We start from the raw sequence: 56114 nt of genomic DNA, 5'->3' as shown, positions 1-56114 counted from the left end.
CACCCCGACCGGGTTGTGCTGGTAGTCGTCGACCAGGTTCGGCGCCAGCGGGACCAGGTCCGGGTAGTGGGTGGCGAAGAACCGCTCGATCGCGGCCGGGCTGCTCAGCGACGCGAAGCTGCTCGTGCCGTGGGTGGGCCAGAACAGCGTGCAGGTGAACGAGCGGTCCGGGTTCGGCAGCGCGATCATCATCGAGGTGCCACGCGGCCAGATGTGCAACGCGCCGGGGTCCACTGCGAACTCCCCGCCGATCGGCGGGATGGTCAGCTCCTTGTAGCCGTAGTCGAGGAAGTCCAGGCTCTCGGTCAGCCCCCCGTACGCCAGCAGTTGCCCGCGCACCGCGGAGCCGGCGCCGTCGGCCCCGAGAACGACCGGCGCGGTGGCGGTGACCTTGCCCTGCGGCGTCTCGAACGTCATCTCGCCGGCGACCGGGTCGAGGCCGACCAGCCGGTGGTCGAACGCGACCCGCACGCCCGGCAGCGCGGCGGCGGCGTCGAGCAGCGCGTTGTTCAGCGCGCCCCGGCTGATCGAGTTGATCGCCCGGTCGCCGGAGACGCTGTACGATTGGAACTGCGGCTCGCCCTCGACCGGGTGGATCATCCGGCCGCGCATCGGCAGCGCGTCCGCCATCACCTGCTCGTCCAAGCCGATCCGGCGCAACGCGTCCAGGCCGCGCTCGGAGAGCGCCAGGTTGATCGAGCGGCCCCGCTCGACAGTGCCGGCGCGGGGATCGCCCCGCCGCTCGTAGAGCGCCACCGGGTAGCCCCGGCGGGCCAGGAAGCAGGCCAGCAGGCAGCCGGCCAGCCCGGCCCCGACCACCGCTACCTCGTCGCGTTCGGTGCTCATCAGCCCTCCTTCGCGACGGTCGCGGCCAGCGCCTCGGCGACCCGCCAGCAGTCGTGGTACGTCGAGTAGAGCGGCACCGGCGCGAACCGGACCACGTCCGGCTCCCGGGCGTCGGCGATCACCCCGTGCTCGTGCCGCAGCCGCTTGGTCAGCTCACCGGCGCTGACCGTGGCGACCCGGACCGACAGCTGGCAGCCCCGCCGGGCCGGGTCGCGCGGCGTGATGACGGTCAGCGGCCGGCCCGGCGTCACCTCGTCGAGCAGTCGTTCCAGCCAGCCGGTGAGCCGCAGGCTGCGCTCGCGCAGCGCCGGCAGCCCGACCGCGTCGAACAGCGCCAGCGAGGTGCGCACCGGGCCCATCGCGAAGATCGGCGGATTGGAGATCTGCCACGCCTCCACGGTGGCCGGTGGCCGGGACACCGGCGTCATCTCGAACCGGGTGGCCGCCTCGGTGCTCCACCAGCCCTCGAAGCGGGGCAGCGACGGATCGCCGAGGTGGCGTTCGTGGACGAAGACGCCGGCCAGCGCGCCCGGCCCGGAGTTGAGATATTTGTAGGAGCACCAGGCGGCGAAGTCGACGTCCCAGTCGTGCAGCGCCAGCGGCACGTTGCCGGCGGCGTGCGCCAGGTCCCAGCCGACCACCGCGCCGGCGGCCCGTCCGGCGGCGGTGATCGCGGGGATGTCCATCAACTCGCCGGTCAGGTAGTTGACGCCGCCGAGCAGCAGCAGCGCGACGGTGTGCCCCTCGGCCGCCAGGAAGTCGGTGACGTCGGACGTGCGCAGGGTGTCCTCACCCGGGCGGGGCTTCAGCCGCACCACAGTGGCGTCCGGGTCCAGGCCGTGGAACCGGGCCTGGCTGCGCACCGCGTAGCTGTCCGACGGGAACGCGCTGTCCTCGATGACGATCCGGGTACGCTCGCCGGCCGGCCGGTAGAAGCTCACCATCAGCAGGTGCAGGTTGACCGTCAGCGAGTTCATCACCACGGTCTCGGTGGGCAGCGCGCCGACCAGGCGCGCGGCCGGCGCGGTCAACGACTCGTGGTACGGCAGCCAGGGCCGTTCCGCCTCCAGGTGCCCCTCGACGCCCAGCCGTCGCCAGGCGTCCAGGTCGGCGACGAGTTCGTCACGGGTGGCCCGGGGTTGCAGGCCCAGCGAGTTGCCGGCCAGGTACGCCACGTCGGGGTAGCGCCCACCCTCGGCCGGCGGCACGTGGAACAGGTGCCGGTGGCCGGCGTCGGCGGCGTCGAGCCGGTGGGCTTCGCTCTCGGGGGTGATCATCGATTGTTCTCCGGTCACATCGCGGTACGGGCCGACCACAGCTCCGGGAAGACCACCCGGGCCATGCTGCGTTGCAACCATGCCAGCCCGGCCGAGCCGCCGCTGCCGACCTTCGCGCCCATGGTGCGCTGCACCGCCTTCACATGGTTCCACCGCCAGTCGCCGAACTGCTCGGCCACCTCGGTGAGCGCGTCGCCGAGCAGGCGCAGGTGGTTGTCCGGCCCGCCGTCGCCGTAGACGCGGACCCAGGCCGCCTCGACGGCCGGGTGCGACTCGTGCTCGGCCGTCACGTCCCGTTCCAGCAGCTCGGCCGGCAGGCCGAAGCCGCGCCGGGCGAGCAGCGCGACCACGTCGTCCCAGAGGCTCGGCGTGGCCAGCGCGGCGGTCAGCTCGGCGTGCACGTCGGCCTGCCGGCGGAACGGGCGGATCAGCGCCGGGTCCCGCAGGCCGAGCAGGAACTCCAGTTGGCGGTACATGGCGGACTGGAAGCCGGACCCCTCACCGAGCCGGTCCCGGAACCGGTTGAAGTCGGCCGGCGTCATCCAGCGCAGCCCCTGCCAGGCGGCGTTGAGCCCCTCCAGGTGCAGGGCGGCGCGGCGCAGCGGCGGCAGCGCCTCCCAGATCCGGTTGGCCCGCAGCTCGCGCTGGGCGTGCCGCAGCTCGTGGCAGGTCAGCTTGAAGTACAGCTCCATGATCTGGCTGACCATCAGGAAGGACATCTCGCCCGGGTCGTCGCTGAGCGGCTGCTGGAGCCGGTGCAGCGTGCTGGCGTGCACGTACGCGTCGTATGGCACGCGCTCGGCGAACTCCAGCGTCGGCTCACCTCCGTTGCGCGCCGCTCGGGCCGCCCGCTGCTGCGAGGTGGCCGGGCGCACCGCCGTCGTGTGTTCCACAGTCATCTCCGTCCGTGCGGGGTAGACGCCATGATCTCGCTGGTGGGCGCGCGGATGGAATGCCGGTTCAACGGCGGTAAGGTGGTCTGACCTCACGAGCCGAAAGCATCTCGGGTCCCCGACTTCACGGAAGAAAGGTCGCCGCGTGGACGACATGGACTGGGCGCTGCTGCGGGAACTCCAGGCCGACGCCCGGCTCTCGTTCAGCGAGCTGTCCCGCCGGGTGCACCTGTCCCCGCCGGCCGTCGCCGAGCGGGTCCGGCGGCTGGAGGAGTCCGGGGTGATCACCGGCTACCACGCGCACGTGGACCTGACCCGGGCCGGACGGACCGTGCTGGCGCTGATCCGGATGTCCTGTTACGGCTCGCGGTGCATCCTCAACGACCCGCGGGTGACGCAGTGGCCGGAGATCATGGAGATCCACCGGATCACCGGCGACGCGTGCAGCATGCTCAAGGTCGCCGCCGCCTCGATGGGTGAGTTCGAGGCCGTCATCGACCGCCTGGCCCCCTACGGCCAACCCTCCAGCACCATGGTCCTGTCCACGCCGCTGGCCTGGCATCCGGTGGTGAAAGGAGGGGCCCCCGCTTAACGCCTCGGGTAGAGGCGGGGCCCCCTGTTAACAGCCCCGCTGGCCGGGAAGGCAGCCCCGCTGCCCGTCAGCAGGATTCCGGTGCGCCTCGCACCGGGAGGGGGGAATCATGCCAGGGCTCCTGTCACATCGCGCGCTGTCGTCCGTACTGGGCCTGCTCGGCCTGGTCGCGGCGTTCGTCCTGACCACGGCCGTACCGGCCCGGGCCGGGGAGAGCGTCTTCATCGAGGTGACGCCGAACAGCGTCAACGCCGGCTCCCGGGTGAACCTCCGGGCCGGCTGCGACGCCAGCAACAACCGCCAGGCCCAGGTCACCTCGGACGCGTTCGGCCGGGTGACGCTGCGGTCGAACAACGGCTTCCTCACCGGCTCGGTCACCGTGCCCGCCAACAAGGCGCCCGGCGACTACCCGGTGAACCTGGACTGCGCCAACGGCAACACCGCCTCGACCATGCTCACCGTGCTGAACATGTCGCAGCCGAGCAAGGGCCCGGCGACCGGCGGCGGGGGCACCGCGGGCGGCGGCCGGGGCACCGGCTCGCTGCTGCTGGTCGGCGGCCTCGCGGCGGTGGCCGTGATCGCCGGCGCGAGCGCCCGCCGCAAGCCCGGTGGCCGCGTCTGACCCCGGCGACGTGATGGCCCGCTCAGCGCGCCGCACCCGTCGGGGCCGGACCCGCCGCGCCGCGCCACCGGGCCGGACCGGGCGGCTCCGGACCGCGTACCGGCTGGCGTCCCGCGCCGCGCGCCGGTTCACCCACGCCGCCGGGCAGGCGTTCTCGGCCAGCGTCACCACCGCCGACCCGCACGCCCGCCCGGTCGCGGCCCACGCCGCCACGGGCACCACCCGCCGGTACGCCCCGAGGCCCGGCCCCGGCGTCCCGGTGCTGGTGGTGGCCGGCCTGATGGCGCTGATCGTGGCCATGCTCGGGGTGGAGCGGGTGACCGGCGTGAGCGTGCTGCCGGACCGGATCGTCGCGGGCCTGCGCCCGCCGCCGAAGAAGTTCCCGGTGCTGCCGGCCAGCCCGCCGACCGACCTGACCATCGGCAAGCTCGACCTGCGTGCCCCGGTGCACCGGGTCGGCATCGCGCCGGACGGCAGCATCGCGGTGCCGGACGTCAGCCGGGCCGGCGAGGTCGGCTGGTACGACCAGGGCCCCACCCCCGGCCAGTACGGCCCGGCGGTGCTGGTCGGGCACGTCGACACCACTACCGGTCCGGCCGTCTTCCACGGGCTGCGGGAGCTCGACGACGGCGACCGGATCGAGGTGACCCGGCAGGACCGGTCGGTGGCGGTCTTCGAGGTGACCTCGATCGAGCGGTACGGCAAGGAGAAGCTGCCGGTGCAGGAGATCTACGGCGACTTCAGCCGCCCCAACCTGCGGCTGATCACCTGCGGCGGGCGCTGGGTGGGCGGCGAGACCGGGTACGCCGACAACCTGGTCGTCTACGCCTCGCTGGTCCAGGCCCGCTGAGCGCCGACCGGTCAGGCCGCCTCGGGCTCGGGTTCGCGCAGGTCGAGCCAGTCCGCCCAGCGTGGGTCGGGCGCGCGGTGGCCCAGCACCCGCCAGGCGTTGCCCTTTGGCGCCACCGGCAGGTGGTGCAGCCGCCAGCCCAGCTCGGCCGGTGTCTTGTCGCCCTTGGTGTGGTTGCAGCGCGCGCAGGCGGCCACCACGTTCTCCCAGGCGTGCCGGCCGCCCCGGCTGCGCGGGAAGACGTGGTCGATGGTCTCCGCCGGCCCGCGGCAGTAGGCGCAGCGCCACCCGTCCCGGGCGAAGATCCCCCGGCGGGAGAGCCCGACCTGGGTGCGGTAGGGCACCCGGACGTAGCGGGTCAGCCGCACCACGGAGGGCACCGGGAGTGCGTTGCGCGCGCTGTGCAGGATGCCCTCGCCGTCGGCCACGCAGACCGCCTTGGCGGAGAGGACGAGGATGGCGGCACGACGCACCGACACGACGCACAGGGGCTCGTAGGTGGCGTTGAGAACGAGTGCACCGGAGCCCGCCGTGGGTCGTATGTCAGGCATCGCGCTCACCCTCCCGGTCCAGCCGCTCCCGCCACCACCACGCCGAGACCGCCCCGCACACTGCGCGGAACGGCCCCGACGTCGGCCGGATCACCGACGTCCGTTGGGCCAATAGTCCCTGATCGCGCCCCGGATTGCACGCACTAATCCGGGGTACCCGCTGGGAGGCTGACACCGGCGTGCCAAGATGACCGGTTCCGCCCGGGATGATCGCCGCCCCGGTCCGTCAGTGTCGGGGCGGGTCCGTGCGGTCCCCGCGCCCCCGGTGCGGTACGAATTTCCCGTGAACGTCTCCGACCTGATCACCGCCGTGCTGTCCGCCGTCTCCGACCGGCGCCCGGACTGCCAGGGCAGCAGCTCCTGCGAGTGGGTGTACCGGCTCACCAACTCCGCCTGGTTCGCCGAGAGCAGCTACTGGATCCTGCTGAAGCCGTTGCGGGTGGCGCTGATCCTGCTGCTGGCCGTCGCCGCCCGCTGGGCGTTGCACCGGACCATCAACCGGCTGGTGCGCACCACCACCCAGGGCGCGGTGCCCACCATGCTCCGCCCGCTGCGCGAGCGGATCCCCAGCGCCACACTGGACCCGGAGCAGTTCGTGCCGGAGCGCCGCCGGCAGCGCGCCGAGGCGATCGGGTCGGTGCTGCGCAGCATGGTCACCGCGTTCGTCTTCGGCATCGCGCTGCTGATGGTGCTCAAGGAGTTCAGCTTCGACCTGGCCCCGCTGCTGGCCAGCGCCGGCATCGCCGGTGTGGCGCTCGGTTTCGGCGCGCAGAGCCTGGTCAAGGACCTGATCGCCGGCCTGTTCATGCTGATCGAGGACCAGTACGGCGTGGGCGACACGGTCGACCTCGGCGAGGCCACCGGCGTGGTGGAGGCGGTGGGCCTGCGGGTGACCACGGTGCGCGACGGTCGGGGCGTGCTCTGGTACATCCGCAACGGGGAGATCATCCGGGTCGGCAACAAGAGCCAGGGCTGGGCGCTGGTCGTGGTGGACCTGCCGATCGGCTTCGCCGGCACCGAGGAGGCCACCGCGGTGCTGCGGACCGCGGCGGCGTCGGTGGCACTCGACCCGGAGCTGGCGCCGCAGGTCGTGGAGCAGCCGGAGGTGCTCGGCGTGGAACAGATGACTGTCGACGGCGCGGTGATCCGGACCGTGGTCAAGACCACCGCCGACGGACAGTTCGCGGTCGGCCGCGAGCTGCGCCGCCGGCTCGCGGAGGCGTTGGAGAACTCGGGGATCACCGCCCAGATCGCCGCCGCCCGGCTCTATCCCGGGCTGCCGCCGCAGCCGCCGGCGCCGCTCCGGCCGGGGGGAACGGGCACCGGCGGGACCACCTGAGGGCCGGGGCGGGCGGACGATTTCCGGGGGTCGCGCGTCGCGCGGCCCCTCGGGTATCGTCCGTTCGTTCAGTCGGAGATGCGACGATCAATCCGTTCGCCCTAGTCAGTTGTCAGACGATCGGGCAGAATCCGGTGAACACGCTCCCTCGGGGAGTGTGTCGTGTCCTCGCCGATCGGTTGATCTGACGACGGTTCCCGGTCGGGCCACCACAAGTGGCCGGCTCGGAACGATGGAGGCGACGGTGTCCGACCAGCGACCCGCCCAGGAGAGCCCGGCCACCTTCCGTGACGTGTTCGGCCAGTCGGAGTTCCGCGCGCTCTTCGCCGCCAACGTCCTGTCCTGGGTCGGCGACTACCTCGCCAAGGCCGCGGTCACCGTGCTCGTGCTGCGCGAGACCCAGTCGGTCGCGCTCTCCGCCGCCGCCTTCGCGGCCAGCTACCTGCCCTGGCTGATCGGCGGCCCGCTGCTCTCGGCGCTCGCCGAACGGCACCGCTACCGCCGGGTCATGGTGCTCTGCGACCTGATCCGGATGGCGCTGATGGTGCTGGTCGCCATGCCGTTCATGCCGGCCTGGTCGATCCTCGGCCTGATCTTCCTGGCGACGCTGGCCAACCCGCCCAGCCAGGCGGCGCGCTCGGCGCTGCTGCCGCACGTGCTCACCGGCGACCGGCTGGTGGTGGGCCTCGCCGCGTCGACCAGCGCGGGGCAGGCCGCCCAGGTCGTCGGCTACCTGGCCGGCGCCACCATCGCGGTGCTGAACCCGAGCACCGCCCTGCTGATCAACGCGGGCACGTTCGCGCTGTCGGCCGCGCTGGTCCGGTTCGGCCTGCGGGACCGCGCCCCGTCGATGACCGAGGCGCACCGCAGCCACCTGCTGCGGGAGACCGGGCAGGGCTTCCGGATCGTCTTCGAACGGCCGGTGCTGCGGGCCATCGCGGTGCTGGTGTTCAGCGCCATGCTCTTCTCGATCGTGCCCGAGGGGCTGGCCGCCGGCTGGGCCGCCGAGCGCACCGGCGGCGGCATGGACGCCGGCACCGCCCAGGCGGTCATCATGGCCGCCAACCCGGTGGGCTACGTCCTCGGCGGGCTGCTGATCGGCCGGCTCACCGCGCCGGCCCGCCGGCTGGCCCTGATGCCGCCGTTGGCGGTCCTCGCGCCGGCGGTGCTCGTACCCTCGCTGCTCGACCCGCCGCCGGCCGTGGTGGCCCTGCTGGCCGCCGCGTGCGGCTTCGCGGTCGGGGGCATCGTCCCGGTCGCCAACGGCCTCTTCGTGCAGGCGCTGCCGGACGGCTACCGGGCGCGGGCGTTCGGGGTGATGGCCAGCGGCACGCAGATCATCCAGGGCGCCTCGGTGCTGGCCACCGGCGCGCTGGCCGAGCGGTTCACCATTCCGACGGTGGTCGGGCTGTGGAGCGCGGCCGGGGTGCTGCTCATGCTCGTCGCGGCGGTCACCTGGCCCCGCCCGGCGACGATCGAGGCGGCCGTCGACACCGCCCGGGCCGAGTCGGCCGCCGGGAGCGGCCACCTCGCGCCCCGGGAGCCGGCCGTGGGCGACCGGGGGCGGGAGCCCGCCCGGCGCCGGCACGCGGTGACGTGACAGCCGCCGCCCGGCGGGCGGGCGCGGATGCCGGGTCGCGCCTGGCAGGATGGAAGCGTGACTTCCCCAGGCGAGTCGATGACGCTGTTCGAGGCGATCGGCGGTGAGCCCGCCTTCCGCAAGCTGGTGGACGAGTTCTACGCCGGCGTCGCCGACGACCCGCTGCTGCGGCCGATGTACCCGGAGGAGGACCTGGGCCCGGCGGCGGACCGGCTGACCCTGTTCCTGATCCAATACTGGGGCGGCCCGCGCGTCTACTCCGAGCAGCGCGGGCACCCTCGGCTGCGGATGCGGCACGCCCCGTTCCGGATCGGCGCCGCCGAACGCGACGCCTGGCTGCACCACATGCGGCAGGCGGTGGACACGCTGGACCTGCCGCCGCAGCTCGCCGCCGCGCTCTGGGACTACCTGGAGCGGGCCGCGTACTTCATGGTGAACGTGGCGGACGACCCGGCCGCGGGCTGACCGACGCCCGCCGGCGCGGGCTCAGAGCAGGGCGCCCTCGTCGTGCAGCCAGTCGACGAACGTGGTGGCCACCGCGGCGCCGCAGTCGAGCATCTCGACCAGCAGCGCGTCGTGGGTGCCGGCGCCGAGCGGCACCTGCAGCTCGGCGTAGATCGGGAGCTGGCCGCGCTCGGTCGGGTCGCCGATGTACGCCTTGCAGAACCGGCGGGTGTGGTTCCACTCGTTCACCACCCGGTAGGCCCGGTCGGCCCAGTCCGGCGGCACTGTCGCGTGTGGACGGGCCCGCATCACGAGGATCTCGTCCTCCGGCCCCTCCAGCGCGACCAGCACGGCGTGTCGCTCCCACATGGCCAGCAGGTTGCCGTCGCCGTCGGCCAGGTAACGCACGTCGAGCAGGTCGAGTGCGTCACAGACCCGGCTCAGGGTGACCGGGGCGACAGTGGCCGGCATGTCCGCGATGACCGGCCGCTCGGGCGCCGCCGCGTCGTCGTCCGGCCGGCGTGGGGTCGGTGGCCCGACCCGGACGCTGTCGTCCACTGTGGTCCCGCTTCGAGTTTCCGGATCGCCGCCACCGGCGGGACCGGGGCGCCATGACCACCACGGCATCGCTCGCGCACCTCACTCCCCAGCGGATCCAGCCGCCTACGGTGCGTTGGATCCGAGGATGGACGGTACCCGGACAGCCGGCAGGAGGCATCCCCCCACCGGCCGCCCCAGCCCGGAAGAACGATGCCGGGTCATCCGTTCGGGTGACCCCGGGTGGGCGTGAGTGCAAGGTCCGCGACGGTACGCGACCACGCCGCCCCGTACGGCCCGACCAGCCCGACCCAACGGCCGGCCACCCGCACCTGAACGTCCCCGGCGCCGAGGAAGCCGAGCCGCACCATGCCCTGCACCAGCCGCTGCGACACCTCCACCGGCGCGCCGGGCGCCTCGTCCGGGGTCACCACCACCGCGACGTGGTCCAGCAGCGCGTCCCGCAGCACCCGCTGGCCGACCGCCCGGCCGGCCACCCCGTGGGCGGCCGCCTCGCGCAGCGTCCCGGCCGCCGCGTCCGCGATCCGGCGCAGCTCCGCGCCGGGCAGCCTCTCGACCGGCCGGCTGGCCGGCGGTGGCAGCGGCCAGCGCCAGCCGTCGTCGCGCCGCCGTGGCAGCGCCGCGCCCCCGGCGGAGAGTTCGGCCAGCAGCTCCGCCGCCGCGACCGTGACGTCGCCGGGCGCGTCGCCGGGCACGGTACGCACCACGAGCACCCCCCACGGCAGGTGGGCCCAGAGGGCGGTACGGCCGGCGCCCGGCACCGGACGGAGCCGGACCAGGGCGGCCGGGTCGAGCCGGACCAGCCGGGCCAGGAAGGCGCCGGCGTCGGCCAACCCGGTCAACCCGTGCCCGCCCGCCGGCCCGGTCATCCGGCCAGCCCGGGGGCGTAGCGCAGCAGGAACGCCCGCTCGTCGGCCGAGATCCGGCGCGGGCGCTGGGTGGACAGGTCGAACGGGACCAGCACCGACCGGGCGGTGCCGGCCAGCGCGTCGCCGTCATACAGCTCGTAGGCGACCGAGAACGACGCGGCCCGGATCTGGTCGACCCAGAGCTCGATCCGCACGCTCGGCGCCGCCTCCGCGCTGGCCCGGCCGAGCGCGTAGTCGACCGGGCGCAGGTAGTCGACCTCGTGCCGGCGGATGACCACACCGTCGGCGAACGAGCCCACCCCCCACGCCAGGCCGCCGGCGAACATCATCGCCACCCGGGCCTCCTCGTAGAGCGTGAGGAAGCGGGCGTTGTTGACGTGGCCGTACGCGTCCAGGTCGGACCAGCGCAGCGCGCAGTGGTAGACGAAGCGGTCAGTCACGGGTGAGCTTGCGGTAGGTCACCCGGTGCGGCCGGGCCGCGTCGGCGCCGAGCCGCTCGATCTTGTTCTTCTCGTACGCCTCGAAGTTGCCCTCGAACCAGAACCACTTCGCCGGGTTCGTGTCGTCGCCCTCCCAGGCCAGGATGTGCGTGGCGACCCGGTCCAGGAACATCCGGTCGTGGGAGATGACCACGGCGCAGCCGGGGAACTCCAGCAGCGCGTTCTCCAGGCTGGAGAGCGTCTCCACGTCCAGGTCGTTGGTCGGCTCGTCGAGCAGGATGACGTTGCCGCCGATCTTCAGCGTCAGCGCCAGGTTGAGCCGGTTGCGCTCGCCACCGGAGAGCACCTTGGTCGGCTTCTGCTGGTCCGGCCCCTTGAAGCCGAACGCGGCGATGTACGCCCGGGACGGCATCTCGACCTTGCCCACCATGAGGTGGTCCAGCCCGTCGGAGACGACCTCCCAGACGCTCTTGTCGCCGGCCAGGCCCTGCCGGTTCTGGTCGACGTACGACAGCTGCACGGTGGGGCCGACCTTGACGTCGCCGCTGGTCGGCTGCTCCAGCCCGACGATGGTCTTGAACAGCGTGGTCTTGCCGACGCCGTTCGGGCCGATGATGCCGACGATGCCGTTGCGCGGCAGCGAGAACGACAGGTTGTCGATCAGCACCCGGTCGCCGAAGCCCTTGGTCAGGCCGTGCGCCTCGATGACGGTGCTGCCCAGGCGCGGGCCCGGCGGGATCTGGATCTCCTCGAAGTCCAGCTTCCGGGTCTTCTCCGCCTCGGCGGCCATCTCGTCGTAGCGGTCGAGGCGGGCCTTGGACTTGGTCTGCCGCGCCTTGGCGTTCGACCGGACCCACTCCAGTTCCTCGGAGAGACGCTTGCGCATCTTGGCGTCGCGGCGTCCCTCGACGGAGAGCCGGGCGGCCTTCTTCTCCAGGTAGGTGGAGTAGTTGCCCTCGTAGGGGTAGGCCCGGCCGCGGTCCAGCTCCAGGATCCAGTTGGCCACGTTGTCCAGGAAGTACCGGTCGTGGGTGATGGCCAGGACGGTGCCGGCGTACTTGGCCAGGTGCTGCTCCAGCCACTGCACGCTCTCCGCGTCCAGGTGGTTGGTGGGCTCGTCGAGCAGCAGCAGGTCGGGCGCCTCCAGCAGCAGCTTGCACAGCGCCACCCGGCGGCGTTCACCACCGGAGAGCTGGGTCACGTCGGCGTCCGGCGGCGGGCAGCGCAGCGCGTCCATGGCCAGTTCGAGCTTGGAGTCGATGTCCCAGGCGTCGGCGGCGTCCAGCTCCTCCTGGAGCTTGCCCATCTCCTCCATCAGCTCGTCGGAGTAGTCGGTCGCCATCTGCTCGGCGATCTTGTTGAACCGCTCCAGCTTGGCCTTGGTCTCGGCGACCGCCTCCTCGACGTTGCCCAGGACGGTCTTGGCGTCGTTGAGCGGCGGCTCCTGCGCCAGCATGCCGACGGAGTAGCCGGGCATGAGCCGGGCCTCGCCGTTGCTCGGCCGGTCGAGCCCTGCCATGATCTTGAGGAGGCTGGACTTGCCGGCGCCGTTCGGGCCGACCACACCGATCTTGACACCCGGCAGGAAGTTCAGCGTCACGTTGTCCAGCACGACCTTGTCGCCGTGCGCCTTGCGTGCCTTCTCCAGGACGTAGATGAACTGAGCCACGGTGCGGGCTACCTCCGTCGGTTGCGATCGCGGGCTTGCGGGGTGCGGGGCGCGGGCTTCGACTCCGCCCGCCGCCGCCGGCCGGGAGCCGGCCGTGCGCACGCCGTCGTCAATCCTGACAGGTACGGGCGGCCGCGCCCACATCACCCCACCCCAGCACCGGTACGGCGTGGCGCGTTGCCACCTGTCGGTATGACTGACTAACGTTTGCGTATGACCAAGAAGATCGCCGTGAGCCTCCCGGACGACGTCGCGGAGCGGTTGGCCCAGGAGCCGAACGTCTCCGCCTTCGTGGCCCGGGCCGTGCGCCGCCAGATGGCCGGCGAGCAGACCCGGGTTCTCCTCACCCGCGCCGGACTCACGATCACCGACGAGGACGTGGCCCGGGCCCACGCGGAGATGCAACAGCTCACCGCCGGCATCACACCCGAGCTTCGCGAGCAGGCCGCCCAGCTCCGGGCCGAGGTGCTGGCCGCCCGGGCGAAGGCGCGTCGATGACGCAGTTCGGCCTGGCGCTCGACACGGCCGCGTTGTTGGCCTACTCCTCCGGCGCCCGGGACGTCGGGGCGAGGATCGCCGAGGCCGCCGACTACGCGCGGGACGTGCTCGTGCCCGGCCTCTGCCTGGCGCACGCCCACGAACGGGCCACCGCCGCGCAGTGGGAGCTGCTCGAACTGCTCGCCGCACTGCCGCACGTGCGGATCAGCACCGTGGAACCGGACATGTGCAGCTACCTCGGCGGCTGGTCGCGTCGGATGAGCGGTCGGATGGACCTGGCCCACCTCGCCATGGAAGCCGCCGCCAACCCGCTCGTGCCGATCATGACGGACCGGCGGGAACTGCTCGGCGAGGTACTGCCGAAGGAATGGCCGGTCATCGACCTCTGACCGGCCGGTGTCGACAAGATCACGAGCAGGGTTCGGCGGTTCCGGGGGCGGGTAGTGGACTCCGGCACGGGGGATCAGACGCCGCAGCTACGCTCAGTACGCTCATCGCGGTGGACCCGTCAGTACCCGGAGGTGGCCGATCGTGACCGTCCGTAGCTCCTTTGTCGTAGTGGCCAACCGACTGCCGGTCGACGAGGTGAGCACACCCGAGGGACGGCAGTGGCGGCGCAGCCCCGGCGGCCTGGTGACCGCGCTGCACCCGGTGCTCGCCGAGCACCAGGGCACCTGGGTCGGATGGGCCGGCGGCACCGGCGCCGCGCCCGAGCCGTTCGACCTGGAGGGGATCCGGCTGCACCCGGTGCCGCTGAGCGCCGAGGAGCTGGAACGCTACTACGAGGGCCAGTCGAACGCGACGATCTGGCCGCTCTACCACGACGCCGTCGAGACGCCCGCCTACAAGCGGCGCTGGCGCGAGGCGTACCGGTTGGTGAACGCCCGGTTCGCGGAGGCCGCTGCGGACGTGGCGGCCGAGGGCGCCACGGTCTGGGTCCAGGACTACCAGCTCCAGCTCGTCCCGGCGATGCTGCGCGAGCTGCGCCCCGACCTGAAGATCGGGTTCTTCCTGCACATCCCGTTCCCGCCGATCGAGCTGTTCATGCAGATGCCGTTCCGCGCCGAGATCCTGCGCGGCCTGCTCGGCGCCGACCTGGTCGGTTTCCAGCAGCGGCTGGCGGCGCAGAACTTCGTCCGGCTGGCCCGGCACCTGCTCGGCCTGCGCTACGAGGGGCAGATGATCCAGGTCGACGGCCGGCAGGTGAAGGCCGGCGCGTTCCCCATCTCGATCGAGACCCGGGAGATGGAGCGGCTGGCCGAGGACCCGGCGATCCAGGCCCGGGCCAAGCAGATCCGCGAGGAGCTGGGCAACCCCAAGACGATCATCCTGGGCGTCGACCGGCTCGACTACACCAAGGGCATCGAACTCCGACTCAAGGCCTTCCGCGAACTCCTTGCTGACGGAAAGTTGACAGTTCCGGACGCGGTTATGGTGCAGGTCGCCACGCCCAGCCGCGAGCGCGTGGAGCACTACCAGGCACTTCGGGTGAAGGTGGAACGCGAGGTTGGCCGGATCAATGGTGAATTCGGCCGGGTCGGCGTGCCGGCGGTGCATTATCTGCATCAGTCGTACAGTCGCTCCGAACTGGCCGCGATGTACGTCGCGGCCGACGTGATGATGGTGACCCCGCTGCGAGACGGAATGAATCTGGTGGCCAAGGAGTACGTCGCATCGCGCGCCGACCAGGGCGGCGCGCTCGTGCTCAGTGAGTTCGCCGGCGCCGCCACCGAGCTGCGCCAGGCGTTCCTGTGTAATCCGCACGACCCGGACGCGGTGAAGGACGCGTTGCTCCGGGCCGTGCACGTCGAAAAACCCGAAGCCCGCCGCCGGATGCGCGTCATGCAGCGCCATCTGCGCAGCCACGACGTCGGCCACTGGGCCAAGTCGTTCCTCAGCGAGCTCGGCGTCCCCGATACGGAGGCTGCGTGACCCCGTCCGCCGCCGCCACCGCTCACGGTGGCGTGCTCGACCCGGAACTGCGTGCCGCGATCGGCCGCATCGCCCGGATCCCTCAGCTCCTCGTCGCCTGCGACTACGACGGCACACTCGCGCCGATCGTCGAGGACCCGACAAAGGCCGTGCCGCTGCCCGAGTCGGTCGCCGCGATCCGCGCGCTGGCCTCGCTGCCGCAGACCAGCGTCGCGGTGGTCTCCGGCCGCGCGCTGCGCGACCTGGCCACACTCTCCCGGCTGCCGAGCGAGGTGCACCTGGTCGGCAGCCACGGCTCGGAGTTCGACATCGGCTTCGTCGAGCGGCTCAGCCCGGAGCTGATCGCGGTCCGGCACCGGCTCCGCGAGACGCTGCGGGACATCGCCGCCGCGCACCCCGGGGTCCGGCTGGAGCGCAAGCCGGCCAGCGTGGCCGTGCACACCCGCGGCGTCGACCCGCAGGTCGCCGCCGCCGCCGTGGACGCGGTCCGCAGCGGCCCCGCCACCTGGGACGGCGTGACCGTCACCCAGGGCAAGGAGGTCATCGAGCTGTCCGTGGTGGCCACCCACAAGGGCACCGCTGTCGACCAGCTCCGGACCCAGCTCGCGGCCGGCGCGGTGCTCTTCATCGGCGACGACGTCACCGACGAGAACGCGTTCGGCAACCTGCACGGGCCGGACGTCGGCATCAAGATCGGCCCCGGCGACACCCAGGCCGACTACCGGGTGGCCGAGCCGATCGAGGCGGCCCGCGCGCTCGGCCTGCTGCTGGAGACCCGGCGGCACTGGCTCTTCGGCGAACGGGCGGTGCCGATCGAACGGCACTCGATGCTCGCCAACGGGCGTACGGTCGCGCTGGTCACCCCGGAAGCCAAGATCACCTGGTTGTGCCACCCGAAGCCGGACTCGGCGGCGATCTTCGCCGACCTGGTCGGTGGCAGCCCGGCCGGGCACTTCACCATCGGCCCGGAGCGCGGCGGCATCCCGCTGGGCCAGCGCTACCGCAGCAACACCATGACGGTGGAGACCCGCTGGTCCGGCCTGACCGTCACCGACTGGCTGGACCTGCCCGTCCGGCAGACCACGCCGGACGACCCGGCCGTGGTCAGCGGCGACTCGACACTGGTCCGGGTGCTCAGCGGCACCGGGCGGGCCCGCGTCGAGTTCGCGCCGCGCCCCGAGTTCGGGCAGGTCGCGGTGCAGCTCCAGCCGCTCGACGACGGGCTGCTGGTGCTCGGCTCCAACGAGCCGGTCGCGCTGCACTCCCCCGGCGTCGAGTGGGAGGTCACCAACGACGCCGGGTACGAGACCGCGAAGGCGGTGGTGGACCTGTCCGCCGCCGGCGGGCAGGTGGTGCTGGAGCTGCGCTTCGGCACGCAGAGCCTGGAGCCGCACCGGGTGCCGGTGCACGAGCGGCAGGCCGCCGCGGAGCAGCCCTGGAAGGACTGGGTGGCCTCGCTGCGGCTGCCCACCACCGCCCGGGACCTGGTCGCCCGCAGCGCGCTGACCCTGCGCGGGCTCACCCACGAGCCGACCGGGTCGATCCTCGCCGCGGCGACCACCTCGCTCCCCGAGGAGCTGGGCGGGGTCCGCAACTGGGACTACCGCTACTGCTGGCTGCGGGACGCGGCGATGACCGCGCGGTCGCTGGTCGACCTCGGCTCCACCGAGGAGGCCGAAGGGCTGCTGCGCTGGATCGACGGCGTGGTGGAGCGCACCGGCGGGCACCCGGAGCGACTGCACCCGCTCTACACTGTCGACGGCTACGAGTTGGGTGCCGAGGCGGTCATCGACACGTTGCCCGGCTACGCCGGCTCCCGGCCGGTCCGGGTCGGCAACCTGGCCAACCACCAGCTCCAGCTCGACGTCTTCGGCCCGGTGGCGGACCTGATCGCCGCGGTGGCCGACGCCCGGGGCTCGGTCCGCGACGACGAGTGGCGGGTGCTGGAGAACATGGTCGAGGCGGTCCGCCGCCGCTGGCACGAGCCCGACCACGGCATCTGGGAGGCCCGCCTCCCACCCCGGCACCACGTGTTCTCCAAGGTCATGCTCTGGATGACTGTCGACCGGGCGCTGCACGTGGTGCGCCAGCACGGCGGCGAGGACCGGCCGGAGTGGGTCGACCTGCGCGACCGGATCGGGGCCAACGTGCTCGAGCACGGCTGGCACCCGGAGGCCGAGGCATACAGCGTCGCGTACGGGCACGACGAGATGGACGCGTCGTCGCTCTGGATCGGCCTGTCCGGGCTGCTTCCCGGCGACGACCCGCGCTTCCTCTCCACCGTGCTCAAGATCGAGGCGGACCTACGCAGCGGCCCGGTGGTCTACCGCTACCACTGGGACGACGGCCTGCCCGGCCGGGAGGGCGGCTTCCACATCTGCACGGCGTGGCTGATCGAGGCCTACCTGCGCACCGGTCGCCGCACCGACGCCGAGGAGCTGTTCACCCAGATGGTCGACACGGCCGGCCCCACCGGCCTGCTCCCCGAGCAGTACGACCCGCTGGCCGAGCGGGGCCTGGGCAACCACCCCCAGGCGTACAGCCACCTCGGCCTGATCCGCTGCGCGCTGCTGCTGGACAACATGCTCAAGCAGTGACCCGAGCACACGACGCGGCCCGGGACCCCACGGTCCCGGGCCGCACCACGCTCCCGCCCCACCCCGCCCCACCCCGCCCCACCGCGTCGATCATGCACTTGGTGCCCTCGTGATGTCACGGTATATCCCCTTTGCCGGGGCAGTAAGTGCACGATCGACGTCAGGGGGTGAGGGCGTGCACGACGTCGCCGACGACCACGATGGCCGGTGGGCGGAGCGCGGCGGCGGTCACGTCGGCGGCCACCGTGCCGAGCGTCGAGCTGATGGTGCGCTGGGTGGCGGTGGTGCCCTCCTGGATCACCGCGGCCGGGGTGGTCGGCGACTTGCCGTGGGCGATCAGCGTGGCGGCGATCGCGGCCAGGTTCTTCAGGCCCATCAGGATCACCAGCGTGCCGCGCAGGCCGGCCAGCGACTCCCAGCTCACCAGCGAGGCCGGCGAGTCCGGTGCGACGTGCCCGGAGACCACAGTGAACTCGTGCGCCACCGCCCGGTGGGTCACCGGCACCCCGGCCACCCCGGGCACCGCGATCGCGCTGGTCACCCCCGGCACCACGGTCACCGGCACACCCGCCTCGGCGCAGGCCAGCAACTCCTCACCGCCCCGGCCGAAGACGTACGGGTCGCCGCCCTTGAGCCGGACCACGACCTTGCCGGCGAGGGCCCGGTCCACCAGGATCCGGTTGATCTCCTCCTGGGCGCGCGACGGCCCGTACGGGATCTTCGACGCGTCGACCAGCTCGACGTCCGGCCGCAGCTCGTCCAGGAGCAGCCCGGGGACGAGCCGGTCGGCGACCACCACCTCGGCCTCGGTGAGCAGCCGCCAGCCCTTCACGGTGATCAGCTCCGGGTCGCCGGGCCCGGCCCCCACCAGCGCCACACGCCCACCGCCGCTGGCGGTGTTAAGCGGGGCCCCCTCCTCTACCGAATCCGTTAACCGGGGGCCCCTGCTTGCACTCAGGAGGGTGCGGACGGCGTCGCGGACGGCCCGCGCGCGGTGCGGGTCGCCACCGCCGAGGACGGCCACCGTCACCGGGCCGTGCCGGGTCACCGCGGGCGTCCACGCGCTGGCGGCGACGCGGTCGTCGGCCCGGACGCAGAAGATCCGCCGCTCGGCCGCGGCGGCGCTCACCGCCGCGGCGGCGGCCCGGTCGTCCACCGCCACCTGCACCAGCCAGGCCCCGTCCAGGTCGTCGACGGCGAACCGGCGCGGCTCCCAACGCAGCCGCCCGGCGTCGGCGTACGCGCGCAGCGCCGGCGTCAGCTCCGGCGACACCAGCAGCACGTCCGCACCGGCGTCGAGCAGCGCGGGCACCCGCCGGGTGGCCACCGCTCCCCCGCCCACCACGACCACGCGCCGGCCGGCCAGCCGCAACCCCAGCGGGTACGGGCTGGGCGACGCCTCCCGGGCCGGCCCGCTCACTTCTCGGCCACCCCGGCCGCGTCGAACGTGGCCACCTCGTGCAGCACCCGGACCGCGCCGGTGACGACCGGCAACGCGAGCAGCGCCCCGGTGCCCTCGCCGAGCCGCAGCCCCAGGTCGATCAGCGGGTCGAGCCCGAGGTGCCGCAGCGCCGCCGTGGCGCCCGGCTCGGCGCTGCGGTGCCCGGCGACCATGGCGCCCACCGCGTCCGGCGCGAACGCGGCTGCGGCCAGCGCGGCGCTGACCGCGATCACGCCGTCGAGCAGCACCGGCACCCGACGCGCGGCGGCACCGAGGATCAGCCCGGCCAGCGCGGCGTGCTCCAGCCCGCCGACCGCCGCGAGGACGCCCAGCGGGTCGGCCGGGTCGGGCGTGTGCCGCTCCAGCGCGGCCCGCACCACGCCGACCTTGCGGGCGTACGTCTCGTCGTCCACACCGGTGCCCCGGCCGGTCGCCGCCGCCGCGTCCACGCCGGTGAACGCGGCGACCAGCGCGGCGGCCGGGGTGGTGTTGCCGATGCCCATGTCGCCGGTGAGCAGGATGCCGGCGCCGGCGTCGATCAGCTCGCCGGCGACCCGGATGCCGGTCTCCACCGCCGCCCGGGCCTCGTCCCGGGTCAGCGCCTCGGTGACCGTCATGTCCCGGGTGCCGGCGCGCACGTTCGCCGCCACCAGGCGCGGCCCGACCGGGTCGGCGGGCGTCGCGACGAGGCCGGCGGAGAGCACCGCCGGGGCGGTGGACGGACCGTTCGAGGCGGCGGGGTGCGCGGCCGGGTCGGCGGACGGGCCGATCGGGAGCGGGGTGGCCACGCCGACGTCGACCACGGTGACCGAGGCGCCGGCCTGCCGGGCGAACGCGTTGACGACCGCGCCGCCGGCCAGGAAGTTGCCGATCATCTGGGCGGTGACCTCCTGCGGCCACGGGGTCACACCCTGGGCGTGCACGCCGTGGTCGCCGGCGAAGATCGCCACCGCGGCCGGGCCGGGCAGCGGCGGCGGGCAGGCGCCGGCCAGCCCGGCGAGGCGTACGGAGAGCGGCTCCAGGGCGCCGAGCGAGCCGGCGGGCTTGGTCAGCCGGCCCTGCAGCTCGCGTGCCGCCGCCATGGCCGACTCGTCCGACGGGCGGATCGCCGCGACGGTGGACTCCAGCATCATGCCTCCAGGATCCGTGCCAGCGTCTCGATGAACGCGTCGGTGGTGGCCCGGTCGCGCACCGCGATCCGGAGCCAGTCCGGGCCGAGCCCGGGGAACGTGTCGCCCCGGCGTACCGCCCAGCCGTGCTCGCGCAGCCGCTCCCGCAGCACGGCGGCGCCGGGGGTGTGGATCAGGACGAAGGCGCTGGCCGGGCGCCCCGCCACGCGTACCCCGGGCAGGGTGGACAGGCGGGCCACCAGGTGCTCGCGGTCGGCGGCGAGCCCGGCGGCGATGGCGCGCTCGGCCGCGACGGCGACCGGCCCGGCGCAGGCGGTGGCGGCGGCGAGCGCCGGGGTGGAGACCGCCCAGAGCGGCTGGGCGGCGGCGAGGCGGGCCAGCAGCCCGGCGTCGCCGAGCAGGTAGCCGATCCGCAGCCCGGCCAGCCCCCAGGTCTTGGTGAGGCTGCGGACCACCAGGAGGCCGGGCAGGTCGCGGCGGGTGGCGAGGGATTCCGGCTCGCCGTCGACGCCGGGCGCGACGGTGGTGTCGGCGAACGCCTCGTCGACCACCAGCACCCGGCCGGGGCGCGCGAGCGCGGCGAGCGTGTCCGCCGGGTGCAGCACCGAGGTCGGGTTGGTGGGGTTGCCGACCATGACCAGGTCGGCGTCGGCCGGGATGCGGGCCGGGTCGAGCCGGAAGTCGTCGGCCGGGTCGAGCAGCACCCGGTCGACCCGGTGACCGGCGGCGCGCAGGGCGGCCTCCGGTTCGGTGAATTGCGGGTGCACCACCACCGGGTGCCGGGCGTCGCGCAGCGCGCGGGCGATCAGCACGAAACCCTCGGCGGCGCCGGCGGTGAGGAGTACCTCGTCCGGGGGTCGCCCGTGCCGGTGACCGACGGCGACGCGGGCGGGCGCCGGGTCCGGGTACGCGGCCAGCTCACCCAGCGCGGCGGTGATCGGGTCGGCCAGCCAGTCGGGCATCGGGGCGCGGCGCACGTTGACCGCCAGATCGACCAGTCCGGGCGTGGCCTCGGCGTCCCCGTGGTGTCCCAGGTCGGGTTCGGCGGGCGCGGTGGCGGTCGGCGGTGCGGGCATGACCGCGATCCTGCCGGGAAGCCGGGCCCCGGGACAGCGCATCCCGGCGTGGGTCGCGTCACGGCCCGCCCGTTTATGAATTCTTCTCATTTCCGAATCGGAAATGTCATAGCTTGACCCCGTGAGCAATCGACCCCTTGCGTCCGCCGGTCGTGCCGTGCCCCTTCTCCGTGCCGGGCTGATCGCCGGCATCGTCGTCGCCGCCGCGTTGTACCCGATGGCCGCCGTCACCGGCCTCGGCGCGAAGGCCACCGCGCACGCCGTGGAGCAGAAGACGAGCATCCTCAAGACCGCGCTACCGGCCGAGACCTCGTACCTCTACGCGCCCGACGGCACGACCGTGCTGACCATGTTCTACGAGGAGTACCGGCAGTACACCAAGATCGAGAACATGTCGCCGAACATCCAGCAGGCGATCGTCGCCGCCGAGGACAACCGCTTCTACCAGCACCACGGCGTCGACCCGAAGGGCGTGGCCCGCGCGTTCGTCTCCAACGCCCGCTCCGGTGGCGTCTCCCAGGGCGCCTCCACGCTCACCATGCAGTACGTCCGGATGGCGCTGCGGGACAGCGCGAGCACGCCGAAGGAGGTCCAGGAGGCCACCCAGCAGACCAGCCTGCGCAAGGTCAAGGAAATGCGAATGGCGCTCGACATCGAGAAGCACCTGAGCAAGGAGCAGATCCTCGAGCGCTACCTCAACTCGGCCTACTTCGGCCACCGGGCGTACGGCATCTACGCCGCCTCGCAGATCTTCTTCTCCAAGACGCCGGCCACGCTCAGCCCGGTCGAGGCGGCCACGCTGGCCGGGCTGGTGAAGTCCCCGTCCGAGTACGACCCGATCACCTCGGACCAGAAGGACGCCACCGGCCGGCGCAACTACGTGCTGGACAACATGGCCCGCCTCGGCTACCTGTCACCGGACGCCGCCGCCTCCGCCAAGGCCCAGCCGATCAAGCTGAAGCTCACCGACCCGCCGAACGACTGCGCCGCGATCGACGACGCGCACCGTAGCTGGGGCTTCTACTGCGACTACCTGAAGAACTGGTGGAGCGCGCAGCCCGCGTTCGGCGAGAACCGCCTGGAACGGATGGACAAGCTGCGCCGTGGCGGCTACCGGATCGTGCTCGCGCTCGACCCGAAGACACAGGCGGCGGCCGAGAAGAACGTGGGCGCCGAGGGCAACACCGGCAGCCCGTTCGCCAACGGCATCGTGGTCGCCGAACCCGGCACCGGGCGGATCAAGGCGATGGCGGTGAACCGGAACTACTCGCTCGACCTGGCCGAGAACCCGAACAGCTCGAACCCGGAGGCCGGCCCGAAGGTGAAGGCGAACTACCCGAACACGGTGGCGCCGCTGCTCGGCGGCGGGACGCTCCCCGGCTACCAGGCCGGCTCGACGTTCAAGATGTTCCCGATGCTCGCGGCGCTCAACGCCGGGATGCCGCTGTCCACCGCGTACGACTCGCCGTACAAGTACCAGTCCGCGATCTACAACGGCTGGGCGCCGTCAAACGCCAGCGCCGCGATGACCGGCCGGCAGACCATGTGGTCCGGCTTCGGCAAGTCGGTGAACACCTACTTCGTCCAACTGGAGGAGAAGGTCGGCGCGGACGCCGCGGTACGCCTGGCCGAACAGCTCGGGCTGCGCTGGCGCACCGACGTGGACAAGGACCAGGCGTCGCCGGCCAACGCGAAGAAGTGGGGCGCGTTCACCCTCGGCGTCTCCGACGCCACCCCGTTGGAGATGGCGAACGCGTACGCGGCCGTCGCCGCCGACGGGCGCTACTGCGAGGCGATCCCGGTCAACGCGATCATGAACCGGGACGGCACGCCGGCCACCTGGTCCACCCCGGGCGGGGTGCAGCGTGAGGTGGCCAAGCCCCGGTGCCGCCAGGTGGTCAACGCGGACGCGGCCCGGGCCGCCACCGACGCGGCCCGCTGCCCGACCGGCGACACCCCGGCCAAGGGGAGCTGCGGCGGCTGGTCGACGGCGGACAGCGTGCGCAGGACGGTCGGCCGGCCGGTCGCCGGCAAGACGGGCACCACCGACAGCACCCGGTCGGCGTGGTTCGTCGGCTACACGCCGGAGCTGGCCGCGGCGAGCTTCATCGCCGATCCGGACAACCCGTTCAACGCGGTGGGTGACGGGCAGTCCCAGATCCCGGTGAACGCCGTCGCCGAAACGCTGCGCGACGCCCTCAAGGGCCAGCCGACGCGCCAGTTCACCCCGCCGTCCGACCAGATCGTCGGCTGACTGCCCCCTACCCGTCCCGGGGGTGCGCCCGGGTCAGTTGATCAAGGAGTTTGCGTCCGGGATCGCGTGATCCCCGACGCGAACTCCTTGATCGACGTCGGGGCGGGGCGGTGCCGCTGCCTGACCGATCACGCGGGGGTCGCGACGGACGCCAGGGCGGCGGCCGCCAGCCGCTCGGCGATCCCGGGAAGCGCGGCCCAGTGCGGCACGAGCTGCGAGGCGTGCACGCCGTGCCGGACGAAGCCCTCCGGCGTGCCGCCGCCCCACTGCCAGGCCGGCCGGTCACCGGCACGCGGGGTGAGCACTGCGGCGTGCTGCTTGTGCCCGGTCACCGTGACGCCGGCCGGCGCCACCACGCTGTCGGTGACCGCGGTGGCCTCCCGGTAGCCGACCACCAGGCCGTCCCGGACCGTGCCCACCGCGTCGAGCACCCCGCACATGGGCAGGCCGTCCAGCTCGCGGGCCAACCAGAGCAGGCCGGCCCCCTCGGCGACCACCGGGCGGCCGGAGCGGGCCAGCTCGGCCACCGCGATGCAGAGCCGGCGGTTGGCGGAGAGCTGCTCCGCGTACGTCTCCGGGAGCCCGCCACCGACGACCAGCGCGCGGGCCCCGGCGGGCAGCGCCTCGTCGCGCAGCGGATCGAGCGTGACCACCTCGGCGCCGGCCGCGCGCAGCAGCTCGGCGGTCTCCGGATGGCTGTAGCTGCCGGCGGGGCCGCCGGCCAGCGCGACCACCGGGCGTTCCGCCGACCCGGGCGGGCCGTCCGCCGGGTCGGGCGACCACGGCTCGACGGTCAGCGCGGGCGCGGACCGGGCCAGCGTCAGCAGCCGGTCCAGGTCGACGGTGGCGGCCACCGCCTCACCGAGCCGGCGCACCCCGCGCTCGGCCTCGGCGTCGCCGCGCACCACCGGCGCGGCGCCGTGCCGGCGGGCCGGCAGCACCGGTGGCAGCTCGTGCCGGCGCAACGCGCCGTAGACCGGCACCCCGACGTCGTCCAGCGCCTCGCGCAGCAGCGCCTCGTGCCGCGGCGAGGCCACCCGGTTGAGGATCACGCCACCCAGCCAGAGCTGCTCGTCGTAGGCCCGGAATCCGTGCACCAGCGCGGCCACCGACTGGCCCATCGCGGCCACGTCCACCACCAGCACCACCGGGCTGCGCAACGCGGTGGCGACCGCGGCGGTGGACTCGCTCTCCGGCCGGCCGGCGACCGAGTCGTAGAGCCCCATGGTGCCCTGGACCAGCGCGAACCCGGCCCCCGCCGCGCCGTACGCGAAGAGCGGCCCGACCCGCTCCGGGCCGACCAGCCGCGGGTCCAGCGTGCGCCCCGGACGGCCGGCGGCCAGCCCGAGGTACGCCGCGTCCACCTGGTCCGGGCCGACCTTGAACCCGGCCACCGGCAGTCCCCGGTCGGCGAGCGCGGCGAGCAGGCCGAGGGAGAGGGCACCGGTGCCGTGCCCCGAGGAGGGCGCGCTCAGCACGACGCGCGGCACGTCGGTCATCATCGACTCCTGGATCCTCCGGGTGATTTCCGCCCGCGTGACCATACCCGCCCGGTCCGCCGCGCGGCGGCCGCCCGCCGCCCCGACAACCACCGGCAACGGCGAGTGGCCCCGCTCATACGGGTAGCCTTGACCACCGTGTACCGGTTCCTGCTGACCCCGCGCTGGCTCGGCTACCTGGCGCTGACCCTGGTGGCCGCCGCCGTGATGGTGTTCCTGGGCAACTGGCAGCTGGACCGCTACCACGGCCGGACCGCGATCAACGAGCGGATCGACGCCGGCGCCACCATGACGCCCGCCCCGCTGCGTGACGCGCTGCCCGCGCCGACCGGCGGTCCGGGCCGCGCCGGCCCGGCCCCGGCGGAGCGCCTCACCTGGAGCCGGGTCACCGCCACCGGCCGCTACGACAGCGCGAACGTCGTCCTGATCCGCGGCCGGACCGTCGACAACACGGTCGGCTTCGAGGTGCTCACCCCGCTGGTGCTGGCCGACGGCACGGCGGTGCTGGTCGACCGCGGCTGGATCCCGCCCGTTCCGGGCGCCGGCGCGACCGTCCAGCCCTCGGTGCCGGCGGCGCCGTCCGGCGAGGTGACCGTCACCGGCCGGGTGGTCGGCAGCGAGAGCGGCGGCGGTGCGGTGGCCCGGCGCGACGGCAAGCTGGAGGCCCGGCGCATCGACATCGCCCGCCTGGCGAAGCAACTGCCCTACCCGGTGACCGGCGGTTACGTGCTGCTGGACGGCCAGACGCCGGCCGCCGACCCGGCGTTCCAGGCGGTGCCGATCGGGCACACCAACAACTGGCAGAACTTCGGCTACGTGTGGCAGTGGTGGATCTTCGCGGTGATGAGCCTGGTCGGGTACGGCTGGGTGGCACGCCGAGAGGCCCGCCGCCGGGCCGGCCTGGACGGGCCGCGCGTGCCGGTGGACCGGGCCGCCGAGCCGGCCGCCGCGGGGCCCGCCGCCTCCTGAGCCCGGTCAGCCGGTGACCCGGCCGGCGTGGATCGCCCGGACCGCGTCGATCGTGTCCGCCTCGGCGGCGGTCTTGTCGTCCCGGTAGCGCACCACGCGGGCGAACCGCAGCGCCATCCCGCCCGGGTAGCGGCTGCTGGTCTGCACCCCGTCGAAGGCGATCTCGACCACCTGCTCCGGCCGCACCCGGACCACCCAGTCGCCCTTCTCCACGGCCAGCGCCAGGAACCGCTCGGTCTGCCAGCGCAGCAGCTCGTCGGTCAGCCCCTTGAACGTCTTGCCGAGCATGACGAACTCGCCGGTGCCCGGGTCGCGGGCGCCGAGGTGCAGGTTGGACAGCCACCCCTGGCGTCGGCCGCTGCCCCACTCGACCGCCAGCACCACCAGGTCGAGCGTGTGCCGGGGCTTGACCTTGACCCAGGCCGCGCCGCGCCGCCCGGCGTCGTAGGGCGCGGCCGGATCCTTGACCACCACCCCCTCCTGGCCGGCGTCGACCGCCGCGGCGAACGCCGCCGCGGCCTGCGCCGCGTCGTCCACCTCCACGCGGCCGACCAGCAGCGCCGGGTCGACCGCGCGGGCCAGCGTCGCCCACCGCTCCCGCCCGGGCAGGTCGATCAGGTCGACGCCGTCGAGGTGCAGCAGGTCGAAGAAGTACGGCGTGAGCACCGGCTCACCGGCGCGCTCGGCGGCGGCCAGCACGGCGGGTGCCACCGGGGTGCGACCGGTGGTGCTGGGCGTGGTGCGTCGGGCCGCGTGGCTCGACGTCTGCTGGAACGGCAGCGGCCGGCCGGTGGCGTCCAGCCCGATCGCCTCGCCGTCGAGCACCAGCTCGCGGGCCGGCAGCGCGCGGACGGCGGCCACCACCTCGGGCAGCCGGCCGGTGATCTCGTCGAGGCTGCGGGTGAAGACCGCGATGTCCTGACCGGAACGGTGCACCTGGATGCGGATGCCGTCGAGCTTGACGTCGACCACCGCCGGGGTGCCGGTCGCGGTGAGCGCCTCGTCGACCGAGGGCGCGCTCTGCGCCAGCATCGGCGCGAGCGGGCGGCCCACCTGGAGCCCGAACCCGGCCAGCGCGGCGGCGCCCCCGGTGAGCGCCGCGACCGCCACCGCCCGCAGGTCGCCGGCGAGCAGCAGGGCCCGCCGGACGACGGTGACCGGCACCTCGGCGGCCCGGGCCACCGCCTCGGCGAGCAGGCCGGCCTGGGCGCCCTGACGCAGCTCGCCCCGGAACAGCCCGACCAGGAGGCGTTGCTCGTCGGCGGTCGCGGCGGCGAAGAGCCGGCCGACCAGCTCCCGCCGCCGGGCCTGCGAGCCGGTGCCGCCGACCCGGGAGATCTCGTCGATCGCCGCGTCCACCCCGGCCACGGTCAGCGTCGGGGTGGCGGCCGGAGGCGGCAGGTCACGCAGGCTGGCCCACCCGACACCGGTCTGCCGCTGACGCAGCTCACCGGCGAGGTAGCCGGCGCCGGCCGCGATCTCGGCCGGGTCGAGCCGGCGCAGCGCGGCGGCCAGCAGCTCCACCTTGGCCCGCCGGCCTCCGGTGGCACCGATCGCGGCCGAGGTGGCCGCCAGCTCCGCGAAACGCACGCCCACATCCTGCCAGTCGGCTGTGACAGCGGGACCGCTTCCGGCGGCCCGGCCCACCGCATCGGGTGCGCCGGGCCGACCGAAGTCGCGCCGCCGGCCCGGGACGGTCAGGCCGAGACCGGCTCCTCGACGCGCAGGCCGCGCCCGCGCACGCCGTCGGCGACCCGGGTGAGCAGCGCGTCGAGCGTGACCAGCGTGGCGGAGAGCTCACCGAGCTGTTCCTTGAGCGTGGCCTCGGGCCACGCGGAGACGTCGACGTCCCCCAGAGCACGGACGGCGGCCTGGAGCCGCGCCATCTCGTCGTTCGTACGCATGTTCGAAAGGCTATAACACCCGGCCCGCCGACACACCGCAAACTCCGACATCCATCCCGAAGTTACGGTTTCGACACCGGGCGCGGCGCGACCGGGCGATGAGGTGGGTCGGAGGCGATATACCGCAGAGGCATAATTATGACCGTCAGGCATATCGCTTCCGACCGCATCGCCTCGCCCCGTCGTCACCCGCCGTGACCGAGCAGGGTGCCGTGACGGAGCCGGGTGCCGGGACCGAGCCGGCCACCGTGACGACACCGGCCGTCCTGACGGCACCGGCCGCCGTGCCGACGCCCGCCGGTCAGGCGCGGCCCGCCTCGGCCACCTTGGCCAGCAGCAGCGCCTCGGCCAGACAGACCCGGGCGAACTCGCCCAGGTGCAGGCTCTCGTTCGGCCCGTGCGCCCGGGCGTGCGGATCCTCCACGCCGGTCACCAGGATCGCCGCGCCGGGGAACATCTCCTGGAACGTGGCGATGAACGGGATCGAGCCACCCACCCCGATGTCGACCGGGTCGGTGCCGTCCCAGGCGCCCCGGAACGCGGCCCGCGCCGCGTCGAACATCGGCCCACTCGCGTCGATCACGCAGGGTGCGCCGTCGTGCTCGAACGTCACTGTCACCTGCGCGCCCCACGGCGCGTTGCGCTCCAGGTGCGCGGTCAGCGCGGCGTACGCCTTCTTCGGGTCGTCACCCGGCGCCAGCCGTACGCTCAGCTTCGCCTTCGCGGCCGGGACCAGCGCGTTCGGCGCCTCGCCGGTGGCGGGCGCGTCGATGCCCAGGATCGCCAGCGCCGGCTTGGTCCAGAGCCGGTCGGTGATCCGGCCGGTGCCGAACAACCGCGCGCCGTCGACCAGGCCGGCCTCCGCGCGGAACCGATCCTCCGGGTAGTCGACGACGGCGCCCTCACGGCCGGCCAGGCCGTCCACCGCGACGTCGCCGGCGTCGTCGTGCAACGTGCCGAGCAGCTTCACCAGCGCGGTCAGCGCGTCCGGCACGGCCCCGCCGAACATGCCGCTGTGCACCGCGTGGTCGAGCGTGCGCACCTCGACGAAGCAGTTCACGATGCCGCGCAGCGAGGTGGTCAGCGCCGGCACGCCGACGTCCCAGTTGGTGGAGTCGGCGATCACGATGACGTCCGAGGCGAGGTCGTCACGGTGCTCGGCGAGCAGCCGCTCCAACGAGTCCGAGCCGTACTCCTCCTCGCCCTCGACGAACAGCACCACGCCCACCGGGAGCCGGTCGCCGAACGCGCGCAGCGCGGCCACGTGCGCCATGATGCCGGCCTTGTCGTCGGCCGCACCCCGGCCGTAGAGGCGACCGTCGCGCTCCACCGGCTCGAACGGGTCGGACTCCCACAGCGAGAGGTCACCGACCGGCTGCACGTCGTGGTGGGCGTAGAGCAGCACGGTGGGCGCGCCGGGCGGGGCCGCCCTCGTCCCGATCACCGCCGGCTGGCCGCCGGAGCGGACGATCCGGGTGTCCAGGCCGCAGCCGCGCAGCAGCTCCGCCACCGCCTCGGCGGAGCGCTCCACGTGCGAGTGGTCGAAGCCCTCGAAGGCGATGCCCGGGATGCGGACGAGTCGCTCGAGGTCGGCACGGACACCGGGCAGTTCCCGCTCGACGGCGGCCCGCACCTCGGACTCGGAGATGATCGGAGTGGTCATGACCGGAATCGTATGCCGGCCTTACCCGGCCACACCGTCCCAGCCCGGTCGCCGGCCGAACCGCACGTAGTAGCGGCTCGCGTCGTGCGGCAGGTCCGGCGCGCCGTCGACCACCAGGTCCGCCGCCGCCGCGGTGCGGTCGGCGGCGAAGTGCGCCCGCTCCCCCGCGTGCCAGCGACGCAGCTCCGGCAGCACCTGGACGCCGTCCCGGGCCAACGCCCGGGCCAGCCGCCGCTCGGCGGGCGCGGTGACCAGCACGGACAACGTCAGCTCGGGGCGCACCACGGCGCGCGCCGCGCTCACCCCCTCGACGATCAGCACCGGCCCGGCCGGCACCGGCACCACCGGACCCAGGAAGCGACCGCGGACCCAGCTGTACCGGCGGTAACCACCCGTCCGTCCGGCCCGCACCGGCCCGAGCACCAGCTCCTCCAGCCGGGTCCAGAACGTGAGCTGGTCGTCCCAGCCGTCGAGCAGGTCGTCGGTGCGGACCAGCGGCGGCCGGACGCCGCCCGGGACCGCCGCGAACGCGTCCGCGAGGCGCGTCGCGAACACGCTCTTGCCCGCGCCGCTCGGCCCGTCCACCGCCACCAGCCGGGTACGCCCCAACCGCGCCGGCCCGGCCAGCACCCGCCGGGCCAACCCGGCGTACGACTCGACCACCGCGACGTTCACCCGACCGACGCTAACGTTCCCCCGTCCGCTGGATCCTGCGACCCGGGCGGACCGTTTCGCCGGGCGGCGTGGCGACGTGGTGGGCATGATCTGGGGGTGCTGCATGACGTGATGTGTCCGGGCGTCGACGCCCTCCTGGAACAGGCCCGCGCCGGTCTCCGCCGGCTCACCCCGCACGAGACCGTCGAGGCGGTCCGCAACGGGGCGTTGCTGATCGACACGCGCACCGAGACGCAACGTCGCGAGGAGGGTGAGCTGCCCGGCGCGATCGTCATCGACCGCACGGTGCTGGAGTGGCGGCTCGACCCGGCCAGCGCCTGGCGCATCCCGGAGGCCACCGGGTACGACCGCGAGATCGTGGTGGTGTGCCGCCAGGGCTACAGCTCCAGCCTGGCCGCCGCCAGCCTCCAGACGCTCGGGCTGCGTCAGGCGACCGACATGATCGGCGGCGTGCAGGGCTGGCGGGAGGCCGGACTGCCGATGTCCGACCGCCCGGCCGACGTCCGGCCCTGACCCGTCGTCGGCCGTCCACGGGGTGGTCCCGGCGTGGCGGCTCAGTCGGGTGCGCCGGGTGGCACGAACGGCAGGCCCGGCGGCGGGCCGGACTCGATCAGCCGCCACAACGCGCCGGTGTCGAGGTGCTCCTCCACCAGGTCGCCGAGCAGGTCCAGGGTCCGTTCCCGGGCCGCCGCGAACGACGTGTCCGGCGCGACCTTGAAGCCGGTCCGACCGGCCGCGCCCGCGACCTCGGCGAGGAACCGGCGGCGGAACGCGTCGGATTCGAAGGCGCCGTGCCAGTGCGTGCCGTACACCGCGCCGAGCCGGGCGCCCTCGCCGGTGCCGTCGGCGTACCGCAGCAGCGGCGGCAGGCCCGGGTCGGCGGCGGAGACCCGACCGTGGTGGATCTCGTACCCGCGCACCGGCACGTCCCCGGCCGCGACGCCCTCGGCCACGCGGACCGTCTTACGGCTGTCGAAGGTGACCTCCACCGGCAGCAGGCCCAGGCCGGGGACGCTGCCCCGGCGGCTCTCCACCGGGTCGTGGATCGCCCGGCCCAGCATCTGGAACCCGCCGCAGATGCCGAGCAGCGGACGGCCGGCGGCGGCGTGCCCGAGGACCGCGTCGGCCAGCCCGGTCTCCCGCAGCCAGGCCAGGTCGGCGACTGTCGACTTCGAGCCGGGCAGCACCACCAGGTCGGCGGCGGCCAGCTCGGCCGGTTCGACGGTCAGCCGCACCCGCACCCCCGGCTCGATGGCAAGCGCCTCCACGTCGGTGGCGTTGCTGACCCGAGGCAGCCGGACCACTGCCACGTCGAGCCAGTCGGTGCCGCGCGGCGCCGCCGGCCGCCCGAGCACCCGCCCGTACGCGAGTGAGTCCTCCGCGTCCAGCCACAGGTCCAGCGCCCAGGGCAGCACCCCGTACGTGGGGCGGCCGGTGACCCGGTGCAGCATGTCCAGCCCGGGGCGCAGCAGCCCGAGGTCACCCCGGAACTTGTTGATCACGAAGCCGGCGACCAGCGCCTGGTCGGCGGCGTCGAGCAGCGCCACGGTGCCGAACATCGAGGCGAACACGCCACCCCGGTCGATGTCGCCGACCACGATCGCCGGCAGGCCGGCCTGCCGGGCCAGGCCCATGTTGACGTAGTCACCGGCCCGGAGGTTGATCTCCGCCGGGCTGCCCGCGCCCTCGCAGATCACCACGTCGTACTCGGCGCGCAGCTCGGCCAGCGCCGCGTACGCGGTGGCGGCCAGCCGGGGGCGCAGCGCCTGGAAGTTGCCGGCGGTGACCGTGTCGACCGCCTCGCCGAGCAGCACCACCTGGCTGGCCAGATCGCTGCCCGGCTTGAGCAGCACCGGGTTGAAGCGCAGGTCCGGCGCGAGCCCGGCGGCGGCGGCCTGCATCGCCTGGGCCCGACCCAGCTCGCCGCCCCGGCCGTCCGGGCCGACCACCACTGCCGAGTTGTTGGACATGTTCTGCGCCTTGAACGGGGCGACCCGGACGCCCCGGCGGCGCAGCCAGCGGCAGATGCCGGCGGTGAGCACGCTCTTGCCGGCGTCGGACGTGGTGCCGGCGACCAGCAGCCCGCCGCTCACGGCCGGCGGCCCCGGGCGGTGGTGCTGCCGCAGGCGGCCTGGCGGCTGCCGGCGAGTGCGCGCAGCGCGGCCCGGCCGGTGGCGCCGGCCAGCCGGCCCACGGTCACCGGGTAGAGCGCGGCCAGGCCGAGCGCGGCCAGGCCCACCGTCCCGGAGACCCGGGCGGCACGCTTCAGGTGCCGCGCCTCCGGTCGGGGCCCGTCACCGAGGAACGGCCGCGTCTCCGACCGGCCGAAGTACACGTTGCGCCCACCCAGCCGGACGCCGAGCGCGCCCGCCATCGCCGCCTCGCACTGGCCGGCGTTCGGGCTCGGGTGGTCGGCCCGGTCCCGCCGCCACACGTGCCAGGCGGCGGCGCGGTCGCCGTGCGCCACCGGCGCGACGGCCACCGTGAGCAGCCCGGTCAACCGGGACGGCACCAGGTTGAGCAGGTCGTCCAGCCGGGCCGCCGGGGTCCCGAAGCGGGCGTACCGGGGCGAGCGGTGGCCGACCATGGCGTCCAGCGTGTTCGCCGCCCGGTAGCCGAGCAGGCCGGGCAGCCCCGCGACCGCGCCCCAGACCAGCGGCGCGACCACCGCGTCGGAGGTGTTCTCGGCGACCGACTCGACGGTGGCCCGGGCCAGCTCCGGCTCGTCGAGCGTCGACGGGTCACGCCCACAGAGGTGACCGAGGCGGGCCCGCGCGGTGGGCAGGTCGGCCCGGCGCAGTGCCCGCGCCATCACCCGGGACTCGTGCCGCAGCGTGCGCCCACCGAGCACCGTCCAGGTGCCGGCCGCCACCAGCGCGGCCCGCGCCACCGGATGACGTCGGGTGGCCCGGCCGGCGGCGGCCCCGAGCAGCACCGGCACGCCGACCGCGAGCGCGGTGAACACGACGCCGGCCGTGCGGTCCGGTCGGTAGACGCGCCGCTCCAGCGCGCCGGCGGCGCGGCCGAAGCCGGCCACCGGATGCCACCGGCGCGGGTCGCCGAGCAGCGCGTCGAGCGCGTAGCCCGCCACCAGCCCGGTCGCGTTCGCCATGGCGGTCGCCTGCCGCACCCGTCACCACCCCCGGCCGGCCAGCCTAGCCGTACCGACGGTCGGGGGCGGGCCGTGCCGCGGGGTGGCAGCGCCGACGCCGCCACCCCGCACCCCCGTTGCCCGGCCGGACGCTCAGGCGGGCACCGGCGTACGCCGCCGGCCGCGACGGCCCGAAGCAGCTCCGCCGCCCGACCCCGCACCGCCCGGCCCCGTGCTGCCCGGCCCGTCGTCGGCCGGCAGCTCGACCTCGGCCAACTCGTCGTCCTCGGCCGGGGCCGGCTTGTCCCCCTCCTCGGCGGCCAACTCGTCGTCCTCCCCCACCCTGGGCCCACCGGGCCGGACCTCCCCACCACCGGTCGGGCCGCCCGGCCACGTGCCGCCGCCGGCCCCCGGATCGGCGGGCCGGTCGTCGAACGGGTCGAGTTCGACCACCCGGTCGAGCGTGCCGGTGAGGCCGACCCGCGTCGGCCCGAACTCCGGGAAGTCGTCGTCGAACGGCCGGTCGTCGAACGTCGCCGGGGCCTGGTCGTGGGACACCGGCTCGGTCGCCTCGCCGTGCACCCGCTGCTCCGCCTCGGCGTCCTCGACCGAGCTGGTGGCCGCGCGCGGCTGGTTGCGCAGGAAGCGCGACCGGCCCCGGGACAGGTCGTGCCCGACCGCGACCGCCTCCAGCTCGTAGAGCGTGCGGTGGTTGCCGGCCTCGTCGGTCCAGTCCCGGGTGTAGAGGCGGCCGGCGACGATCACCGGATCGCCCACGGCCACCGAGGCGGCCACCCCCTCGGCCAGGCGTCGCCAGCAGTTGACGCGGACCCGCAGGCTGTTGCCGTCGACCCAGCGGCCGCTGTCCCGGTCGAGCCGGCGCGCGGTCGAGGCGACCTTGAAGTTGGCCACCAGCGTGCCGCTCTGCGTGGTCCGCCGCCACTCCGGCGCGGTCATGATGTTGCCGACGATCGTTACGTGGGTGTCGAACATCGTCCCTCCCAGGGATCGGCTTGTCCGGGAGAGCGTGGGCCGCGACGACCGGCGCCGGCCACCCGACGGCTCGCGCCTGTGGATGACGGACCGCCTTGTGGACAACCGCCTGATCAAGGTCCCGATCTGCTAGGCCGATGGCCTCTACGGCATCGACCTGCGGCGACACATGATCGGAAAGTGACCGACGGGAGGCGTTCCGGAAACCTCCCGGGTGGGTAAGTACTTGATCAACCGAGAGAAAGGGAGCGCCGATGCTTCTCCGAGACGTCCGCGAGGCAACGCGATGAGCGCCGTGGCGAACCCCGCGACCGTGGCCGAGTGCCTGCGGGTCGGCGCCGGGTTCTCCCAGGGCGACCGCAACTGGATCGCCGAGCAGTTCGGGACGCTGGACGCCCGGCTCGCCAGTTTCCACGCCGACGCCACCGAGCTGGAGGTGTCGGTCAAGGACCGCGAGGCCCGGGGCCAGAAGGTGACGCTGGAGTGCTGGGTCGCCGGCCGGCAGAAGATCGTGACCACCTCGACCGAGGAGGACCTGCACGCCGCGCTCAACGACGTCCGGGACGACCTGCGCCGCAAGCTCAACGACGCGAAGACCCGGCAGGAGCCGCGCAGCAACAAGCACCTGCGTCCGACGGAGCAGCCCCCGGCCGTTCCACTCCAGGTGGGCGAGCACGAGGACGCGGAGACCGCCTGATTCGCGTACGCCCGCCCGCACGGTGCCGGCGGACGGGCCGGCAGTTCCCCGTGAGGCGGGGGCCCCGCTTAACAGGTCGTTGTTAAGCGGGGCCCCCGCCTCTACCAAATGTGTTAAGCGGGGGCCCCGCCTTGCACCCCTACCGCCGGGTAGCTCGGCGGCGTACCGTCGCGGTCGTGGAACCGGACGTGCTGGGAGCACCTTACGAGCGGCGCACCATCGACCTGGGCACCGACGACGAGGGGCCGGTGGTCGCGACGCTGGTCCGTCGCCGGGCCGACCGCCCGACCGGCCGGGCCGTGCTCTACGTGCACGGCTTCGTCGACTACTTCTTCCAGACCCACGTGGCCGACTTCTTCGCCGAGCGCGGCTGGGACTTCTACGCCCTCGACCTGCGCAAGTACGGCCGCAGCCTGCTGCCGCACCAGACCCCGAACTTCTGCCGCGACCTGAGCGACTACTTCCCCGAGCTGGACGCCGCCGCGGAGATCATCCGCGCCGAGGAGGGGCACGAGACCCTGCTCGCCATGGGCCACTCCACCGGCGGTCTGATCATCTCGCTCTGGGCGGACGCCCGCCGCGACGCCGGCCTGGTCGACGGCATCGTGCTGAACAGCCCCTTCTTCGACATCAACGCACCCTGGCTGGTCCGTCGACCCCTCGCGGCCGCCGTCTCCCGCCTGGGCCGTCGGGCGCCGCAACGCATCCTGCCGTTCGGGCTCGGCACCGTGTACGGCGAGAGCCTGCACGCCGACCACCGCGGCGAGTGGCGGTACGACCTGGAGTGGAAGCCGCTCGCCGGGTTCCCGGTCCGGGCCGGCTGGCTCAACGCGATCCGCACCGGCCAGCGCCGGCTGCGGGCCGGGCTGGACATCCCGGTGCCGGTGCTGCTGGCCTGCTCCACCCGCACCTTCCGGGGCACGAAGTGGCACGACAGCGCCACCGGGGCCGACGCGGTGCTCGACGTGGAACACATGGTGCGGTGGGCGCCCCGGCTCGGCCGGCACGTCACGCTGGCCCGCTTCGACGGTGGGCTGCACGACCTCACGCTGTCCAGTCCCGCCGTACGCGAAAAGGTCTTCGCCGAGGTCGGACGCTGGGCGGAGGGGTTCCTCCGGGTCGGCCCGACCGAGCCGGAGGCCGCGCCGCCGGCGCCGCGCCGGCCGGCCGACGAACCGGCCGGCGCCACCGCCGAAGGCTGACCGGCGGCCGACTCGACCCTCCCGTCGCCGGCTCGGCGCGGGCCCGGCCGTACCGGTCAGCCGTCGACGACCTCGGCGAGCGCGGACCGGATCCGGTCGAACGTGGCGACCGGGTGCCCGCCGTCGCGGGCCGGCAGCAGCATGCCCAGGCAGTGCGGCACCGGCCCGCCGTCCGGCCCGGCCTCCACCGCGAAGACGGGCGCGCCCACGTACCCGGCCGGCAGCTCGGTGGTCACCCGCACCGCGTCGCCGTGCCGGGCGACCCGCTCCACGACCGCCTCCAACGGCCGTGACCCGTCGTCGGCGACGCCCAAGGCCAGCACGAACGCCGAGCCGGGCGTCGCACCGATCCGGGCCACCGCGTCGGCCGGCGCGGCCACCGCCTCGGTCACCTGCTGGGTACGCCAGCGCCAGCCCCGGTCGTCGGCGTAGCCGTGCAGCCCGCCGGTGGGCATCGCGGCCAGCCCCAGCTCCGGCAGGTGCAGCCAGTGGTCGGCGAAGCCGGGCAACTCGATCGGCTCGTCCGCGCCCTCGGCCGGATCGGTGACGCTGGGCCGAAGCCCGATCTCCCCGTACGCCCGGTCGGTGAGCGCGTCGGCGGTGAGCAGCCACTCGTGCGCGATCTCCCCGTCGTCGGTGGCGCCGACCAGCTCGCTGTAGAAGAAGGCGGTACCGACCGTGCCGGCCGGAGCATCCGGTCCGGTCGCCCCGGAGACGGGCAGGATGGCCCGCCCGAAGTGCTGGCACAGCGCGAAGATGATCTCGTTTTCGGTGTCCTGGTCGAGCAGCATCCGCCGAGGGTACGGACCGGGGTGCGGCCGCCGGCCCGGGACCCGCCGGAACGGGGATGCCGGTCCGGGCACCGGCGTGGCACGCTGGGCGGCGACGTGAACGCGCCGACCCGTACCCCCGGGCGGGCCGGGGCCGGCGGTACCCTCTTGGCGCGACGATCGTCGGCGCGCGCCCGTAGCTCAGCGGATAGAGCAGGGGACTTCTAATCCCAAGGCCGCAGGTTCGAATCCTGCCGGGCGCACAGGCACTTCTCTCGATCGAACGGCTTCCGTGGAGCTATTCGTGGAGCCATCGAGCTACTGTCGGCCCCGTGGCAGGCGTGAAGCGGCAGCGCGGCGAGATCATGAAGCTCCCCAGCGGATCACTCCGCGTGAGGGTCTACGCGGGCGTCGACCCGCTCACCGGTAAGCGGCACTACCTCACCGAGACGGTCCCGGCCGGTCGGACCGCCGAGCGAGAGGCGGAGAAGGTACGGACCCGCTTCCTCAACCAGGTCGACGAGAAGCGCAGCCCGCGCACCCGCGCCACCTTGAACCAACTACTCGACCGGTGGCTTGAGGTGGTGGACATCGAGCCGACCACCCGCATGGGTTACGAGAACAAGCTGAACAAGCACGTACGGCCGGTGCTCGGCAAGCTCCCGGTTGGCCGACTCGACGCCGAGACGTTGGAATCCTTCTACGCGAGCCTGCGCCGCTGCCGCGACTGGTGCGGAGGCAAGGCGTACGTGCGCCACCGGGTCGACGAGGAGCACACCTGCACCGCGAAGTGCCGGCCCCACGTCTGCAAGCCGCTCAGCGCCTCGTCAGTGCGACAGATCCACTGGATCCTGAGTGGCGCACTGAGCCGCGCCGTCCGGTGGCGCTGGATCGCCGTCAACCCCGCCGGGCAGGCCGAGCCACCCGCGCCGCCTCACCCCGACCCGCAGCCCCCGAATTCGGCAGACGCCGCACGAATCATCAACGAGGCGTGGCGTGACCCGGACTGGGGCGCGCTGGTCTGGCTCGCCATGACGACGGGCGCCCGGCGCGGCGAGCTGTGCGCGCTGCGCTGGCAGCATCTCGACCTGGCCGCCGGCGTGCTGACGCTGCGGCGCAGCTCCTACCTGGACGAGCACGGCGAGCTGCGGGAGAAGGACACCAAGACACACCAGCAGCGGCGGGTAGCGCTCGACCCGGAGACGATCGAAGTGCTGCGCGAGCTGCACGGCCGGTACCTCGACCGCCTGGCCCAGCTCGACGCGGAGGCCGATCCCGCCGACTACGTCTTCTCTCCCGAGCCGGACAACAGCCGCGGCTACCGCCCCGACACCATCACCCAGCGGTACGGCCGACTCGCCACCCGGCTCGGCATCACCAGCCACATTCACGCTCTGCGCCACTACTCGGCGACCGAGCTAATCAACGCGGGTGTCGACGTGCGGACCGTCGCCGGCCGGCTTGGTCATGGCGGCGGCGGGACAACTACGCTCAGGGTCTACGCCGCCTGGCTGTCGGAGTCGGACCAGCGGGCCGCTGGAACGCTGGCCGCGCGTATGCCGCCGCGCCCTGTCGCACCAACTCAAGCCGCTGTGTCGAGCAGCCCATACCAGGTGATAGCGGCTGAGCTACGCGGGCAGATCGCCACTGGCCGCCTTCGGCCCGGCGACCAACTGCCCGCCGTTGCCCAGCTGGCTGCGGTGCATGGCGTTTCGGTCGGAACCGCTCACCGCGCCGTGGCATTGCTTACGGCGGAGGGCTTGGTAAGCGTCGCCCGAGGTCGTCGGGCGGCCGTCGCGCCGCAGGGCACGGCAGCCGCTCGTGCCCGCTGGTGACCGTCCGGCGGTACGGGCTACTGGCACGTGGAGGGCACGGAACGCCTCTGGCGCTGTCGCTGTGTCAGCATGCCTCTGTGACCCTCGTGCTCAGTGTGCAGAACCGGGACACTATGTGGCTTATGGTCGACCGAAGGTTGTCGTACGGTGGACGCCGATCACCACAAGAAGATGCGGTCAAGGTCATCACCTTGGAAACCACGGACGGCGTTGCCCTCCTTGGGTATGCCGGTCTTGGTGCCACGTCTCTGGGCACACAACCCTCCGATTGGATGGCCCACGTGTTGCGCGGTCATGAGGGCCTGACGCTTGAACACGCGTTAGGCGTCCTTTCGGGTGCTGCGAATAGGCAGCTTCCAAGGCATCTCGCGAAGATGCCGGGAGGCGCACACTTCATTATCGCCCCCGCCTTCATTCGAGGAATCGGACCCCGGCTATACGGCATTGAAAATTTCGTAGATCGAAAGACGGGACGTCACCGGTACAGTTATACGAGCTATCGGCGCACGGCCGATCCGGGATCGCCAAGCATTCGTCTTGCCCTCGGGGGCACGGGTGGGATTTATCTAGCACGGAAGAGCATGGCGTGGCAGAGAACCCTTCTAAGCCTGGTCAAGGCGCACTATCGAGGCAAGGTGTCTGACTACTTGGTCGCTGATCAGCTCGCCAAGCTCAACTACGAGACTCACCAGGGGGTCCGTGATGGCTCCGTAGGCCCGCGGAGCATTGTGCTCTGGCGACGCCGGCCAGACCCGCGACGGCCAGCATCGGGAGGCGGTCATCAGTTCTACAACCGCGTTGAGCGGGACTCGGAAGAAGCCGCGGTTCCCATCATCACCAATGGGCTTGACGTGCAGTCAATCGTCGGACTGATGTTGCAGCAGTATCGGCAGCGATTCGCCGATCGCGGCTGGACTGTCGGCCAGCCGGCAGCCACTGAGGAAGCCGAGATGAAGCGTCTTGTGGAGCAGCTTACGTGGGAGCCAGACGAAAGGCTCCGGTGATCTCTGATCTCTGATCGCCCGTCTCTCTATAGAGCGTTAAATAGCGTTTGAGTTAGAGGACATCGCCTCGTCGGGCAGTTGCAGTCCTTCCAGCCTCCCGCTCGGGGACAAGGTAGAGCGCCCTACCCGACGAGTCTCAATGGCGGCTGTCAAGCGCCGATGTGGGCGCCACGCCGGTTTAGAAGTGTGGACACGGCCGGAAGCCGCTCGGCGGCGGCCTGGCTTGACCTGTTTCGCCACGCTGTCACCCACGCCCAAGAGCTAACCGCCGTTGACTCCGGTCACCCCTCCCAACGGGCACGCAACGGGCACGGCGACCGTGGGGTTATGAGATCAAGATGGGCGACCCGGCGACGTAGTCGAGTGGGCCCCCACCAGTGGAAACACCTCTCGACATCTCACACGGCTCCCCCGTCATTCGTCGGCCTCTTGCGGACTAGACGCGGACTGATGCCCGCTGCGCTCGCGCATCGCCTTGACCGTCACCGGCGTACCCGCTCTACTAGTCGCCGTGGTCGATGGAGCCCAAGCACCTACGCCTAGGAACGCCCATGGGCAGGAGTCAGGTCCTGGGCTCTCGGCAAAGGAGTACCTCGCCGACCGACTCGCCCAGTACCAGTCCTGGTATGACAAGAAGGCGGTGAAGGCGAAGGCTACCCACCTCCGAACCCGCACCGCTGCCGTGGTCGGCGGTTCCCTGGTTCCGGTCCTCGTCAACCTCGACTTCCCCTACGCCCAGGCGGTGACCACCGTCGTGAGTCTGATCGTGGCCGGGGCGGTGTCGCTGGAGAGCGTGTTCCGCTATCGGGAGCAGTGGAAGAACTACCGGTCGACGGAACAGACCTTGGGACACGAGAGGATCTACTTCCTCACCCGGACCGGTGTGTACACCGACCTGGACGACGTCACAGCCTTCACAACCCTGGTCGAGCGCGTGGAGGCAACAATCGCCAACGAAAATGCAGCGACTCTGAGCGTCATGACCCAGGTCGGCTTCGCTGGCGAAGACGGGCAGGCAGCGATCGAGCGGCAAGGCAGCAGGCAGTAGGCAGTAGGCAGTAGGCAGTAGGCGCACTGCCTACAGGGGCGGGGCCGAACCTGTGGCCTTGGGATTAGAAGAAGATCGCGGAGGGCTGGTCAGGTGGTTGCGCACCTGGTCAGCCTGTACGTCGTTGTCGGGTGGAGTCGGCGTCAGCCGGTGGCCTTGGCTGTACGGCTGGCTGTATGGCCGGACGAATGCCCGCCAATTCACGTTCTCTGATGCCGGCACAGCGAAGTAGTCTGCCGACTGTGGAGGACGAGGAGCCGAACGGACCGCCCGTCGTGGTGCGGCAGATGCAGCTACATCTAGAGGGCATCGAGCCGTTGACCGATGAGCAGCGCGTCGAAGCCTGGTTTCAGGAGCAAGAGCATGACACCGCCGACACTCGTACGGCTGCGCTCTTTCTGAGGGACCAGAGGACGCGGCGCGCACGAGCTGCTAGGTGGGGCCAGGTCCAGGAGCTGCAGGCACCTTTCGCCAGCAGTTGGGGATGGCTGTTCCCCGGTGGCAGCGAAAGTCTGTGGCTCTATCACGAGGCAGAGCGCGCGTACGTCGAGGGATTCCCGTTAGCCGCCCTGCTTTGCGCACATGCTGCCTCTGAGCGAGTGCTAGCGGGATGCCTGCAAGGCTATGAAGACGAACTCGACAAGAGGTGGCGGCTCTGGGGCCTTGGTCCGCTCGTCAAGGAGGCTTTCCAGCGGGGTCTCATAGAAGAGCCTTTGCGTGACAAGCTCATGGAGGTCAACGAAGTGCGGAAGGTATCGGCGCACTTTAAGCCTCCGCTAGAGCCCAACTCGCTGCACGTCAGGGCGATCCGCAGAGCGGACACCAGGCCGGAGCTAGGCGATGAGGAGGCGCTTGACGAGATTGCCGAGGCCGATGCTCTGCTTGCAATCGCGGCGGCCACTGAACTCATGCGCGGGGATCAGGGCTTTTGGCGTGCACGGTGGGGATGAAGGATCTCCTCGTCGGGCAGTCGTAGACCGTCCAGCCTTCCCGGACGGGGACAGGTGGAGCGCCCTGCCGGACGAGTCTCAATGGCGGCTGTCAAGTGCCGATGTGGGCGCAACGCGGTTTAGGAAGTGTGGACACGGCCGGATTCTGCTCGGCGATGACCTGGCCTGGCCTGGGTCTTCATGCCGGCTCGCACGTCTAGGAGCTGACCGCCGTTGACCCTCGGCACCCGCCCTATCGGGCACGGAACGGGCACGCTCCGCTCCCCTGCCCTGCCCTGCCCTGCCCTGCAAAGATCAAGACACCTGTCGGTCAGCGTCGGTAACTGCCGCTGGCCTGCTCGCCGTGTCGCCTCCCGTCCACCTCGGGCCGCCTCCGTCGGCGGGCTTGGCTGTACCGATGGCTGTACAGCCAAGCGCACTCCTGACTAATCGATCACCTGGTGCAATAAGCCAGCAGAGGCCACTCCGACCATGACGCCTGCGACGAGACCACCGGAGTAGCCGACTGTTAGGCCGGCCCCGACTGCGACGGCGAGGATCAAAGCCCAACGCAACGGCATCCTGGATGGTTCGTGTGACTGCCCTTGGCCACGTACGCTCGGCACTGTTCGGTACCTCCTGACTCTGCGGCTGTAGAGCACGAATGCCGAACAAGGCCTCCGGAGAGTTGCTTGCCGGCGCGCTCCGGAGGCCATCTATCGACGTTGTGCCCGCTGTCCAAGGGGACAGGAATCGAAGCGTACAAGTTACTCGTAGGTAATGTGCAAGAGCCCTTACGGCGGGAAGAACTAGCAACATCGAACAAGTTTTTTTGGCGACAAGTTTGGGTGTCGTCACATTAATGCGAATGCTATTCGGTGAAGATCCGAGTTGGACTGGCGGAAATGCGCTCCACACTTCGCCATCCCGTCTGCCGCCGACCCACACACCGTGGAGCGGGCCAGGGCCAGGGCGACAAGGTGGAGCGCCCCACCGGACGAACGACCTTGGCCCCGTCCGGGAAGGCTGGTAGCCCTTGTGGTGCCCGGCGAGGGGATCCGGAGCTGATCTCTGAGGAGGGTCGGGGTTCGGGGCAGAGCCCCGAGGTCTTCAAGGTTCTTGTCGTCCGTCAGCGTGGCCGGCCGGCCCGGCCGATGCCGGCCGAAGGTCGCCAGCAGGCCGGGGCCGGGCCGGCGCGGCCCGCTTGCGGGCCGCCTTGACTCGATCTCGTGAGTAACTCAGCAACTGGCTGCCGACGCCTCCGCCCACCGGTTGGCCGCCCCTGCTCGGCATTATGGGCGTATGCGTTTGTTGGTGCTCGGCGGGACCTGGTTCGTAGGACACGCGATCGTCACAGCTGCGATCGATGCCGGCTGGGAGGTGACGACGTTCAACCGGGGTACCTCGGATCCCTTCCTGGAAGCCGTACGGCCCATCCGGGGTGACCGGACCCACCCTGAGGACGTCGCCGCCCTCTCCGCCGCCGGCCCTTGGGATGCCGTGGTCGATACCTCGGGCTACGTGCCTAGGAACATTCTCGACGTGGCTCGCGCTCTCGCTCCTGTCGGCGGTCGCTACGTCTTCATGTCCACGGTCAGCGTCTACAGGGACTGGCCGCTGAAGCCCCTCAGCGAGCAGTCCGAGGTGCTCTACTGCCCGCCTGACGCCGGTCCCGACTACGGCACCGACACAGAAGACGGACCGACCCAGTACGGCTACCAGAAAGCCGGCTGCGAGGCAGCAGCCGTCACCGCGTTCGGAGCGGACCGGACCACGATCCTGCGCCCCGGTGTCGTGCTCGGCCCGCGCGAGTACGTCGGCCGCCTGCCTTGGTGGCTGGGCCGCGTGGCTGCTGGTGGAGAAGTCCTAGCTCCTGGCTCCCCCGACCGCACTATCCAGCCGGTCGATGTACGCGACCTGGCCGCGTTCGCACTCCACGCCATCACCGAAGGTTCCTCCGGCGCGTTCAACGTCTGCGCGCCGGTAGACGGCGCCACCTTCGGCGGACTACTGGCGGACTGCGCCCACGCGACCCGGGCTGACGCCTCCTTCGACTGGGTGCCCGACGAGGTGTTGCTCAGCCAGGGCGTACGGCAGTGGTCCGAGCTGCCCCTCTGGCGCACGTTCGATGGCGTGTGGCGCGTCGACACGACCAAGGCGCAGGCAGCCGGCCTGCGCTGCCGGCCGCTCTCCCTGACCGTCCGCGACACCTGGCGCTGGATGGTGGAGAGCGGCGAGGCCAGCAACCACGATCGGGCCGCCGAGATCGGCATCAGCCGGGAGAAGGAAGCGCGGGTGTTGGCCGCCTGGCACCGGTCAGGTGAGCGGACGGGCTGAGGTTTCCGACAGCCAGGCCGAGATGCGCTCGGCGAGCTGGCGCGCGTCGGCGTCGCGGTCCCACGGTGACTGGCTCAGCATGTGCTCGATCCGCGACAGCCGACCGGTCAGCGAGACATTGCGCTTCTGCGGTGGCAGGTCCAAGACGGTACGCAGCGCGTCGGCCGCACCATCCTTGTCTCGCATGTGAAGGTACGCAGCGGCCACGTCGATCTGTGTTCCGTTGATCTGCGAGTACGGCCGCCTGGGCGACGGCAACGCCTCGTACACCTGCAACGCCTCCCGGGCGTACCTCGCGGCCTGCTCACCGTTGCGGAGATCGAGCCATGCCGCGGCGGCACATGCCGCCGCCCGCGCGTCGCCGAATGCGAACTCTCCGCCGGTAACAGTGGCAAGTTCGTCGGGTCGGTCCGCTGCCGCATCCCTGTCCCGCTGAGCCGCTTCCAAGACGGCCGCGACCGAATCGGAGTCGGCGAGCAGAGCGTGAGAGCGGGCAGCGACATAGCGGAGCCTCAGTCTCGGCTCGCCCTCCGGTGCCGCTCGCATGGCACGAGCGAAGTAGCTCAGCGCGGAATCGGGTTCGTTGCGCCAGTTGGCGAGAGTCATTTGCAGGCCGTAGGTCCATGCCTTCAACGATGCGTGTCCAGCCAGGTCGGCGTACTGCGTTGATGCCCTGGCCAGTGCCGCCGACTCGTTCCAGTGCCCCAGGTCAAAGGCGGTGGAGGCCATCAGGGCGGCACTCTGGCCGATGACCACGTAGAGATCAGCCAGCTCGACGGGCCGGCGGGTGCGCTCGGCCAAAGCCCACCGCTGGCGACTTCGACGGCCCGCTTGCCGCTCTCGAAGCTCACGGCTACCTGCGCCAGCTTGATGCACCTGAGCGTCATCGATCCGGCGGACGCCCACCCTCCCCGACCTACCTCGTTCATCCCGACGTGCACCGACAGGGCGCGCCACTCCACGCCCTACCGAACGCCGCAAGGTCAGCCTGAACGCTCTCGCCACAACTGCCAGAACCGCCAGAACCAGCGAGCTTCAGCCTTCTGGCGGTTCTGGCAGTTGTGGCGGGGCATCAGGTGTACTTGCGGCGCATGCTGACGTTGGTGTCAGGACCACGACAGGAGGGCCCTGCGCCGGCTCGACGAGGCGTACCGTGGCGCGGCGATGCGCTCGACGATCCGGGAGCAGTGCGGAGGAGGGGTTGTGCAGCCTGCATCAGGTGCGTCGAGCGCACTAGGCCCCAGCACGACGACCCCATCGGCCGTAACGTTTTCGGTCACCGTTCAGGTGACATTCAATCGCCCCACCCAGGGCGCTCGCGCCGAAACCGCGAATGCGATCAATGAATACGCTAACCGCCTCGTTCGCGAAACGGAGAAACAAGAGCTAAGCAAGCAACCGCCCGGCGTGCTATTCCCTGAAATAACCGGAAGCTCGGTCGTCCGCGCGAAAGAGTCAATGAATAAGCACGGAACCCGAGCAAAGCCGCACCCCCTAGAGGCGGCCGCAACGGCGGGAGTCGCTATCTTTGCGGCCTCCACCGGAGTTTTTGGGAGCTATCTCAACAGCCCGTGGCAGGTCGCGTGTTTCGTTGGCTCGGCGTTTCTTGGAACAACCTGCGTTCTCTACACTATTGTGCGGAGATATCAATGAGAAGACGGAGGGATGCAGTGGCTCTCGCGGCAGGGCTAGTGGGCTCCGTCGCCGTTGGCCTGGCTGTTAACCTATTTGTCAACGAATCCGCGTCGAGCACCTCGGTACTCTTTCTGGTAAGCGTCGTGTTCGCGGCAGCTCTCAGCCGCATCATTTTTGTCACGCCCCCGTCGAGGGGACTAAAGCCTGACTCGACGGGACTTCCTTCTTCGATTGATACCGAGAATGGGATCGGCGAAGCCGATCAGCTTGGCGTAGGAGCGCCTCACATGTCGCCCGAGCTTTTCAACCAATATCGGGTTGTTCGAGGAATTCAGGTTGTCGAGGAAGCGGCGAGCGGGATTCTTGATCTGCGACTGACTAGTCGAAGGCTGTCGCTTTTCTCTCTCCGGGCAGGCTTGGTGGAAGCGGGGCTCTGGAACGATGAAGATATCAAGGCGTTCGATCAGGTGCTCTCAATAAGGAATTCTATCGCACATGGCGACAAGCGATCGTACTCCCTCGAAGAACTGGAGTCGGCCGCGGAAAGAATTGAGCAGCTAGGAGAGGGACTCCGGGTTCGAACCGCACACTTGCAAGACAGTGCACAGAATCAGGAAATCCAGGGCGTGAGCATTACAGAAAATTTGCGTGAATACGTAAGCGGCGCCGAGATTGTTGACGTCGAAGAGGCGGAACCGCAAGCCGAGACGGCCACCCAGACCGTTTCGACAGTGCGCGCTCTTTGGCTTGCGGTTGTCCTGATTACTGCCGCATTGATCGGTAGCATTGCTGGCCTGATAGCCATCACGGGCGGCCAGAGCTTGGCAGGGACTCTTATCACTGCCGGCGGGGTCTTTGCCGGAATCGCAACCCTGGCGTTGGCGATTCTTAACGCAACTAGGCAATAGCGGAGCAGGTCGCGCGAGTGCGTTACCGCAAATGTGAATGTAAAGCCATCTCGTCTGCCGTCGACCTGCCCTCCAGCGCGCCAGCCACCGCCCGGGGCGCCATGTCAAGCGGACCTTGACGGCCTAGACGCACCCTGGGCGGTGGTCCGCTCGGCTCGTCCGAGTCGACGGCAGACAGGGATGGCGCCCACCGCAACCAACCGCCCAAGGACCGCGAAACCCTGACGGAGCCCGGTCATCCTGGAGCCGGAGCGCCCCCACTGGAGGCGCAGTAACCACAACTTCGCCATCCGCCCGGCAGCCGCTGGCGGACCGGCGTGCGCTCCCTACGCCGCGCGGGTTGCTCGGCCGCGCGTTCCGGCCGGCTGCCGGCCCCACCACCGAACCGGACAACGGCCTGTCGTCATGTGGCGGCTCTCCGGGCTTCCCGCTTTACGCGCCAGCCGCCGGGCGTGTTGCGCGACCGAGTCGGAGCGCCAGCGGAGTGACGGTCGCGGGCCCAGGCGGCGGTGCGTGCGGCCCGTTGCGGGCCGCCTTGAGAATGTAGGGGGAGTCTGAACCACATCGGTGATCCAGGATCCAAGATTACAGGCGGTCACCACGCCCCTGAACACCTCGGACCCGTCCTCCTGGCCGACCATAGAGCTATTCGTGGCGCGAAGTGCCGGCCAATAGAGAAACCAGAGCCAGCGAGAGCAAGAGTTTGTGCAGCTAGAGAAGCTACCGAAGCCAGAGATCATGACGTGGATGCCACTTCTAATCCCAAGGCCGCAGGTTCGAATCCTGCCGGGCGCACCCATATCTGCCAGGAGAATCGCCTCTGGCCGCTGATCTTCGGCCCACCCCGGCCCCACCACGTCACCCCTGGTCAGCCGTACGCCGAGCCGGCGTCGCCCGGCGCTGCGGGGTGGCCGGCACCCCGGCGGGGCGGCGATCTTGGCGCACGTTCGACATGGCAGGCGAACGCGTCGGCCTGCGGGGCGTGGGGGCGGGGCGCTGTGTCTGTAGGCCGGTCGGCTGCACGAAGATCGACCGCCGGGCCACCGCGTCACCCTTGGCGTCCAGCTCGTATCCGTCCAGCCAGCACCACCCGTCATAGGTGGTCCTGGTCCAGTCATCGAGCACCCGGATGACCCGGAACATGATCGGCTTGACGAACTGCACGCTGGCCGCGCGGGTCACACGCACCAGGTCGCCGGCCTTCGGTAGCTGCGGGCTCATTGCGGATCACCGGCCAGCCGCCAAGCCGGCAACCGGCCACGCGCCGCCGCGTAGGGCGGGGACCAGTCGGCCGAGTAACAGCGATGGCAGGGCTTCGCGTGGTGGTCAGTGATTGCGAACCAGGCCACCTCGACCAGGAACGGTGCTTGGCTGCTCTCGATCACGACTCACCGCCGGGCCAGTGCCCACGGTTGATCGGGATGCGGTGGCGGGCTCGGCAGGGCAGTTCCCCGCCGCAGCGGCACACCCTGCGCCAGCGTTTCCAACTCCAGACCGGTCGGTGCCGGCGGGCCAGCGTCAGCGCGGTGGCGAGCAGGTAGTCCTCGTAACGGATCCGGTTCATCAGCGCTCCAGGCGGTCGGGCCACGGTGGACCGTCAGGGCGACGGGATCCACGCCGCCCTGACGGGGCCGACCTTCGTTTGCCGAACCAAGGCAGCCACAGAGCAACCTACGTCACTATCTGATGTAGGTAAAGCCACGGCGCGTGATCCTCTTGCATCACTTGCTGACCATGGTTGGGCCATGGTCAGATGGCAGGGCCGAACCAAGGGAACGAAGCCATGCCCTCTGCACCTGCCGAATATCGACGCATCGCCGACGAACTGACCACGAAGATCAAGAACGGTGAGCTCACGCCGGGGACGAAGCTGCCCAGCACGAGCGAGCTTGCCGACCAGTTCGGCGTCAGTGTGGCTACCGCGTACCGCGCCGTCTCGCTTCTGCACGACAGAGATCTGGTCGTGGGGCAGCCAGGGCGTGGGGTCTACGTGGCCGGCAAGGAGTAACCAGACAGCGGTAGGGGCTGCCCGCCATCAGGCAGACGACCCAATATCGTCGGTTCATGATCGGCCAGTGCGGACACCAGCGCTTGCGGGTTCTGGTCTCGACCTTCGGTGGGTAGAGGGAGCATCACGCGCGGGTTGGTCAAGAGGAATGGTGGGTTCAGCTAGGGCTGCAATGCCGACAGAAGCTGGTCCATGACCATTGCGGGCTGCGTGACCATCGCCAGGTGATGGGCGTCCACGCTCCGGACCCGGTACCCACGTTCTTCCGCCTGCTCTGCCGTGGACCGGTACGCGGCGCTCAGCCGGAGGTAGACGCGTCGGGCGGAGTCCCACGCCCCGGGCGTGGGAAGCACCTCGGAGACGACCTTCCACGGCAGCTCGGGTAGGTCGTGCAGCACCCGCCGCCGCTGGTCGGGGTCGGGCACGACATCGGCCAGGGACGCTGTGGGGAACCAGGTGTCCCACGACCGCAGCCGGCCGGACACCACCCTCTCCCGCAGCCACGTGGCCCGATCCGGTGGCAGCGACCCGAACCAGCTCGTGCCGGGATGCGGCAGGCGGGCATCCATGAAGACGACATCCAGCCGGTCGCTGCCGACTGCGTCGGCGATGCCGGGCAGGTAGGCACCCGCGCGGCTGTGACCCACGACGACGGTGGGCGCACCATGAGTGACGTGGCGGGCCGCCGCGCAGACCGCCGTGTGGAAGGACGGCGCCTCGACCAGGGGGCGGAGGTCCAGCACCGCCACGCGCCATCCCGCCGCTTCGAGATGCGGACGCAGGGCGTCCCACGTCGCCGAGGTGAGAAGGGGACTGTGCACGAGGAGCATCGTGGGATCGGCGGGCACCATCGCATTCTGGTGGCTGCCTTCTCACCGCGCCATGCGGAGCACGAGACGCGGGGCCCGGCGGGCGTCTCTGCGCTCGCCGGGCCCCGCATTCAAGGTTCAGGGACGGTTGTACTTGATCTCCACGAACTTCACGTAGTACAGCAGGCCGGCGATCGTGGTGACCACCTTGCCCCACAGCCAGATGCCCTCGTTGTTGGTGTGGTCGGCGGCGTGCCGGACGACGAACCGCGAGATGTCCTCCCACTGGTTCATCAGGCCGGCGTTGTTCTCGAACACCCCGTCGTTGTTGACGTGGTTGATCGGCGTGCTGCGGTAGTTGCGGATGTTGTCGCGGATCGTGTCGAAGACGGTGCCGAAGCGAGCGGCCTCGGAGATCATCACGATGGCCTGCACCAGCGCGTGCCCGACGTTCACGTTGTAGGCGTTGGAGCGGCCGAGCAGGCGCAGGTTGTTGTAGATGTTCGACGGGGTGATCTGCATCTCCGCCCGCTGATTGGGGGTGCCGCCGTCCAGCCCGGGGTAGCTGCCGGTCTGGGCGAGGACCGTCACGTTCGCCGGGTTGAGGCCCAGCAGGCTGCGGAACTGCTCGTCGCGGTCGTTGAACAGCACGTGCCGGTTGTGCAGCGGCGAGTACCAGCCGGCGAGATACAGGTCGTCCGCCCACAGGTACAGCGACACCAGGTGCACGTTGTCGGTGTCGAGCACCCGGATCTGGATGATCCGGTTCCTCTGGTTGGTGGTCTCCATCACCGACGTGACGCCGGTCTGGTGGCCGCTGAACTGGTGGATGCCGTCGATCATGTTCCAGTACCGCTGGTGGTGGACGTTGCCGCCGGCGGTGATGTCCGAGACGTTCCAGTCGATGATGGACAGAGTGGTGCTCGGGTCGGCCTGCGCGGCCCGGGGCGGCACGGCGGCAGCCAGGCCGAGCAGGACGGCGAGGGCGGTGAGCACCGCGCCGAGCCGCCGGGCCACCGCGGAGCGGGTACCCGGCACGGTCGAGCGGATCGTGGGTGTTTCTCGGGTTGCGGTCATGACCCGATCCAATCGATCGGGCTGCCCGCGGACCACGAAGAAAGCACGCAGAAGTTGTCCCTCATGGACGGTCGGGACGGGCCCGGTCTGGACCTACCATTGCCCGGTGTGGAAACGCCTGCGGGTCCGGTGGGGTTGGCGGCGGCCGGCGTGCTCGCCTTACCGGTCGCCGCCCTCGGGCGTCCGTATCACCAATCCTCGTGACGACTGGCCGCGCGAGCAGCCGTACGCCCTGTGCCGCCACGACCAACGGTACGGCGACCTGGCGATTGGGCTTGGTGACGAGAGCCACCTGGAACCATCTCTGCGCGGCGGACCGGAAGCTGCGGTGACCCAGCTGCAGTCCCTTCGCCCCCAGTCCGGGCCGACCGGCGTACCCGCCGTAGTCGTTGTCAGCCGGCGGGTGTGATGCGGGTGACCGCAGGCCACTCCCACCGCCACATCCGAAGCCGAAGCCCACACCTCTGAGTGGAGATCGCGCAATGCTGACAGTCGTGGACGTCGGTGACGGCGCATGCTCGATCTTCCAGCCTGCGCCAGGTCGCGGGCCCGCCATGATCGTCGATTGCGGCAGCAACAGCCTGACCGCAGATGATGCGGCCGATCGTTTGATCGCCGCCCTCGACCACCGGATCGACGATGTCAACGCCATAGTCGTGACGCACTTCGACACTGATCACTATCTGGGTCTTATCCGGGCAGCCGAGCGCATGCGCGTCACCGGCAAGCGATTTCGATCGCTGGACCTACTTTTTGCCACGGTTCCCTCCGTGGAGTATCGGAGAGCATATCTGACCCTCGCCACGACCCTGACCGGGTTGCGAAACTTGGACCTCGTCAGCGCCCTCCAGCAGGTCACTGAGGGCCGCTTCACGTATCGGGCCGTTGCCCGCGGAGACAGGTTCCGCGCCGTCGGTCATGAGTTTCGAGTGCATTGGCCACCCCGCTACCTGGGCAAAGGGATCGCCGGCCAGGTCAGGACGGCGGTGCAGGGGTTCGAGTCCCTTGCCGAGGAGCTCCGGCGCCGTGGGGACTCCACCCTCCAGGACAACCTCGACCGCATCCGCAACAGCCTCTGGGCGAATGGCGATGCCAGCATCGATGCCCACACCACCGCCTCCCACTGGTGTGACGGGGAGATCGCCGAACCACACTTTGAAGAAGTCTCAGACTTGCCGCCAGCCGCCGACACCCATACCTGGAAGGTCGACCTCCCCGATGATCTCAGGGAGGACTTCCGGTCTGCGTGGAATGCGTTCAGGCGTGCGAACAACAACATGTCCGTCGTGTTCGATGAGATCAACCACCGGCACCTTGTGGCGTTTGGCGATGCTGAGCCGGCCGTGGTGCGCGAGGTCGCGCGTACGACAGCATTCGCCGAGCTGTACGCCGTGATGCTCGCGCCTCATCATGGCACCCACCCGTTGCCAAGGATTTTCTCCGTGGAAGCCGTGTACTGCGTCGCCCAGAACGGCTCGAAGCGCGGCCATCTCTGGCGGAGGCACCTCGACGCCCACCGAAACAGCCGCCCGTGTCTGAGCACCGCGACCGGAAGTATCCGGGTCGGACAGCACAAGCCGTGGTGCCGATCCATCATTGCCCGGCCCGACTCATGACTTCCGATCAGGACGGTTTCGTCCCTCTCGGCTGGTCCGCCGGCACCCCGGCCTCCAGTTGGCCGATCACCGGGTCGAGCAGATCGTTGAGTTCCCGCGTCAGCACGACGACCGCCCGGCGCGCCGCGGACGCCACGGAATCCTCCGGCCCGTCGGGGGCGGGCGGTAGGTCCCCGAGCGGGATCGGCGCCTCCACCTGCAGCATGGCGCGCAGGTGCGGGCTGCGCGTCAGGTCCTGGTCGGTCGGCGTCGTGTACTGGCCGAACAACTGCGGCCAGTCCCGCCACCCCCGGTCGCGCTGCCACTGCCGGGTCCAGGTGAGTTCGGCCGGCCACCGGGAGACCACCGACACGGCAGCGATCAGGCTGCCGTCCCACGGCTCGCCGCGCAGCTCGCCGACACGATCCGCCGGTGCCAGCGGACGTAGCCGGGTGACAGCTCGGTGGCGATCCGCCACGCCGTCGCGGCGAAGGCGACCGGCGCGATGTCGCCCCAGGTGTCGGCGAATTCATCGGTACGGCGGAGCACCTCGTTCTCGTAGCGACCGCGCCCGTCGGCGCCCCGCTCACGATCGAAGTCTTCGTCGAGCCAGAAGGCGCGCGGTTCCACCATCGTCTTCCCCTGTCCGGACGCTCGTACCGGTCTACCACGGCCGGCGCGCAATTCGGATGCACGCGCATGAACGGCTACCGCGCCCGCCCGGCGAACAGCCACCGGCGGACCGGGATCTCCAGCAGGACCCGCTCGCTGTCCGGCGTGACCGGCTGCCGGATGTCCCAGCCGGCGTACTTGTCGGCGAAGGCGGCGACGACGGCGGGTGGGAAGTCGGCGTGGTGCAGCCGGGCGGCGCCCTCCGCGACGACCGGCTGGTCGCCGCCCTCCAGGGCCAGGGAGACCCGGGGGGCCGCCGCCACGTTCCGCGCCTTGACGCTGGTCTCCTCGCAGCTGACCCACCAGACGCCGTCGGCGTGCACGAACCACACCGGCGTCAGGTGCGGGGAACCGTCCGGACGCAGGGTGCACAGCCAGACGTTCCGCTCGTGAGCGAGTCGCGCTTCGAGGTCGGGCGAAGGTGGTGCCGGCAGCGGTCGGGTCATTCGGCGAGTGCACCACATCAGCGCCGGCGGGAGTGTCACCGGTCGCCGCTAGGGTCCGACCATGGTGACCGAGACCGACCTCCGCCGGCCCGACGGCCGCGTCCTGCACGTCTACGACACCGGCGGGGCGGACCGCCTCCCCGTCGTCTGGCACCACGGCACACCGAACGTCGGCGCCCCGCCCGCGCCGCTGTTCGCCGCCGCCGACCGCCTCGGTCTGCGGTGGGTGTCGTACGACCGTCCCGGCTACGGCGGCTCCACGCCGCTGCCGGATCGCGATGTCGCCTCGGCGGCGTCCGACGTGGCCGCGGTGGCCGACGCGCTGGGCCTCGACCGGTTCGCCGTGATGGGTCACTCTGGTGGCGGCCCGCACGCCCTGTCCTGCGGCGCGCTGCTGCCGGCGCGGGTGGTCGCGGTGGTGGTCGGCGCCGGGCTGGCGCCGTACGGCGCGGCCGGGCTGGACTGGTTCGCCGGCATGGTGCCGTCCGGGGTGGCGTCGCTGCGTGCCGCGACCGCGGGGCGGGCGGCCAAGGAGGCGCACGAGGCCTCCGGCGTGGAATACGATCCCGGGTTCACCGACGCCGACCTGGCCGCGCTGCACGCCGAGTGGTCCTGGTTCGACAGCGTGGTCGGCCCGGCGGTCGCGTCCGGCCCCGGCGGGCTGATCGACGACGATCTGGCCTACGTGCGGCCGTGGGGCTTCGATCCGGTCGACGTCGCGCCGCCGGTGCTGCTGCTGCACGGCGACCGTGACGGCATCGCGCCGGTGGCGCACGCGCGGTGGCTGGCCGGCCGGTGCCCGTCGGCCGAGCTGCGCCGTTTCCCCGAGGACGGGCACGTCTCCGTGCTCCGGCACGCCGAGTCGGCCCTAGAGTGGCTCAGCCGCCACGCGTAAACCGGATGCTGCTCGTCCGCTTCTCGGCGACCATCGGCGGATGCCCGCACACCGCCCGGCCGAGCCGGACATTCAGCGCTACTACACCGAGGTCTTCGTCGAGGCCGACCGACTCGACCGGTCCCCGCAGGGGCGGTTGGAGGCGCGGCGCACCCGCGACCTGCTCGCCCGGCTGCTGCCGGGTCCGCCGGCCGAGGTGCTCGACATCGGTGGCGGCCCCGGCGCATACGCGGGTCCGCTCGCCGCCGCCGGGCACCGGGTGCACCTGGTCGACCTGGTGCCCGCGCACGTGGCCGCCGCTCGGGCCGCGTACCCGCAGGTCACGGCCACTGTCGGCGACGCCTGCGCGCTACCGCTGCCGGACGCGACGGCCGACGCGGCGCTGCTGCTCGGGCCGCTCTACCACCTGATCGAGCGGGCGGACCGGGTGGCGGCGCTGCGGGAGGCGGCCCGGCTGACCCGGCCGGGCGGGCCGGTGGTGGCGGCGGCGATCAGCCGCAATGCCGCCCTGATCGACCTGACCGTGCAGGGCCTTCTCGACGATGACAACCGGGTGCTCCTGCGCACGGAGTACGCGACCGGGGTGAACGACCCGCGCACCGGTTTCACCACCGCGTACTTCCACCGGCCGGAGGAACTGGTCGACGAGTTCATCGCAGCCGGACTGCCGACACCCGAGGTGTACGGGGTGGAGGGTCCGCTGTGGCCGGTGCTGAACGCGCTCGGCACCGCCCCGTCGGAGCGGTTGTTCGCCGACGCGGTGACCTGCGCGGAAACATTCGAGCGGGACTGGGCCGTGCTCGGGGCCAGCGCGCACGTGATCGCGGTCGCCCGCGCCTGAACAGGCGGAACGCAACGGCGACGCGCCGCGTACCGAGGGTGACCGGTTCCGACAAAGCGTGTTATTCTCCGGCGTCAATCTATGCCGCGCGGACCCGGCCGGGTCGCTGCCGGAAGGACACCATCCCCCATGCCGGTGGCTGCCGCCACGACCCTGACACGGTCCCCGCTGGACCGTCCGGCCGGCGGCGCGTTCACGCTGATCTTCACCACCCTGCCGGCGCTGCTCCGGCTCACCTGTGGCCTGGTCGGCGCGGTGGTCGCCCTGTCGGTGCGGACGTCACCGGTGCGGGTGGCGCTGCTGATCCCCACCGTCGTCGCGCTCACCGCGTGGTCCGGCTGGTACGCGGTCCGCGCGTTCCGGCACGGCGTCGGTGGCGCGTTGGTGGCCGGCGACGTGGCGCTGACCTGCGTCACCGCGCTGGCCACGCCGTGGCTGGTCGCGCCGGAGGTGCTGCCCGGCGAGGCGAGCTGGGTCGCGGTGCTGGCCAGCACCACCGTGATCAACGCGCAGGCCACCGCGCCGGCCCGCTGGTCGGTGCCGGCTGCCCTGCTGGTCACCGCCGCCTACGCCACCGGCGCCACGCTGGCCGGGAACCCCGTCGAGGCCCGCGCGCACACCGGCACGCTGCTGGTGCAGGCCGGCTGCACGGCGGTGATGACAGCGGTGATGCGCGGCTGGCTCGGCCGGGCCGACGCCGCGTTCGCCGGCTACCAGCGGCTGTCCCACGAGGCGGTGGTGGCGCGCGCCGCCCGCGAGGCGGAGCGGCGACACAACCGGGACCTGCACGACACCGTCCTCGGCACGCTGACCATGGTCGGGCTGGGTGCGGTCCCGGCCAGTTCCGCGGCGCTGCGCGAGCGGTGCGCGGCGGACCTGCGTACCCTCGGCGCCCTGGCCGGGGCGCGGACCGCGACCGCGACCGGCGAGGCGGACCTCGACGAGCGGCTGCGCACGGTGCTGGCCGGGCTGCCGGAGCTGGCGGTGACCGCGACGCTGCCGCCGTGCCGGGTGCCGGCGGAGGTCGCCGCGGCGCTCGCCGACAGCGCCGCCGCCGCGCTGGCCAACGTGGCCCGGCACGCGCCGGGCGCGACCACCACGCTGCGCCTGGCCGGCGCGGGCGGCACCGTGGTG

The 56114-nt window shown here is 72.0% G+C and carries 53 protein-coding genes, 1 tRNA gene and 1 pseudogene (2 of these 55 cut by a window edge); 27 read left to right on the top strand and 28 right to left on the bottom strand.

Annotated features, from left to right (window positions below):
- The 3 genes in view from ACH495_RS28955 to ACH495_RS28945 are tightly spaced (at most 14 nt apart) and all read right to left on the bottom strand, a layout consistent with a single transcriptional unit that may run on beyond the window.
- Positions 1-846: the 5' portion of an FAD-dependent oxidoreductase gene (locus ACH495_RS28955; protein ID WP_396860874.1), read on the bottom strand. The gene continues 486 nt to the left of window position 1, outside the view; 846 of the gene's 1332 nt are visible here — the first part of the coding sequence; the start codon lies at positions 844-846; the stop codon falls past the left edge of the window.
- Positions 846-2123 (bottom strand): kynureninase, encoded by a 1278-nt coding sequence (gene kynU / locus ACH495_RS28950; RefSeq protein WP_396860873.1) that lies wholly within the window; start codon positions 2121-2123, stop codon positions 846-848. Before kynU ends, ACH495_RS28955 begins: the two co-directional genes overlap by 1 nt.
- Positions 2124-2137: 14 nt before the next feature.
- Positions 2138-3022, bottom strand: a complete 885-nt coding sequence (locus ACH495_RS28945) for a tryptophan 2,3-dioxygenase (RefSeq protein WP_396860872.1) — start codon at positions 3020-3022, stop codon at positions 2138-2140.
- A gap of 139 nt (positions 3023-3161) precedes the next feature.
- Here ACH495_RS28945 and ACH495_RS28940 point away from each other — a divergent pair, with 139 nt between their 5' ends.
- The 3 genes from ACH495_RS28940 (at position 3162) to ACH495_RS28930 (ending at position 5080) form a co-directional block, all read left to right on the top strand.
- Entirely contained in the window at positions 3162-3608 is a 447-nt protein-coding gene (locus ACH495_RS28940; RefSeq protein WP_396860871.1) for an Lrp/AsnC family transcriptional regulator, read from the top strand.
- A gap of 109 nt (positions 3609-3717) precedes the next feature.
- Positions 3718-4230: a hypothetical protein gene (locus ACH495_RS28935; protein ID WP_396860870.1), complete on the top strand. Its 513-nt coding sequence runs from the start codon at positions 3718-3720 to the stop codon at positions 4228-4230.
- A gap of 13 nt (positions 4231-4243) precedes the next feature.
- Positions 4244-5080: a class F sortase gene (locus tag ACH495_RS28930; protein ID WP_396860869.1), complete on the top strand. Its 837-nt coding sequence runs from the start codon at positions 4244-4246 to the stop codon at positions 5078-5080.
- Between the two features lie 11 nt (positions 5081-5091).
- Here ACH495_RS28930 and ACH495_RS28925 read toward each other — a convergent pair whose 3' ends face one another.
- Complete coding sequence (locus ACH495_RS28925) at positions 5092-5631, bottom strand: HNH endonuclease (protein ID WP_343445522.1); 540 nt, start codon at positions 5629-5631, stop codon at positions 5092-5094.
- Positions 5632-5896: 265 nt separating this feature from the next.
- Here ACH495_RS28925 and ACH495_RS28920 point away from each other — a divergent pair, with 265 nt between their 5' ends.
- The 3 genes from ACH495_RS28920 to ACH495_RS28910 all read left to right on the top strand — a co-directional run bounded on the left by ACH495_RS28920 (position 5897) and on the right by ACH495_RS28910 (position 9035).
- Positions 5897-6970, top strand: a complete 1074-nt coding sequence (locus tag ACH495_RS28920) for a mechanosensitive ion channel family protein (RefSeq protein ID WP_396860868.1) — start codon at positions 5897-5899, stop codon at positions 6968-6970.
- 232 nt (positions 6971-7202) lie between these two features.
- Positions 7203-8570, top strand: a complete 1368-nt coding sequence (locus ACH495_RS28915; protein ID WP_396860867.1) for an MFS transporter — start codon at positions 7203-7205, stop codon at positions 8568-8570.
- Between the two features lie 27 nt (positions 8571-8597).
- Positions 8598-9035, top strand: coding sequence for a globin (locus tag ACH495_RS28910; protein WP_396860866.1), 438 nt, complete (start codon positions 8598-8600; stop codon positions 9033-9035).
- Between the two features lie 21 nt (positions 9036-9056).
- Here the strand turns inward: ACH495_RS28910 and ACH495_RS28905 are convergent, their stop codons facing one another.
- The 4 genes from ACH495_RS28905 to ettA form a co-directional block, all read right to left on the bottom strand.
- Positions 9057-9641 (bottom strand): YbjN domain-containing protein, encoded by a 585-nt coding sequence (locus tag ACH495_RS28905; RefSeq protein ID WP_281937367.1) that lies wholly within the window; start codon positions 9639-9641, stop codon positions 9057-9059.
- 131 nt (positions 9642-9772) lie between these two features.
- Positions 9773-10441 (bottom strand): hypothetical protein, encoded by a 669-nt coding sequence (locus ACH495_RS28900; RefSeq protein WP_396860865.1) that lies wholly within the window; start codon positions 10439-10441, stop codon positions 9773-9775.
- Positions 10438-10881 (bottom strand): acyl-CoA thioesterase, encoded by a 444-nt coding sequence (locus ACH495_RS28895; RefSeq protein WP_396860864.1) that lies wholly within the window; start codon positions 10879-10881, stop codon positions 10438-10440. The genes ACH495_RS28900 and ACH495_RS28895 overlap by 4 nt, the downstream gene beginning before the upstream one ends.
- Entirely contained in the window at positions 10874-12550 is a 1677-nt protein-coding gene (ettA, locus tag ACH495_RS28890) for an energy-dependent translational throttle protein EttA (protein WP_396860863.1), read from the bottom strand. The genes ACH495_RS28895 and ettA overlap by 8 nt, the downstream gene beginning before the upstream one ends.
- A gap of 213 nt (positions 12551-12763) precedes the next feature.
- Here ettA and ACH495_RS28885 point away from each other — a divergent pair, with 213 nt between their 5' ends.
- The 4 genes from ACH495_RS28885 (at position 12764) to otsB (ending at position 17577) form a co-directional block, all read left to right on the top strand.
- Entirely contained in the window at positions 12764-13048 is a 285-nt protein-coding gene (locus ACH495_RS28885) for a hypothetical protein (RefSeq protein ID WP_396860862.1), read from the top strand.
- The gene (locus ACH495_RS28880) at positions 13045-13437 is read left to right on the top strand and encodes a hypothetical protein (protein ID WP_396860861.1); all 393 of its coding nucleotides are present in this window, start codon (positions 13045-13047) and stop codon (positions 13435-13437) included. Before ACH495_RS28885 ends, ACH495_RS28880 begins: the two co-directional genes overlap by 4 nt.
- A 142-nt stretch (positions 13438-13579) precedes the next feature.
- Complete coding sequence (locus ACH495_RS28875) at positions 13580-14980, top strand: trehalose-6-phosphate synthase (RefSeq protein WP_091069502.1); 1401 nt, start codon at positions 13580-13582, stop codon at positions 14978-14980.
- Positions 14977-17577, top strand: coding sequence for a trehalose-phosphatase (gene otsB / locus ACH495_RS28870; protein WP_396860860.1), 2601 nt, complete (start codon positions 14977-14979; stop codon positions 17575-17577). The genes ACH495_RS28875 and otsB overlap by 4 nt, the downstream gene beginning before the upstream one ends.
- 160 nt (positions 17578-17737) lie before the next feature.
- Here otsB and cobA read toward each other — a convergent pair whose 3' ends face one another.
- The 3 genes from cobA to cobC are packed head-to-tail and all read right to left on the bottom strand — an operon-like array spanning position 17738 to position 21224.
- Entirely contained in the window at positions 17738-18997 is a 1260-nt protein-coding gene (gene cobA, locus ACH495_RS28865) for a uroporphyrinogen-III C-methyltransferase (RefSeq protein WP_396860859.1), read from the bottom strand.
- The gene (locus ACH495_RS28860) at positions 18994-20148 is read right to left on the bottom strand and encodes a nicotinate-nucleotide--dimethylbenzimidazole phosphoribosyltransferase (RefSeq protein WP_396860915.1); all 1155 of its coding nucleotides are present in this window, start codon (positions 20146-20148) and stop codon (positions 18994-18996) included. The genes cobA and ACH495_RS28860 overlap by 4 nt, the downstream gene beginning before the upstream one ends.
- Positions 20148-21224, bottom strand: coding sequence for an Rv2231c family pyridoxal phosphate-dependent protein CobC (cobC, locus tag ACH495_RS28855; protein WP_396860858.1), 1077 nt, complete (start codon positions 21222-21224; stop codon positions 20148-20150). Before cobC ends, ACH495_RS28860 begins: the two co-directional genes overlap by 1 nt.
- 121 nt (positions 21225-21345) lie before the next feature.
- Here cobC and ACH495_RS28850 point away from each other — a divergent pair, with 121 nt between their 5' ends.
- Positions 21346-23478, top strand: coding sequence for a transglycosylase domain-containing protein (locus ACH495_RS28850; RefSeq protein WP_396860857.1), 2133 nt, complete (start codon positions 21346-21348; stop codon positions 23476-23478).
- 128 nt (positions 23479-23606) lie between these two features.
- Here the strand turns inward: ACH495_RS28850 and ACH495_RS28845 are convergent, their stop codons facing one another.
- Complete coding sequence (locus tag ACH495_RS28845; protein WP_396860856.1) at positions 23607-24977, bottom strand: cobyrinate a,c-diamide synthase; 1371 nt, start codon at positions 24975-24977, stop codon at positions 23607-23609.
- Between the two features lie 138 nt (positions 24978-25115).
- On the opposite strand from ACH495_RS28845, the gene ACH495_RS28840 reads away from it, so the two are divergent.
- Complete coding sequence (locus ACH495_RS28840) at positions 25116-25946, top strand: SURF1 family protein (RefSeq protein WP_396860914.1); 831 nt, start codon at positions 25116-25118, stop codon at positions 25944-25946.
- Between the two features lie 6 nt (positions 25947-25952).
- On the opposite strand, the gene ACH495_RS28835 is transcribed toward ACH495_RS28840, so the two are convergent.
- From ACH495_RS28835 to ACH495_RS28820, 4 genes and pseudogenes are all read right to left on the bottom strand, one after another.
- Positions 25953-27536: an ATP-dependent DNA ligase gene (locus ACH495_RS28835; protein WP_396860855.1), complete on the bottom strand. Its 1584-nt coding sequence runs from the start codon at positions 27534-27536 to the stop codon at positions 25953-25955.
- A 107-nt stretch (positions 27537-27643) separates the two neighbouring features.
- Positions 27644-27850, bottom strand: coding sequence for a hypothetical protein (locus ACH495_RS28830; RefSeq protein WP_091571646.1), 207 nt, complete (start codon positions 27848-27850; stop codon positions 27644-27646).
- Positions 27851-28151: 301 nt separating this feature from the next.
- Positions 28152-29513, bottom strand: a complete 1362-nt coding sequence (locus ACH495_RS28825; RefSeq protein ID WP_396860854.1) for a dipeptidase — start codon at positions 29511-29513, stop codon at positions 28152-28154.
- A pseudogene (locus ACH495_RS28820) lies at positions 29491-30293 on the bottom strand (uridine kinase); the annotation flags it as partial. The gene ACH495_RS28825 and the pseudogene ACH495_RS28820, both read right to left, overlap by 23 nt.
- 6 nt (positions 30294-30299) lie before the next feature.
- Between ACH495_RS28820 and ACH495_RS28815 the strand changes: the two are divergent.
- The gene (locus ACH495_RS28815) at positions 30300-30701 is read left to right on the top strand and encodes a rhodanese-like domain-containing protein (RefSeq protein WP_396860913.1); all 402 of its coding nucleotides are present in this window, start codon (positions 30300-30302) and stop codon (positions 30699-30701) included.
- A gap of 41 nt (positions 30702-30742) precedes the next feature.
- Here the strand turns inward: ACH495_RS28815 and ACH495_RS28810 are convergent, their stop codons facing one another.
- From ACH495_RS28810 to ssb, 3 genes are all read right to left on the bottom strand, one after another.
- Positions 30743-32281 carry a cobyric acid synthase gene (locus ACH495_RS28810; RefSeq protein WP_396860853.1) on the bottom strand — a complete coding sequence of 513 codons (1539 nt, stop codon included), beginning with the start codon at positions 32279-32281 and terminating at the stop codon, positions 30743-30745.
- A complete protein-coding gene (locus tag ACH495_RS28805) occupies positions 32278-33318 on the bottom strand; it encodes a cobalamin biosynthesis protein (RefSeq protein WP_396860852.1) in 1041 nt (346 codons plus the stop codon). The genes ACH495_RS28810 and ACH495_RS28805 overlap by 4 nt, the downstream gene beginning before the upstream one ends.
- Before the next feature lie 114 nt (positions 33319-33432).
- Entirely contained in the window at positions 33433-34272 is an 840-nt protein-coding gene (ssb, locus tag ACH495_RS28800) for a single-stranded DNA-binding protein (protein WP_396860851.1), read from the bottom strand.
- Positions 34273-34558: 286 nt separating this feature from the next.
- Between ssb and ACH495_RS28795 the strand changes: the two genes are divergently transcribed.
- Both ACH495_RS28795 and ACH495_RS28790 read left to right on the top strand, forming a co-directional pair.
- Entirely contained in the window at positions 34559-34969 is a 411-nt protein-coding gene (locus ACH495_RS28795) for an HPF/RaiA family ribosome-associated protein (RefSeq protein ID WP_396860850.1), read from the top strand.
- Between the two features lie 176 nt (positions 34970-35145).
- On the top strand, positions 35146-36171 hold the full coding sequence (locus ACH495_RS28790) for an alpha/beta hydrolase (RefSeq protein ID WP_396860849.1): 1026 nt from the start codon (positions 35146-35148) through the stop codon (positions 36169-36171).
- A 56-nt stretch (positions 36172-36227) separates the two neighbouring features.
- On the opposite strand, the gene ACH495_RS28785 is transcribed toward ACH495_RS28790, so the two are convergent.
- Positions 36228-36962, bottom strand: a complete 735-nt coding sequence (locus tag ACH495_RS28785) for a hypothetical protein (protein ID WP_396860848.1) — start codon at positions 36960-36962, stop codon at positions 36228-36230.
- A 169-nt stretch (positions 36963-37131) separates the two neighbouring features.
- Between ACH495_RS28785 and ACH495_RS28780 the strand changes: the two genes are divergently transcribed.
- From ACH495_RS28780 to ACH495_RS28755, 6 genes are all read left to right on the top strand, one after another.
- A tRNA-Arg gene (locus tag ACH495_RS28780) sits at positions 37132-37204 on the top strand.
- A 102-nt stretch (positions 37205-37306) separates the two neighbouring features.
- Complete coding sequence (locus tag ACH495_RS28775) at positions 37307-38776, top strand: tyrosine-type recombinase/integrase (RefSeq protein WP_396860912.1); 1470 nt, start codon at positions 37307-37309, stop codon at positions 38774-38776.
- Positions 38777-38853: 77 nt separating this feature from the next.
- Positions 38854-39780: a hypothetical protein gene (locus ACH495_RS28770; RefSeq protein ID WP_396860847.1), complete on the top strand. Its 927-nt coding sequence runs from the start codon at positions 38854-38856 to the stop codon at positions 39778-39780.
- A 511-nt stretch (positions 39781-40291) separates the two neighbouring features.
- Positions 40292-40828 (top strand): DUF4231 domain-containing protein, encoded by a 537-nt coding sequence (locus ACH495_RS28765; protein WP_396860846.1) that lies wholly within the window; start codon positions 40292-40294, stop codon positions 40826-40828.
- A gap of 242 nt (positions 40829-41070) precedes the next feature.
- Complete coding sequence (locus ACH495_RS28760; protein ID WP_396860845.1) at positions 41071-41778, top strand: hypothetical protein; 708 nt, start codon at positions 41071-41073, stop codon at positions 41776-41778.
- A 1281-nt stretch (positions 41779-43059) separates the two neighbouring features.
- Positions 43060-44094 carry an NAD-dependent epimerase/dehydratase family protein gene (locus ACH495_RS28755; protein ID WP_396860844.1) on the top strand — a complete coding sequence of 345 codons (1035 nt, stop codon included), beginning with the start codon at positions 43060-43062 and terminating at the stop codon, positions 44092-44094.
- On the opposite strand, the gene ACH495_RS28750 is transcribed toward ACH495_RS28755, so the two are convergent.
- Complete coding sequence (locus ACH495_RS28750; RefSeq protein WP_396860843.1) at positions 44074-44895, bottom strand: hypothetical protein; 822 nt, start codon at positions 44893-44895, stop codon at positions 44074-44076. The genes ACH495_RS28755 and ACH495_RS28750 overlap by 21 nt on opposite strands.
- Positions 44896-45785: 890 nt before the next feature.
- Between ACH495_RS28750 and ACH495_RS28745 the strand changes: the two genes are divergently transcribed.
- Entirely contained in the window at positions 45786-46637 is an 852-nt protein-coding gene (locus tag ACH495_RS28745; protein ID WP_396860842.1) for a hypothetical protein, read from the top strand.
- A gap of 858 nt (positions 46638-47495) precedes the next feature.
- On the opposite strand, the gene ACH495_RS28740 is transcribed toward ACH495_RS28745, so the two are convergent.
- Positions 47496-47858 carry a hypothetical protein gene (locus ACH495_RS28740; RefSeq protein WP_396860841.1) on the bottom strand — a complete coding sequence of 121 codons (363 nt, stop codon included), beginning with the start codon at positions 47856-47858 and terminating at the stop codon, positions 47496-47498.
- A gap of 160 nt (positions 47859-48018) precedes the next feature.
- A complete protein-coding gene (locus tag ACH495_RS28735) occupies positions 48019-48201 on the bottom strand; it encodes a hypothetical protein (protein WP_396860840.1) in 183 nt (60 codons plus the stop codon).
- 219 nt (positions 48202-48420) lie between these two features.
- On the opposite strand from ACH495_RS28735, the gene ACH495_RS28730 reads away from it, so the two are divergent.
- Positions 48421-48645, top strand: a complete 225-nt coding sequence (locus ACH495_RS28730) for a GntR family transcriptional regulator (protein WP_396860911.1) — start codon at positions 48421-48423, stop codon at positions 48643-48645.
- A 161-nt stretch (positions 48646-48806) separates the two neighbouring features.
- Here ACH495_RS28730 and ACH495_RS28725 read toward each other — a convergent pair whose 3' ends face one another.
- Both ACH495_RS28725 and ACH495_RS28720 read right to left on the bottom strand, forming a co-directional pair.
- Positions 48807-49493 (bottom strand): hypothetical protein, encoded by a 687-nt coding sequence (locus tag ACH495_RS28725; protein WP_396860839.1) that lies wholly within the window; start codon positions 49491-49493, stop codon positions 48807-48809.
- A gap of 99 nt (positions 49494-49592) precedes the next feature.
- Positions 49593-50531, bottom strand: coding sequence for a ribosome-inactivating family protein (locus tag ACH495_RS28720; RefSeq protein ID WP_396860838.1), 939 nt, complete (start codon positions 50529-50531; stop codon positions 49593-49595).
- Positions 50532-51025: 494 nt separating this feature from the next.
- Here ACH495_RS28720 and ACH495_RS28715 point away from each other — a divergent pair, with 494 nt between their 5' ends.
- Entirely contained in the window at positions 51026-52147 is a 1122-nt protein-coding gene (locus ACH495_RS28715; protein ID WP_396860837.1) for an MBL fold metallo-hydrolase, read from the top strand.
- 7 nt (positions 52148-52154) lie between these two features.
- Here ACH495_RS28715 and ACH495_RS28710 read toward each other — a convergent pair whose 3' ends face one another.
- The 3 genes from ACH495_RS28710 to ACH495_RS28700 form a co-directional block, all read right to left on the bottom strand.
- Positions 52155-52499 (bottom strand): hypothetical protein, encoded by a 345-nt coding sequence (locus ACH495_RS28710; RefSeq protein WP_396860836.1) that lies wholly within the window; start codon positions 52497-52499, stop codon positions 52155-52157.
- Positions 52500-52507: 8 nt separating this feature from the next.
- Positions 52508-52759 carry a hypothetical protein gene (locus ACH495_RS28705; protein ID WP_396860835.1) on the bottom strand — a complete coding sequence of 84 codons (252 nt, stop codon included), beginning with the start codon at positions 52757-52759 and terminating at the stop codon, positions 52508-52510.
- 74 nt (positions 52760-52833) lie between these two features.
- Positions 52834-53244, bottom strand: a complete 411-nt coding sequence (locus ACH495_RS28700; RefSeq protein WP_396860834.1) for a TIGR03618 family F420-dependent PPOX class oxidoreductase — start codon at positions 53242-53244, stop codon at positions 52834-52836.
- A gap of 61 nt (positions 53245-53305) precedes the next feature.
- On the opposite strand from ACH495_RS28700, the gene ACH495_RS28695 reads away from it, so the two are divergent.
- From ACH495_RS28695 to ACH495_RS28685, 3 genes are all read left to right on the top strand, one after another.
- Positions 53306-54139, top strand: coding sequence for an alpha/beta fold hydrolase (locus ACH495_RS28695; protein ID WP_396860833.1), 834 nt, complete (start codon positions 53306-53308; stop codon positions 54137-54139).
- 40 nt (positions 54140-54179) lie between these two features.
- Positions 54180-54980 (top strand): class I SAM-dependent methyltransferase, encoded by an 801-nt coding sequence (locus tag ACH495_RS28690; protein ID WP_396860832.1) that lies wholly within the window; start codon positions 54180-54182, stop codon positions 54978-54980.
- A gap of 129 nt (positions 54981-55109) precedes the next feature.
- A protein-coding gene (locus tag ACH495_RS28685; protein ID WP_396860831.1) for a sensor histidine kinase crosses the window boundary here: on the top strand, positions 55110-56114 show its 5' portion. Its footprint extends 174 nt past the window's final position; only the first 1005 of its 1179 coding nucleotides appear in the window; its start codon is at positions 55110-55112; the stop codon falls past the right edge of the window.

It is taken from the genome of Micromonospora sp. NPDC018662, from assembly GCF_044391475.1.
Taxonomy (GTDB): Bacteria; Actinomycetota; Actinomycetes; order Mycobacteriales; family Micromonosporaceae; genus Micromonospora.
Note: the sequence above shows the minus strand (reverse complement) of the source record. Positions and strands in the feature narration are given on the sequence as shown.

What these genes read in the sequence shown, in the direction of transcription:
- ACH495_RS28925 (WP_343445522.1), bottom strand. Translation starts at nt 5,631, where the DNA reads ATGCCTGACATACGACCCACGGCGGGCTCCGGTGCACTCGTTCTCAAC.
- ACH495_RS28830 (WP_091571646.1), bottom strand. Translation starts at nt 27,850, where the DNA reads ATGCGTACGAACGACGAGATGGCGCGGCTCCAGGCCGCCGTCCGTGCT.
- ACH495_RS28720 (WP_396860838.1), bottom strand. Translation starts at nt 50,531, where the DNA reads ATGACCGCAACCCGAGAAACACCCACGATCCGCTCGACCGTGCCGGGT.
- ACH495_RS28825 (WP_396860854.1), bottom strand. Translation starts at nt 29,513, where the DNA reads ATGACCACTCCGATCATCTCCGAGTCCGAGGTGCGGGCCGCCGTCGAG.
- ACH495_RS28740 (WP_396860841.1), bottom strand. Translation starts at nt 47,858, where the DNA reads ATGAGCCCGCAGCTACCGAAGGCCGGCGACCTGGTGCGTGTGACCCGC.
- ACH495_RS28755 (WP_396860844.1), top strand. Translation starts at nt 43,060, where the DNA reads ATGCGTTTGTTGGTGCTCGGCGGGACCTGGTTCGTAGGACACGCGATC.
- ACH495_RS28795 (WP_396860850.1), top strand. Translation starts at nt 34,559, where the DNA reads ATGAGCGCCGTGGCGAACCCCGCGACCGTGGCCGAGTGCCTGCGGGTC.
- kynU (WP_396860873.1), bottom strand. Translation starts at nt 2,123, where the DNA reads ATGATCACCCCCGAGAGCGAAGCCCACCGGCTCGACGCCGCCGACGCC.
- ACH495_RS28915 (WP_396860867.1), top strand. Translation starts at nt 7,203, where the DNA reads ATGGAGGCGACGGTGTCCGACCAGCGACCCGCCCAGGAGAGCCCGGCC.
- ACH495_RS28695 (WP_396860833.1), top strand. Translation starts at nt 53,306, where the DNA reads ATGGTGACCGAGACCGACCTCCGCCGGCCCGACGGCCGCGTCCTGCAC.
- ACH495_RS28900 (WP_396860865.1), bottom strand. Translation starts at nt 10,441, where the DNA reads ATGACCGGGCCGGCGGGCGGGCACGGGTTGACCGGGTTGGCCGACGCC.
- ACH495_RS28910 (WP_396860866.1), top strand. Translation starts at nt 8,598, where the DNA reads ATGCCGGGTCGCGCCTGGCAGGATGGAAGCGTGACTTCCCCAGGCGAG.
- ACH495_RS28905 (WP_281937367.1), bottom strand. Translation starts at nt 9,641, where the DNA reads ATGCCGTGGTGGTCATGGCGCCCCGGTCCCGCCGGTGGCGGCGATCCG.
- ACH495_RS28735 (WP_396860840.1), bottom strand. Translation starts at nt 48,201, where the DNA reads ATGAACCGGATCCGTTACGAGGACTACCTGCTCGCCACCGCGCTGACG.
- ACH495_RS28935 (WP_396860870.1), top strand. Translation starts at nt 3,718, where the DNA reads ATGCCAGGGCTCCTGTCACATCGCGCGCTGTCGTCCGTACTGGGCCTG.
- ACH495_RS28860 (WP_396860915.1), bottom strand. Translation starts at nt 20,148, where the DNA reads ATGCTGGAGTCCACCGTCGCGGCGATCCGCCCGTCGGACGAGTCGGCC.
- ACH495_RS28880 (WP_396860861.1), top strand. Translation starts at nt 13,045, where the DNA reads ATGACGCAGTTCGGCCTGGCGCTCGACACGGCCGCGTTGTTGGCCTAC.
- cobC (WP_396860858.1), bottom strand. Translation starts at nt 21,224, where the DNA reads ATGCCCGCACCGCCGACCGCCACCGCGCCCGCCGAACCCGACCTGGGA.
- ACH495_RS28785 (WP_396860848.1), bottom strand. Translation starts at nt 36,962, where the DNA reads ATGCTGCTCGACCAGGACACCGAAAACGAGATCATCTTCGCGCTGTGC.
- ACH495_RS28690 (WP_396860832.1), top strand. Translation starts at nt 54,180, where the DNA reads ATGCCCGCACACCGCCCGGCCGAGCCGGACATTCAGCGCTACTACACC.
- ACH495_RS28885 (WP_396860862.1), top strand. Translation starts at nt 12,764, where the DNA reads ATGACCAAGAAGATCGCCGTGAGCCTCCCGGACGACGTCGCGGAGCGG.
- ACH495_RS28700 (WP_396860834.1), bottom strand. Translation starts at nt 53,244, where the DNA reads ATGACCCGACCGCTGCCGGCACCACCTTCGCCCGACCTCGAAGCGCGA.
- ssb (WP_396860851.1), bottom strand. Translation starts at nt 34,272, where the DNA reads ATGTTCGACACCCACGTAACGATCGTCGGCAACATCATGACCGCGCCG.
- ACH495_RS28730 (WP_396860911.1), top strand. Translation starts at nt 48,421, where the DNA reads ATGCCCTCTGCACCTGCCGAATATCGACGCATCGCCGACGAACTGACC.
- ACH495_RS28705 (WP_396860835.1), bottom strand. Translation starts at nt 52,759, where the DNA reads ATGGTGGAACCGCGCGCCTTCTGGCTCGACGAAGACTTCGATCGTGAG.
- ACH495_RS28815 (WP_396860913.1), top strand. Translation starts at nt 30,300, where the DNA reads ATGTGTCCGGGCGTCGACGCCCTCCTGGAACAGGCCCGCGCCGGTCTC.
- ACH495_RS28845 (WP_396860856.1), bottom strand. Translation starts at nt 24,977, where the DNA reads ATGACCGACGTGCCGCGCGTCGTGCTGAGCGCGCCCTCCTCGGGGCAC.
- ACH495_RS28775 (WP_396860912.1), top strand. Translation starts at nt 37,307, where the DNA reads ATGAAGCTCCCCAGCGGATCACTCCGCGTGAGGGTCTACGCGGGCGTC.
- ACH495_RS28945 (WP_396860872.1), bottom strand. Translation starts at nt 3,022, where the DNA reads ATGACTGTGGAACACACGACGGCGGTGCGCCCGGCCACCTCGCAGCAG.
- ACH495_RS28930 (WP_396860869.1), top strand. Translation starts at nt 4,244, where the DNA reads ATGGCCCGCTCAGCGCGCCGCACCCGTCGGGGCCGGACCCGCCGCGCC.